This window comes from Hyphomonas sp. CY54-11-8 (assembly GCF_000682735.1).
Lineage (GTDB): Bacteria > Pseudomonadota > Alphaproteobacteria > Caulobacterales > Hyphomonadaceae > Hyphomonas.
In genome coordinates this window covers 115,344-170,082 of sequence record NZ_AWFD01000036.1, presented here as the reverse complement: position 1 = coordinate 170,082, position 54,739 = coordinate 115,344, and the positions used below count along the sequence as shown (strand labels likewise).

Annotated in this window: 57 protein-coding genes, 1 tRNA gene and 1 pseudogene (2 of these 59 only partly in view); 31 read left to right on the top strand and 28 right to left on the bottom strand. The window is 63.0% G+C overall.

Annotation, left to right across the window (positions count from 1 at the left end; genetic code table 11):
- The 3 genes in view from scpA to HY17_RS16865 are tightly spaced (at most 5 nt apart) and all read right to left on the bottom strand, a layout consistent with a single transcriptional unit that may run on beyond the window.
- Positions 1-2,070: the 5' portion of a methylmalonyl-CoA mutase gene (gene scpA / locus HY17_RS16875; RefSeq protein ID WP_034768766.1), read on the bottom strand. Its footprint begins 93 nt before the window's first position; 2,070 of the gene's 2,163 nt are visible here — the first part of the coding sequence; the start codon lies at positions 2,068-2,070; its stop codon lies off the left edge, out of view.
- The gene (locus HY17_RS16870; RefSeq protein ID WP_139068823.1) at positions 2,067-2,414 is read right to left on the bottom strand and encodes a hypothetical protein; all 348 of its coding nucleotides are present in this window, start codon (positions 2,412-2,414) and stop codon (positions 2,067-2,069) included. Before HY17_RS16870 ends, scpA begins: the two co-directional genes overlap by 4 nt.
- Before the next feature lie 5 nt (positions 2,415-2,419).
- Positions 2,420-4,327 carry a methylmalonyl-CoA mutase family protein gene (locus tag HY17_RS16865; RefSeq protein ID WP_034768910.1) on the bottom strand — a complete coding sequence of 636 codons (1,908 nt, stop codon included), beginning with the start codon at positions 4,325-4,327 and terminating at the stop codon, positions 2,420-2,422.
- Positions 4,328-4,460: 133 nt separating this feature from the next.
- Here HY17_RS16865 and HY17_RS16860 point away from each other — a divergent pair, with 133 nt between their 5' ends.
- The 8 genes from HY17_RS16860 to HY17_RS16825 all read left to right on the top strand — a co-directional run bounded on the left by HY17_RS16860 (position 4,461) and on the right by HY17_RS16825 (position 13,410).
- Positions 4,461-4,814, top strand: a complete 354-nt coding sequence (locus HY17_RS16860; RefSeq protein WP_065383071.1) for a hypothetical protein — start codon at positions 4,461-4,463, stop codon at positions 4,812-4,814.
- A 74-nt stretch (positions 4,815-4,888) separates the two neighbouring features.
- The gene (locus HY17_RS16855; protein ID WP_034768761.1) at positions 4,889-5,452 is read left to right on the top strand and encodes a carboxymuconolactone decarboxylase family protein; all 564 of its coding nucleotides are present in this window, start codon (positions 4,889-4,891) and stop codon (positions 5,450-5,452) included.
- Positions 5,449-6,264: an SDR family NAD(P)-dependent oxidoreductase gene (locus HY17_RS16850; RefSeq protein WP_034768759.1), complete on the top strand. Its 816-nt coding sequence runs from the start codon at positions 5,449-5,451 to the stop codon at positions 6,262-6,264. Before HY17_RS16855 ends, HY17_RS16850 begins: the two co-directional genes overlap by 4 nt.
- A gap of 145 nt (positions 6,265-6,409) precedes the next feature.
- Positions 6,410-7,711 carry a hemolysin family protein gene (locus HY17_RS16845; protein ID WP_034768757.1) on the top strand — a complete coding sequence of 434 codons (1,302 nt, stop codon included), beginning with the start codon at positions 6,410-6,412 and terminating at the stop codon, positions 7,709-7,711.
- A 123-nt stretch (positions 7,712-7,834) separates the two neighbouring features.
- Positions 7,835-8,830: a nitronate monooxygenase family protein gene (locus HY17_RS16840; RefSeq protein WP_034768755.1), complete on the top strand. Its 996-nt coding sequence runs from the start codon at positions 7,835-7,837 to the stop codon at positions 8,828-8,830.
- Positions 8,831-9,129: 299 nt separating this feature from the next.
- Positions 9,130-9,450, top strand: a complete 321-nt coding sequence (locus HY17_RS16835) for a hypothetical protein (protein ID WP_233348855.1) — start codon at positions 9,130-9,132, stop codon at positions 9,448-9,450.
- A gap of 53 nt (positions 9,451-9,503) precedes the next feature.
- Positions 9,504-10,985, top strand: a complete 1,482-nt coding sequence (glpK, locus tag HY17_RS16830) for a glycerol kinase GlpK (RefSeq protein WP_034768749.1) — start codon at positions 9,504-9,506, stop codon at positions 10,983-10,985.
- Between the two features lie 223 nt (positions 10,986-11,208).
- Entirely contained in the window at positions 11,209-13,410 is a 2,202-nt protein-coding gene (locus HY17_RS16825; RefSeq protein WP_233348853.1) for a M3 family metallopeptidase, read from the top strand.
- A gap of 27 nt (positions 13,411-13,437) precedes the next feature.
- On the opposite strand, the gene HY17_RS16820 is transcribed toward HY17_RS16825, so the two are convergent.
- Both HY17_RS16820 and HY17_RS16815 read right to left on the bottom strand, forming a co-directional pair.
- Positions 13,438-14,838: a dicarboxylate/amino acid:cation symporter gene (locus HY17_RS16820; protein ID WP_034768748.1), complete on the bottom strand. Its 1,401-nt coding sequence runs from the start codon at positions 14,836-14,838 to the stop codon at positions 13,438-13,440.
- Between the two features lie 101 nt (positions 14,839-14,939).
- Positions 14,940-15,014 (bottom strand) — tRNA-Thr (locus tag HY17_RS16815).
- 77 nt (positions 15,015-15,091) lie between these two features.
- Between HY17_RS16815 and HY17_RS20410 the strand changes: the two genes are divergently transcribed.
- The 4 genes from HY17_RS20410 to HY17_RS16800 all read left to right on the top strand — a co-directional run bounded on the left by HY17_RS20410 (position 15,092) and on the right by HY17_RS16800 (position 18,253).
- Positions 15,092-15,229, top strand: a complete 138-nt coding sequence (locus HY17_RS20410) for a hypothetical protein (protein WP_175354409.1) — start codon at positions 15,092-15,094, stop codon at positions 15,227-15,229.
- Positions 15,226-16,431 (top strand): cytochrome P450, encoded by a 1,206-nt coding sequence (locus HY17_RS16810; RefSeq protein WP_034768747.1) that lies wholly within the window; start codon positions 15,226-15,228, stop codon positions 16,429-16,431. The genes HY17_RS20410 and HY17_RS16810 overlap by 4 nt, the downstream gene beginning before the upstream one ends.
- A 64-nt stretch (positions 16,432-16,495) precedes the next feature.
- Positions 16,496-17,776, top strand: a complete 1,281-nt coding sequence (gene murA / locus HY17_RS16805; protein ID WP_034768746.1) for a UDP-N-acetylglucosamine 1-carboxyvinyltransferase — start codon at positions 16,496-16,498, stop codon at positions 17,774-17,776.
- A 24-nt stretch (positions 17,777-17,800) separates the two neighbouring features.
- Positions 17,801-18,253: a DUF2948 family protein gene (locus tag HY17_RS16800; protein WP_034768744.1), complete on the top strand. Its 453-nt coding sequence runs from the start codon at positions 17,801-17,803 to the stop codon at positions 18,251-18,253.
- Positions 18,254-18,256: 3 nt separating this feature from the next.
- Here HY17_RS16800 and HY17_RS16795 read toward each other — a convergent pair whose 3' ends face one another.
- Positions 18,257-18,640: a VOC family protein gene (locus tag HY17_RS16795; protein ID WP_034768743.1), complete on the bottom strand. Its 384-nt coding sequence runs from the start codon at positions 18,638-18,640 to the stop codon at positions 18,257-18,259.
- Positions 18,641-18,804: 164 nt separating this feature from the next.
- Between HY17_RS16795 and hisD the strand changes: the two genes are divergently transcribed.
- Together hisD and HY17_RS16785 are read left to right on the top strand one after the other, a co-directional pair.
- Complete coding sequence (hisD, locus tag HY17_RS16790) at positions 18,805-20,115, top strand: histidinol dehydrogenase (RefSeq protein ID WP_034768742.1); 1,311 nt, start codon at positions 18,805-18,807, stop codon at positions 20,113-20,115.
- Positions 20,105-20,593: a UPF0262 family protein gene (locus HY17_RS16785; protein ID WP_034768741.1), complete on the top strand. Its 489-nt coding sequence runs from the start codon at positions 20,105-20,107 to the stop codon at positions 20,591-20,593. The genes hisD and HY17_RS16785 overlap by 11 nt, the downstream gene beginning before the upstream one ends.
- Here the strand turns inward: HY17_RS16785 and HY17_RS16780 are convergent.
- Positions 20,590-22,164 carry a winged helix-turn-helix domain-containing protein gene (locus HY17_RS16780; protein ID WP_034768740.1) on the bottom strand — a complete coding sequence of 525 codons (1,575 nt, stop codon included), beginning with the start codon at positions 22,162-22,164 and terminating at the stop codon, positions 20,590-20,592. The two genes, HY17_RS16785 and HY17_RS16780, sit on opposite strands and share 4 nt — an antisense overlap.
- Positions 22,165-22,306: 142 nt before the next feature.
- Between HY17_RS16780 and HY17_RS16775 the strand changes: the two genes are divergently transcribed.
- The 3 genes from HY17_RS16775 (at position 22,307) to HY17_RS16765 (ending at position 23,557) form a co-directional block, all read left to right on the top strand.
- Positions 22,307-22,531 carry a tautomerase family protein gene (locus HY17_RS16775; RefSeq protein WP_034768907.1) on the top strand — a complete coding sequence of 75 codons (225 nt, stop codon included), beginning with the start codon at positions 22,307-22,309 and terminating at the stop codon, positions 22,529-22,531.
- Positions 22,532-22,733: 202 nt separating this feature from the next.
- A complete protein-coding gene (infA, locus tag HY17_RS16770; protein WP_011646371.1) occupies positions 22,734-22,952 on the top strand; it encodes a translation initiation factor IF-1 in 219 nt (72 codons plus the stop codon).
- 5 nt (positions 22,953-22,957) lie between these two features.
- On the top strand, positions 22,958-23,557 hold the full coding sequence (locus HY17_RS16765) for a nucleoside triphosphate pyrophosphatase (protein WP_034768739.1): 600 nt from the start codon (positions 22,958-22,960) through the stop codon (positions 23,555-23,557).
- A gap of 3 nt (positions 23,558-23,560) precedes the next feature.
- Here HY17_RS16765 and HY17_RS16760 read toward each other — a convergent pair whose 3' ends face one another.
- Both HY17_RS16760 and HY17_RS16755 read right to left on the bottom strand, forming a co-directional pair.
- Complete coding sequence (locus tag HY17_RS16760) at positions 23,561-25,381, bottom strand: SLC13 family permease (RefSeq protein ID WP_034768737.1); 1,821 nt, start codon at positions 25,379-25,381, stop codon at positions 23,561-23,563.
- A 228-nt stretch (positions 25,382-25,609) separates the two neighbouring features.
- On the bottom strand, positions 25,610-26,566 hold the full coding sequence (locus HY17_RS16755) for a calcium/sodium antiporter (protein ID WP_034768736.1): 957 nt from the start codon (positions 26,564-26,566) through the stop codon (positions 25,610-25,612).
- 254 nt (positions 26,567-26,820) lie between these two features.
- Here HY17_RS16755 and HY17_RS16750 point away from each other — a divergent pair, with 254 nt between their 5' ends.
- A complete protein-coding gene (locus HY17_RS16750) occupies positions 26,821-27,024 on the top strand; it encodes a hypothetical protein (protein ID WP_034768735.1) in 204 nt (67 codons plus the stop codon).
- Between the two features lie 68 nt (positions 27,025-27,092).
- Here the strand turns inward: HY17_RS16750 and HY17_RS16745 are convergent, their stop codons facing one another.
- The 5 genes from HY17_RS16745 to HY17_RS16725 form a co-directional block, all read right to left on the bottom strand.
- Positions 27,093-27,581 carry a GNAT family N-acetyltransferase gene (locus HY17_RS16745; RefSeq protein WP_034768734.1) on the bottom strand — a complete coding sequence of 163 codons (489 nt, stop codon included), beginning with the start codon at positions 27,579-27,581 and terminating at the stop codon, positions 27,093-27,095.
- A 31-nt stretch (positions 27,582-27,612) separates the two neighbouring features.
- Entirely contained in the window at positions 27,613-27,960 is a 348-nt protein-coding gene (locus HY17_RS16740; protein ID WP_034768732.1) for a hypothetical protein, read from the bottom strand.
- A 12-nt stretch (positions 27,961-27,972) separates the two neighbouring features.
- The gene (locus HY17_RS16735; protein ID WP_034768731.1) at positions 27,973-28,509 is read right to left on the bottom strand and encodes an RNA polymerase sigma factor; all 537 of its coding nucleotides are present in this window, start codon (positions 28,507-28,509) and stop codon (positions 27,973-27,975) included.
- A 31-nt stretch (positions 28,510-28,540) separates the two neighbouring features.
- Positions 28,541-28,915, bottom strand: a complete 375-nt coding sequence (locus HY17_RS16730) for a DUF6249 domain-containing protein (protein WP_034768729.1) — start codon at positions 28,913-28,915, stop codon at positions 28,541-28,543.
- Positions 28,916-29,024: 109 nt separating this feature from the next.
- Positions 29,025-29,819, bottom strand: coding sequence for a hypothetical protein (locus HY17_RS16725; RefSeq protein WP_139068965.1), 795 nt, complete (start codon positions 29,817-29,819; stop codon positions 29,025-29,027).
- A gap of 191 nt (positions 29,820-30,010) precedes the next feature.
- Between HY17_RS16725 and HY17_RS16720 the strand changes: the two genes are divergently transcribed.
- The 6 genes from HY17_RS16720 (at position 30,011) to HY17_RS16695 (ending at position 35,878) form a co-directional block, all read left to right on the top strand.
- Entirely contained in the window at positions 30,011-30,730 is a 720-nt protein-coding gene (locus tag HY17_RS16720) for a beta-lactamase hydrolase domain-containing protein (protein WP_051600246.1), read from the top strand.
- A gap of 77 nt (positions 30,731-30,807) precedes the next feature.
- Complete coding sequence (locus HY17_RS16715) at positions 30,808-31,125, top strand: hypothetical protein (RefSeq protein ID WP_034768725.1); 318 nt, start codon at positions 30,808-30,810, stop codon at positions 31,123-31,125.
- 122 nt (positions 31,126-31,247) lie between these two features.
- The gene (locus tag HY17_RS16710) at positions 31,248-31,523 is read left to right on the top strand and encodes a hypothetical protein (RefSeq protein WP_034768723.1); all 276 of its coding nucleotides are present in this window, start codon (positions 31,248-31,250) and stop codon (positions 31,521-31,523) included.
- Between the two features lie 141 nt (positions 31,524-31,664).
- Entirely contained in the window at positions 31,665-33,011 is a 1,347-nt protein-coding gene (locus HY17_RS16705; RefSeq protein WP_034768721.1) for a TldD/PmbA family protein, read from the top strand.
- Positions 32,998-34,116: an inositol monophosphatase family protein gene (locus tag HY17_RS16700; RefSeq protein WP_233348851.1), complete on the top strand. Its 1,119-nt coding sequence runs from the start codon at positions 32,998-33,000 to the stop codon at positions 34,114-34,116. The genes HY17_RS16705 and HY17_RS16700 overlap by 14 nt, the downstream gene beginning before the upstream one ends.
- A 40-nt stretch (positions 34,117-34,156) precedes the next feature.
- On the top strand, positions 34,157-35,878 hold the full coding sequence (locus HY17_RS16695) for an ABC transporter ATP-binding protein (RefSeq protein WP_233348849.1): 1,722 nt from the start codon (positions 34,157-34,159) through the stop codon (positions 35,876-35,878).
- A 138-nt stretch (positions 35,879-36,016) separates the two neighbouring features.
- Here the strand turns inward: HY17_RS16695 and HY17_RS16690 are convergent, their stop codons facing one another.
- The 9 genes from HY17_RS16690 to HY17_RS16650 all read right to left on the bottom strand — a co-directional run bounded on the left by HY17_RS16690 (position 36,017) and on the right by HY17_RS16650 (position 44,430).
- Positions 36,017-36,619 (bottom strand): hypothetical protein, encoded by a 603-nt coding sequence (locus HY17_RS16690; protein WP_051600245.1) that lies wholly within the window; start codon positions 36,617-36,619, stop codon positions 36,017-36,019.
- A gap of 4 nt (positions 36,620-36,623) precedes the next feature.
- Positions 36,624-37,175, bottom strand: a complete 552-nt coding sequence (locus tag HY17_RS16685; RefSeq protein WP_034768717.1) for an ATP synthase F0 subunit B — start codon at positions 37,173-37,175, stop codon at positions 36,624-36,626.
- Between the two features lie 84 nt (positions 37,176-37,259).
- Positions 37,260-37,496 carry a F0F1 ATP synthase subunit C gene (locus tag HY17_RS16680; RefSeq protein ID WP_034737903.1) on the bottom strand — a complete coding sequence of 79 codons (237 nt, stop codon included), beginning with the start codon at positions 37,494-37,496 and terminating at the stop codon, positions 37,260-37,262.
- Between the two features lie 119 nt (positions 37,497-37,615).
- Entirely contained in the window at positions 37,616-38,374 is a 759-nt protein-coding gene (locus tag HY17_RS16675; RefSeq protein WP_034768894.1) for a F0F1 ATP synthase subunit A, read from the bottom strand.
- A gap of 8 nt (positions 38,375-38,382) precedes the next feature.
- On the bottom strand, positions 38,383-38,745 hold the full coding sequence (locus HY17_RS16670; protein WP_051600244.1) for an AtpZ/AtpI family protein: 363 nt from the start codon (positions 38,743-38,745) through the stop codon (positions 38,383-38,385).
- Positions 38,746-38,895: 150 nt separating this feature from the next.
- Complete coding sequence (gene smc / locus HY17_RS16665) at positions 38,896-42,357, bottom strand: chromosome segregation protein SMC (RefSeq protein WP_034768716.1); 3,462 nt, start codon at positions 42,355-42,357, stop codon at positions 38,896-38,898.
- Between the two features lie 15 nt (positions 42,358-42,372).
- Positions 42,373-43,125, bottom strand: coding sequence for a thioredoxin domain-containing protein (locus tag HY17_RS16660; RefSeq protein WP_197020304.1), 753 nt, complete (start codon positions 43,123-43,125; stop codon positions 42,373-42,375).
- An 88-nt stretch (positions 43,126-43,213) separates the two neighbouring features.
- Entirely contained in the window at positions 43,214-43,870 is a 657-nt protein-coding gene (locus HY17_RS19695) for a thioredoxin domain-containing protein (protein WP_051600242.1), read from the bottom strand.
- A complete protein-coding gene (locus tag HY17_RS16650; RefSeq protein WP_051600241.1) occupies positions 43,867-44,430 on the bottom strand; it encodes a DUF721 domain-containing protein in 564 nt (187 codons plus the stop codon). Before HY17_RS16650 ends, HY17_RS19695 begins: the two co-directional genes overlap by 4 nt.
- Before the next feature lie 62 nt (positions 44,431-44,492).
- Here HY17_RS16650 and mutY point away from each other — a divergent pair, with 62 nt between their 5' ends.
- Together mutY and HY17_RS16640 are read left to right on the top strand one after the other, a co-directional pair.
- A complete protein-coding gene (mutY, locus tag HY17_RS16645; RefSeq protein WP_034768885.1) occupies positions 44,493-45,503 on the top strand; it encodes an A/G-specific adenine glycosylase in 1,011 nt (336 codons plus the stop codon).
- 133 nt (positions 45,504-45,636) lie between these two features.
- Positions 45,637-46,170: pseudogene (locus HY17_RS16640) on the top strand (LysE family translocator); the annotation flags it as partial.
- 10 nt (positions 46,171-46,180) lie between these two features.
- Here the strand turns inward: HY17_RS16640 and HY17_RS16635 are convergent.
- Positions 46,181-47,263 carry a site-specific DNA-methyltransferase gene (locus HY17_RS16635; RefSeq protein WP_034768714.1) on the bottom strand — a complete coding sequence of 361 codons (1,083 nt, stop codon included), beginning with the start codon at positions 47,261-47,263 and terminating at the stop codon, positions 46,181-46,183.
- 248 nt (positions 47,264-47,511) lie between these two features.
- Here HY17_RS16635 and HY17_RS16630 point away from each other — a divergent pair, with 248 nt between their 5' ends.
- The 4 genes from HY17_RS16630 to HY17_RS16615 all read left to right on the top strand — a co-directional run bounded on the left by HY17_RS16630 (position 47,512) and on the right by HY17_RS16615 (position 51,307).
- Entirely contained in the window at positions 47,512-48,126 is a 615-nt protein-coding gene (locus HY17_RS16630; protein WP_034768712.1) for a trimeric intracellular cation channel family protein, read from the top strand.
- A 73-nt stretch (positions 48,127-48,199) separates the two neighbouring features.
- A complete protein-coding gene (locus tag HY17_RS16625) occupies positions 48,200-49,174 on the top strand; it encodes a GAF domain-containing protein (protein ID WP_034768710.1) in 975 nt (324 codons plus the stop codon).
- A gap of 143 nt (positions 49,175-49,317) precedes the next feature.
- A complete protein-coding gene (adh, locus tag HY17_RS16620; RefSeq protein WP_034768705.1) occupies positions 49,318-50,841 on the top strand; it encodes an aldehyde dehydrogenase in 1,524 nt (507 codons plus the stop codon).
- 82 nt (positions 50,842-50,923) lie between these two features.
- Complete coding sequence (locus tag HY17_RS16615) at positions 50,924-51,307, top strand: DUF779 domain-containing protein (protein ID WP_034768703.1); 384 nt, start codon at positions 50,924-50,926, stop codon at positions 51,305-51,307.
- Between the two features lie 3 nt (positions 51,308-51,310).
- On the opposite strand, the gene HY17_RS16610 is transcribed toward HY17_RS16615, so the two are convergent.
- Complete coding sequence (locus tag HY17_RS16610; protein WP_034768883.1) at positions 51,311-52,444, bottom strand: PA0069 family radical SAM protein; 1,134 nt, start codon at positions 52,442-52,444, stop codon at positions 51,311-51,313.
- 42 nt (positions 52,445-52,486) lie between these two features.
- On the bottom strand, positions 52,487-53,134 hold the full coding sequence (locus HY17_RS16605; RefSeq protein ID WP_051600239.1) for a DUF2064 domain-containing protein: 648 nt from the start codon (positions 53,132-53,134) through the stop codon (positions 52,487-52,489).
- Positions 53,135-53,210: 76 nt separating this feature from the next.
- Between HY17_RS16605 and HY17_RS16600 the strand changes: the two genes are divergently transcribed.
- Entirely contained in the window at positions 53,211-53,762 is a 552-nt protein-coding gene (locus HY17_RS16600) for a hypothetical protein (RefSeq protein WP_034768701.1), read from the top strand.
- Here the strand turns inward: HY17_RS16600 and HY17_RS16595 are convergent.
- Both HY17_RS16595 and HY17_RS16590 read right to left on the bottom strand, forming a co-directional pair.
- Positions 53,759-54,061, bottom strand: coding sequence for a hypothetical protein (locus tag HY17_RS16595; protein ID WP_034768699.1), 303 nt, complete (start codon positions 54,059-54,061; stop codon positions 53,759-53,761). The two genes, HY17_RS16600 and HY17_RS16595, sit on opposite strands and share 4 nt — an antisense overlap.
- A 13-nt stretch (positions 54,062-54,074) precedes the next feature.
- Positions 54,075-54,739, bottom strand: partial view of a TIGR04283 family arsenosugar biosynthesis glycosyltransferase gene (locus HY17_RS16590; protein WP_034768697.1) — the 3' portion only. Its footprint extends 19 nt past the window's final position; 665 of the gene's 684 nt are visible here — the last part of the coding sequence; its start codon lies beyond the right edge, outside the window; it ends in the stop codon at positions 54,075-54,077.

Here is a 54,739-nt window from a genome sequence, read left to right as displayed (position 1 = left end):
GATGGCAGAGGCGCCTGCTGCATAGAGCGCATCGAAGTCCTGCGGCGGGATCACGCCGCCCACGATGATGCGGGCGTTGGCCGCGCCTTCATTGCCAAGCGCGCGCTTCAGTTCCGGCACCAGCGTCAAATGGCCTGCAGCAAGCGAGGAAGCAGCGACAATGTCGACTTCGGCCTTGCGGGCGTCGGCGGCAGCTTCTTCCGGTGTCTGGAAGAGCGGGCCGATCTCGACATCCCAGCCAAGGTCCATCAGCGCGGAGGCGACGACCTTCTGGCCACGGTCGTGACCGTCCTGGCCCATCTTGGCGATGTAGACTTTCGGCTTGCGGCCATGTTTCTTCTCGAAGGCTGCGGCGAGGCTGAGCGCCTCGTCGGCCTTCTCGGTGCCTTTCACGCCGCCGCCATAGACGCCCTTGATGGAGCGGATGATGGCCTGGTGGCGGCCCTGGCTGCGTTCGACGGCTTCGGAGATTTCGCCGACGGTCGCCTTGGCGCGCGCGGCATCCACAGCGAGCGCGAGGAGGTTGCCTTCGGTGCCGGCAGCCGCTTCGGCAATCGCGTCCAGCTTGGCGGCGACTTCGGCTTCGTCCCGTTCGGACTTCAGGCGCGCCAGCTTGTCGAGCTGCATCTTGCGTACGGCGGCATTGTCGACCTTCAGCACCGGAACGTCTTCGTCTTCGTCCAGCAGGAACTTGTTCACGCCGACCACAGTCTGCGTGCCGCTGTCGATGCGCGCCTGCGTGTTTGCGGCGGCTTCCTCGATGCGCAGTTTCGGCAGTCCTTCCTCGATGGCTTTCGCCATGCCGCCCATTTTTTCGACTTCCTCGATATGGGCGAGGGCCTTGGCGGCGAGGTCGTGCGTCAGGCGTTCGACATAGTAGGAGCCGCCCCACATATCGATCGTCTGGCAGGCACCGGCTTCCTGCTGCAGGAACAGCTGCGTGTTCCGGCTGATCCGCGCGGAGAAGTCGGTCGGCAGGGCGAGGGCTTCATCGAAGCTGTTGGTGTGCAGCGACTGCGTCTGCCCGCCCGTGGCGGCGATGGCCTCAAGGCAGGTGCGGATGACGTTGTTGTAGACATCCTGCGCGGTCAGCGACCAGCCGGAGGTCTGCGAGTGCGTCCGCAGGCTGAGGGATTTCGGGTTCTTCGGGTTGAAGTTCTCTTTGACGAGTTTCGCCCAGAGAAGGCGTGCGGCCCGCATCTTGGCAACTTCCATGAACGTGTTCATGCCGATCGCCCAGAAGAAGGAAAGGCGCGGCGCAAACGCGTCCACGTCGAGACCGGCTGCCACACCAGCGCGGATATATTCAATGCCGTCGGCCAGCGTGTAGGCGAGCTCCAGGTCAGCCGAGGCGCCTGCTTCCTGCATGTGATAGCCGGAGATCGAGATCGAGTTGAACTTCGGCATGTTCTGCGACGTGTAGGCGAAGATGTCCGAAATGATCCGCATCGACGGCTTGGGCGGATAGATATAGGTGTTCCGCACCATGAACTCTTTGAGGATGTCGTTCTGGATCGTCCCGGCCAGTTTTTCCGGCCCGACGCCCTGTTCCTCAGCTGCCACGATGTAAAGCGCGAGGATCGGCAGCACGGCGCCGTTCATCGTCATGGAGACGGACATCTTGTCCAGCGGAATGCCGGAGAAGAGCGTACGCATGTCGTAAATGGAGTCGATGGCCACGCCGGCCATGCCCACATCGCCCGACACGCGGACGTGGTCGGAGTCGTAGCCGCGGTGCGTGGCCAGGTCGAACGCGACCGACAGGCCTTTCTGGCCGGCGGCCAGGTTGCGGCGGTAGAAAGCGTTGGAGTCTTCCGCCGTCGAGAAGCCCGCATACTGACGAACCGTCCAGGGCTGGTTCGTGTACATGGTCGGGTAAGGGCCACGGCCAAACGGGGCGAGGCCCGGATAATCGTCCAGGAAGTCCAGCCCGGCGCGGTCGGCCTCGGTATAGGCGGTTTTTACTTCGACGCCTTCCGGTGTTTCCCAGGCTTCGCCGGTTTTCGGGGCGACGGCCTTCGCGTGCGGCGTGCCGAGATCCAGTTTTGTGAAGTCGGGGAAGTCGGTCATTTGGACATCTCCAGATTAGCCGTCCATTCCGGAGTCGGCTGTTTCAGGATGAGGGTTTCGCTGGACGTGGCGACGTAAGGCTTGCCGTTCTGGTCGACGGCGCCGAACACATATCCCGAGCGGTCTGCAGACCATTGTGCCTGCAGGATGATGACGGAGACCCGGTCGCCATTGGCGCGTGTGAGCACGGCGGGTAGCGGGCAATCGACCGGAGCGACACTTTCCTCGCCTGAACCGGCCGTTGCGAAGATGGCGCGGTTCTCCCGCACGTCCCGCTCAATGGCCGGACGTCCCTTTACGCAAGGGTGGTTCTCCCAGTTGTCGAGTGTGAATTCCAGCATCATGGCGATCATAGCCCCAGTTCGGCGTGGGCGAGTTTCAGATTGTGCAGCACATCGCAGCCCATGAAGACCTGTGAGTCGATGCCGTCGCCTTCATGCTTGCCGGCGATCCAGACATGTTGCGCACCGGCCTCTTTCAGCGCCTTTGCGGCGGCATCTGCTTCATCCGTGTAGCGTGCATCGCTACCGCAGATGCAGGCGATGCGGCAGCCGGACGCCTTGAAGGCAGCCGCGGCCTCGGCGGCGTCTTTCGGTGGCACCGGCGGTTCCTTGGCGGCGAGGCCGCCCGCCGCGAACAGGTTGCGGGCGAAGTCTGCGCGGGCCGTGTATTCAGCGAGAGGGCCAAGCGTGGCGAGGAAGATCGCCGGCGGCTTGGGTGCCGCAGCGGCCTTGTCGCGAAGGGTTTCGAAGTCTGCGCTGAGATGAATCGGCTCCAGCGCCTCGGCGGTCGCGTCCGTTTCCGTGGCGGGCGGCAGGTCGGGCACCAGCGCCTGCAGCGCTTCGTCCGTCAGTTCGGCGCCCGAGCGCAGGTGCGGCTGATCGGCTACCGGGGCGGCGATCTCTTCCAGCAGCGGGAATTCGGAAACGCCGGTGACCGGGATCTTGCGCTTGGCAATATCCTTGGCGCGGGCGTCGCGGGTCGCTTTCACACGGCCCTGGAAGGCGCCGGACATGAGGGAGGCGGCATAACCGCCTTCGCCTTCGATCTTCTGGAATTCGGCCCAGGCGGCTTCGGCCAGTTCATTGGCGAACGTCTCGGTGAACCATGCGCCGCCGGTCGGGTCCGCCACGCGGCCGAGCTGGCTTTCTTCCATCGCGATCAGCTGGGTGTTGCGCGCGATGCGGCGGCCGAGTTCTTCCGGCGTGCCCAGTGGCTCGTTGAAGGCGCGGATGGTCAGGATGTCCGCTCCGCCGACAGCGCCCGCAAAGGCGGCCGCAGTGTTGCGCAGCATGTTGGTCCACGCGTCATAGCGTGTCAGCATCCGGGCAGAGCTGTAGCCCTGAAGGCGCATCGGTTTCGAGGTCAGGCCAAGCGCTTCTTCAATACGGGCCCACAGGCGGCGCGCGGCGCGCAGCTTCGCCACGCCGATACCGTAATTGGCGTCGAGGGCGAGGCAGAAGATTGTCTTCGCGGCCACGTCCGCCGCACCGATGTGCGGGGCAAGGCGGCGCAGCGTGTCGACGGCCGAGGCGATCAGCGCGGCGAGTTCCAGCGCTTCCGATCCACCGGCCTCATGTACGGCGCGGGCATCGATGCGGAAGAGGTTCGCAGCGGGGTATTTCGCGGCCAGCACCTTGGCGAGCGCGCCCGCCTCGGCGAAGGCGGCGTCGAGGCCGCCGGCCAGTTTGCCTGTGCGGGCGAGGGCGCCCAGCGGGTCCATGTTGAAGTCGAGTTTGGCGTCCGCCTTGTTCCGGGCCCACTCGGCCAGGAAGGCGGCTTCGCGTGTTCCGGAGGTCATGACCGGGTCAAGCGCAACGCCTGCGATGGTCGCGTCGACGCCGTTCAAGGCAATGTCATAGTCCGGCATGGTCATGGCCTGGACACCGTGTCGTCCGGTCGAATCGACGCTGAGTTCAACCGAACTCACGCCGCGTTCCAGATCCCGCAGCACTTCGCCATGCGTGTGCGAAGGCGAGGCATGGGTGAATGCCTGCCGGATATCCCAGGGCAGCCACTTGTCCGGCGCCGCCGTCGGCCCGCGCAGATAAGGCGCCTCGCCGGGCGTGCCGAGCGGGTCTTTCGAAGCCGGAAAATCGCTCTCACGATAGAGCGGGCGGATCTTCAGCCCGTCCGCCGTGGTGCGGGTGATTGCATCGATGCCACGGCCCTTGAGGGCCTTTTCGACCGAAGCCATCCATTCGGCTTCGGTGGCGTCCGGAAAAGTGCTGGAAAGCGGGAGGATGTCGTCTGCCATGATGGCCCGTGTATTGGCGCAAAGAATTGAAAAAGTGAACCACTTACTTGGCGGCATTCCGTAGCGGCCCGGAACGTCTTGACGCAAGATGCCAATAATGCGAATGAGAATAATTCGCAATTTGGAGATTCCCATGAAACAAGCACGTGCGGTTCTGAGGCTCATTCCATGCGATGGCCCAATAGATACGGGCGATTCCGGCTTATCGAACACTGGCGCACGCCGGGGAACCGCGCGGCATGACGGGGGTGCGGGACATGTCCCGGCGGACGCTTCCAGCCCGTGTGGTGTGCTGCAAGGCGAGGGCGATGCAGCCCGCGGCGTGCGTCAGGACCTGCTAAAAGAGTGGATGGGCTCGCATACGCGAATCCTGGGCCTATGGCTCGACCGCCTTCTGGAGGAGGGCGACGACGCCGAACTCGTCTCCATGATTCACCGCCAGCACGCCTGGCTGTCCATGATGCAGGCCCGGATGGAGCGCGGCTGACCTCACGTCCGGCTTGCGGTGTGTTCGCGTGACAGGTTTAGTTCCCGGAAGAGATAAAGGCCGGGAGGAAAGCCATGAGACTGAAGACACCGCGTATCACGCCGCTCGCCGATTCGGAGATGGGCCCGGAAGTGAAGGAAATGATCGCGGGCCGTTTCGGCGACGCCCCTGTGTTCAATGTCTTCCGCACGCTCGCCCGCGCGCCGAAGGCCTACAAGCGCTTCATGGGCTGGGGCGGATACATCCTGTCGAAATACAATGACCTCAGCCCGCGCGACCGCGAGTTGGTCATCCTCCGCGCCGGATACAACTGGAAGGCCGGCTATGAATGGGCCCAGCACAAGCGCATTGGGCTCGATTGCGGCCTGACCGAAGACGAAATCGAGCGCATCAAGGCCGGTCCGGACGCGCCGGGCTGGAGCGCGAACGACAAGGCCCTGCTTCAGGCAACGGATGAGCTGACATCAGATGCGTTCATTACGGATAAAACCTGGGAAGCGCTGTCCGGCTTCAGTCAGAAACAGAAGATGGATCTGGTCATGACGGTCGGCCAGTACACGCAGGTCTCCATGATGCTGAACAGTTTTGGTGTACCTCTGGACGATGACCTGACCCTCGACCCGGACCTCGTCAAATGAGCCTTGCAGATGTGACCGGCCGCCTGTCCGGCAGGGTCGCGATCGTGACAGGTGCCGGCCAGACACCGGGTGAAACGGTCGGGAATGGGAAAGCCATCGCACTCCTGTTCGCGCGGGCTGGCGCCAGAGTTCTGTGTGTTGACCGGGACTTGGGCAGAGCCGAGGCGACCGTCGCGGACATCCTCGCGGAGGGCGGCAGCGCGAAAGCCTTTGCGGCTGACGTATGTGATCCGGACGATGCCGCGGCGATTGCCGCAGCTGCTGAAGAGGCGTTCGGTCCACCGGACATCCTGATCAACAATGTTGGCATTGGTGATGCGGGTGATGGTCCGCCGCACAAGCTGACCGAAGAGGCCTTTGATCGCACGCTGAAGATCAATCTGAAGGGGGCCTGGCTGGTTTCCAAAGCGGTGTTGCCGGGCATGCGGGAGCGCCGCGCGGGCGCGATCGTCAACATCTCGTCGCTGGCATCGCTCGCGGGCGGGTTCCAGATGGCTTATGAAGTGTCCAAGGCGGGCATGAACCGGATGACCCTCAGCGTGGCAACGTCCGGTGCGTCGCGCGGCGTGCGGTGCAACGCCATCCTGCCGGGCCTGATGGATACGCCCATGGCGATCCGCGGGATCGCGAAGATGCGCGGCGTTCCGGAGGACGAGCTGCGCAAGGAGCGGGCGGCACGCGTGCCGATGGGCTTCATGGGGTCCGGTTGGGACACGGCGCACGCAGCCCTGTTCCTTGCGAGTGACGAAGCCCGGTTCATTACCGGCGCCCTGTTACCGGTCGATGGTGGCGGCAGCGCACGGATTGGTTAAGCGAGCGCTTTGCCCGATGGGCATTGAGCGCGGGCACCAAGCTCTCTAGGCTCTGTTTTTCTATCTACCTGCGCTGTTCTGGCGCTCATGCCGGCCGGGTCTCGCCCGTACCGGCTCCACCTTATTGGCAGAGGCACAACGCGCCATGGTCGAATTCTTTATCCTTCTCGGACTGATTGTGGTGAACGGTGTGTTCGCAATGTCGGAGTTGGCTATCGTCTCCGCCCGGACCGCGCGGCTCCAGTCAAAAGCGGACCAGGGCGATGTGGGCGCCAAAACGGTGATCAACCTGCAGGCTGATCCATCCCGTTTCCTGTCGACGGTGCAGATCGGGATCACTCTGGTGGGTATCATTGCCGGTGCCTATGGCGCGACAGCGATTGCAGATGAATTGTCGCCTTTCATTGCGAAACATGTGCCGGCCATAGAGGCGGAAGCTGGGGAAATCGCGTTCGGGCTGGTGATCGTTTTCACAACCTTTCTGTCGCTCGTCATCGGTGAACTTGTGCCCAAGCGGATCGCGCTGATCGCGCCGGAGGCGATCGCCAAAGTCATGGCGCCGCCCATGGCATTCGTTTCCAGGCTGGCCTTTCCGGTTGTCTGGTTGCTCCGCGTTTCGACCGAAGGCCTGCTCAGCCTGCTGGGCCTTGCAGGGATCAAGCAGGAACCGGTAACCGAAGAAGAAATCCACGCCATCCTGGATGAAGGTGCGACGAGCGGCGTCATCGACCTTGAAGAACAGCGCATGATGCGCGGTGTCATGCGACTCGCCGACCGGGACGTGCGTTCCATCATGATCCCAAGACCGGATATTGTCTGGATCGATACAACCGATCCGTGGGCAGACGTGAAACGGGAGATCCTCGAAAGCGGCAAGTCCCGGTTCCCGGTCGCGGATGAGCGACTGGACCGTGTGTTCGGCGTGGTCCAGACAAAGGACCTTCTCGCCACTGATCTGAGCGGCGAGGGGCCGAACCTCAAGACCGTCGCCCGGCCGGTTACGTTCGTACCGGAAACGCTTTCGGTCATGCGCCTTCTGGAATCCATGCAGGATACCGAAGTGCGCATGGTGCTGGTCGTGGACGAGCATGGCAGCATCCAGGGCATGGTCACCGCAGCAGATCTGCTCGGCGCCATTGCGGGTGACAGCGCGTTCTCCCCCAGCGAGGGCATCGACCGCCCGGCCCGGCGCGAAGACGGATCCTGGCTGATTGACGGCCTGATGCCTGTCGAGGATCTGGAAATCCTGCTGTCGGCCCCGGATTTCGGGGAGGCCGATGGGGGTGCCGTGACGGTTGGCGGCATGATTATCCATCATCTGCAGCGCCTCGCCCGCGACGGCGATGTGGTACACATATCCGGCTACCGGTTTGAAGTGATGGACCTTGATGGCCGCCGGGTGGACAAGGTGCTCGTGACACCGCCTGGGATAAGCGGGACCAGCTGATCCGATTTCAAGACGAGGCCGTAACGGAATCAGCTTCCCCCCACGTTATGGCTTGCCCGGAGTGGTCAGGACGCTAGATTTAGGGTCAATGTAAACACTGTTCACTTTAAGGGGAAATTGCCCATGGCTGTGCCGCCCGTGCTCCAGAACCTGCGCCTGCCTTTGATAGGATCGCCGCTGTTCATCATTTCCGGTCCTGAGCTGGTCATTGCCCAGTGCAAGGCTGGTATCGTCGGCAGCTTCCCGGCGCTCAACGCCCGCCCCGGGCCTGTGCTGCATGAGTGGCTGGACCGGATCACGACGGAATTGGCCGAACATGATGAGAAGAACCCGGATCGTCCGGCCGCGCCATTTGCCGTAAATCAGATCGTGCACAAGTCGAACGACCGGCTGGAGCACGATGTCGAGGCTTGCGTGAAGTTCAAGGTGCCGCTGGTGATCACGTCGCTCGGGGCGCAAAAAGCCGTCAACGACGCGATCCATTCCTATGGCGGTGTGGTGATGCACGATGTGATCGACACCTTCTTCGCCAAGAAAGCGCTGGAGAAGGGCGCCGACGGCCTGATCGCCGTTTGTACGGGTGCGGGTGGTCACGCTGGCCGGCTTTCGCCGTTCGCGCTGATCCAGGAGATCCGCGAATTCTTCGATGGCCCGCTGGCGCTGTCCGGCTCTATCGCTAATGGTGGAGCCATTGCTGCCTCGATCGCGATGGGCGCTGACTTTGCCTATATGGGCTCGGCCTTTATCGCCTGCGATGAGGCCAACGCTGTCGAAGGCTACAAGGACGCGATTGTGTCCTATGGCGCTGAGGACATCGTCTATTCGAACCTCTTCACCGGCGTGCACGGCAACTATCTGAAGCCGTCGATCGAGGCCGCCGGGCTCGATCCGAACAATCTGCCCGAGAGCGATCCGAGCAAGATGAACTTCGGCTCCGGCGGAAACACCAAGAGCAAAGCCTGGAAAGACATCTGGGGCTGTGGCCAGGGCATCGGTGCAGTCAAGAAGCGCGGCCCCGTGGCTGACTATGTCGACCAGCTGGAATCGGAGTACAAGGCTGCGATCGAGAAACTGAACCAGCCACGTACCTGGGGCGCAGCGCCCGCGACTGCTGGCTGAGGCAAGGGGATAAAGCCGGGCGTATCCGACACCGGCAACTGGCGCGGCCTGCGGTGACACGGGCCGCGCTTTTCTGTTCCGGCCTCCTCAATCCAACAGGCAAGCCAGGCGCTCAGACTTGTGCGTATGCTGATCGAAACTGTTTCTGACTTTGATGCAGACGGTTGGCGCTGGCCGCGAGCGCGGCGGGCGGAGGGCTGTTCGGACTCGTCGGTATGGTGATCGGGCGAACCGCGGGCTTGGTTGAGGCACGTCAAGCGCCGGTGCATGAACAGGCCCGCTGGGTGCATGAATCCGAAATGCAGAAGCTTCGCATCGAGGCCGACGCGGCGGGGCGGGAAGCAGAATTGCATGCTGCAGAAACGTCCGGTGCCTGGGTAGGTCTCTCGGCGTCCATGGCAGCGGAGGCAGTTATCGGCGAGAGCGACAATTGGGTGAACGCCGTACGCGCGCTGACCCGGCCCGCTCTGACCGTGCTGCTCTGGGGCACCACGGGCACAGTCTTCCTAGGGGCGGATAAGGCCGGACAGGCGGGCATTGTGGACACGGCCACCTTCGCCGCAATGGCTGCGACGCTCTGGTGGTTCGGTGATCGTGGGCCGAGACGCGAGATGCGTTGACGACATTGGCCGGCCCGGTCCATCCTCCCGGAAAATCCCGGAGGAACAAATACATGGCAGATGCTATCCTGGTGATCGATGAGGGAACAACCTCAACCCGGGCCATCGTGTTCGATCGGGACTTCAATCAGGTCTCCCTTGCCCAGGAAGAAGTGCCGCTGGCCTATCCTGCCGATGGCTGGGTCGAACAGGATGGCAAGACGATCTGGGAGAAAACCGTCGAAGTCTGTCAGGCCGCCCTAGCTGAGGCGGGCGGCATCGAACGGATCGCCGGGATCGGCATCACCAACCAGCGGGAAACGACCCTCGTCTGGGAGCGCAAGACCGGCAAGCCGCTGGCGCCTGCGATTATCTGGCAGGACCGGCGCACGGCCAACGCCTGCGATGCGCTGAAGGCGGCAGGGCACGAGGCAGCCGTTCAGGCGGAGACCGGCCTGCTGATCGATCCGTATTTTTCCGGCACGAAAATCGCGTGGATCCTGGACACGGTGACCGGCGCACGCGAACGGGCGGAAGCGGGAGAACTTGCCTTCGGTACGGTTGAAACCTTCCTGATCTGGCACCTCACAGGCGGGCGTGTGCATGCAACCGATGTGTCCAATGCCTCGCGCACGTTGCTCTATCGTCTCGGTCTGGGAGATGACGGTGGCTGGAGCGAAGCCATGTGCAGCCTGTTCCGTGTGCCGATGAGCATGCTGCCGGAGGTAAAGCCCAATTCTGCGGACTTCGGGCTCTGTGATGAAAGCCTGTTCGGAAAGGCGCTGCCGATCTTGTCCGCGGCAGGTGACCAGCAATCTGCCCTGGTGGGACAAGGCTGCCTTTCGCCAGGCATGGCGAAGATCACTTACGGCACCGGCGCGTTCCTTGTTGCCAATTCCGGGGCAGAGAAGCCGGAGTCGAAGAACCGGTTGCTGGGGACGGTCGGCTATGAAACCGCGGAAGGCGGGGCGATGGCGCTTGAGGGCTCCATCTTCAATGCCGGCACAGTCGTGAAATGGTTGCGCGACGATCTGGGGCTGATTTCCGACGCAGCCGAAAGCGAAGAGATGGCCGCGGCGCTGCCTGGCAATGGCGGTGTCTATATTGTGCCGGCCTTCACCGGCCTTGGCGCGCCGCACTGGAATGCCGATGCGCGTGGCACGATTAGCGGTATCACGCGCGCAACCACTGCGGCCCATCTCGTCCGCGCAGGTCTCGAGGCAGTTGCCTACCAGACACGGGACCTGCTGGACGCGTTCGAGGCGGACGGTGTGGAGATCCGTGAGCTGAGAGTCGATGGCGGCATGGTCGCCAATGACTGGCTGATGCAGTTCCTGTCCGATGTCTGCGCCCGTCCTGTTGTGCGGCCGGACTATCGGGAAATGACCGCGCTTGGCGCGGCGGCACTTGCTGCGATGCAGCTCGGCTGGATGAAGGGGGCGGACTGGCAGGCGCGCGAGGTCAAAGGCGTGCGTTTCGAGCCGCAGATGGGTGATGAGCAGAGAACAGCTTTACTGAAGGGCTGGGCCGCCGCCCTTCGCCGCACGCTGGCCTGATCGGGTTCGCGCGCTTGAACAAAAGGGCAGGCCGAAAGGTCTGCCCTTTTTCGATTTGGGATTGCTGGTGTGGCAATTCTGTTTAAAACAGAAGAATAATTTGAACAACTGAGGCGCATGGTTGCCTGTGTCGGCGATCATGCTGATATAAAGTTACAATTCGTTCGAAGGTGGACAGCGCCCGGTCCGCTTTTGTTCCCGCAACTTCCAATCAGGACCTGACATGACCCGATCCAGACCCTTCCTGTCCTTCATTCTCGGCTCCACCATGATGACCGCCTGTGCCGGAATTACGCCGGATGTCACCGAAGCCAGTGATCCGGTCGAACTGGCCGGAAGCACGAGTGAATCAACCGAGGCGGTCCCGGAAGCGACGGCGGAAACGGCCTGGAGCCCGGGCGATGTTTTTGAAGGCCCCTATGGCGGGGTTCCGGCCTTCGACAAGATGGATATCGCCCTGATCGAGCCGGCACTTGAAGAGGGTATGGCCGCACAGCGCACAGAGATTGATGCGATCACGGCCAACCCGGATGCACCGACCTTTGAGAACACAATCGCTGCTATGGAAGATAGCGGCCGCCAGTTGAACCGTGTGCTGGCCTACTATTACCTCTGGGGGTCGAACCTTTCGACACCGGAATTCCGTGAGATCGAAACGCGGATGGATCCGGAAATTCAGGCGTTCTACGACTCGATCAACCAGGACCAGGCCTTGTTCGCCCGCGTCGATGCTGTGCGGCAGGGCGAGGAATACGACACGCTCACTCCCGCCCAGCAGCGTCTCGTCGAAATCATCCATCAGCAGTTCACCCGCAATGGCGGCACGCTAACGGGGGAAAAGGCTGAGAAGTTTGCGGAGATCAACAAGGAACTGGCCGGGCTCTATGCCGAATTCTCCGGCAACCTGCTGGCCGACGAGGAAGGCTGGGTCACCTATCTGAGCGAGGATCAGACAGGCGGCCTGCCGGAGTCCTATCTGAGCTCCGCTGCGGCGGCTGCCGACGCGCTCGGCAAGCCGGGCATGTATGCCGTGCGCAACACGCGTTCTTCGATGGATCCGTTCCTGACCTTCTCCACCGAGCGCGACCTGCGCGAACAGGTCTGGCGCAATTATTACAATCGCGGCGACAATGGCGATGCGCACGACAACAATGCCATCATCGCGAAGATCCTGAAGCTGCGCGATGAGCGTGTTGCGCTGCTCGGTTACGACAATTTCGCGGCATGGCGCCTGGAAGACCGGATGGCGAAGACGCCGGACCGGGCCTTCGACCTGATGCTGCAGGTGTGGAAGGCGTCTGTCGGCCGTGTGCACGAAGAAGTCGCGGATATGCAGGCCCTGGCGGATGCGGAAGGTGCAGGCATCACGATCGCACCGTGGGACTATCGTTTCTATGCAGAGAAAGTCCGCAAGGCGAAATACGACCTCGATTCCGAGGAAGTGAAGCAATACCTCCAGCTCGACAATCTGCGCCTCGCCATGTTTGACGTCGCAGGTGAAGTGTTTGGATTCGAATTCGTACCGATCACCGATGGTTCCGTACCGGTCTTCCATCCGGATGTCACAGTGTATGAGGTCAACGACAAGGCGACGGGCCGTAATGTCGGCCTCTGGTATTTCGATCCTTTCGCACGTGACGGCAAGCGTTCCGGCGCGTGGGCGACGACCTATCGTTCGCACGAAAGCTTCCGGGGTGAGAAGAATGTCCTGGCAGCCAACAATTCCAACTTCGTGAAACCTGCCCCAGGCGAGCCGGTGCTGCTCTCCTGGGACGATGCCGAGACCATGTTCCATGAGTTCGGTCACGCGCTGCACTATCTGTCGCTGAAAGTGGAGTATCCGAGCCTGACCGGCGGCCTGCGCGATTATACCGAGTTCCAGTCCCAGCTGCTGGAGCGTTGGCTGTCGACCGACCACGTCATCAACACCTATCTCGTCAGTGCAGAGACAGGTGAGGCGATGCCGGCAGAACTGGTCGAGAAGATCCGCAAGGCCTCCACGTTCAATCAGGGGTTCGCAACGACGGAATACCTGGCGTCCGCCCTGATCGACATGAAGCTTCACATGGCCGATCCGGAAGGCCTCGATCCCGACAAGTTCGAGCGTGAGACGCTCGATGAACTCGGCATGCCGTCCGAACTCGTGATGCGCCACCGCACGCCGCAATTCGGGCACGTCTTCTCCGGCGAGGGATATGCGGCCGGTTATTACGGCTATCTCTGGGCCGATGTGCTGACGTCAGACGCCGCAGAAGCGTTCGCTGAAGCTTCCGGTGGTTTCTATGATCAGGATGTCGCGAGCGCGATGGTCAAATACCTGTTCGCTGCCGGCAATTCGATGGATCCGGCCGAGGCCTACCGCCTGTTCCGTGGCCGCGATGCCGAGATCGGTGCCCTCATGCGGGATCGCGGCTTCGCGGAGTAGCAGGCCAGGCCATTCAGGCAGGGCCATTCAGGCCGGGCTTTCCGCCGACGCTTGTTCTGTCGCAACCGGGGACTCCTCCGGTTCCAGCGTTTCGTTTGCGCGTTTGCCTTTCGGCGTCACGATCCGGCAGAGGACGAGGTCGCCGGTCACGTTCACGAGTGTCCGCGCCATGTCGAGAATCCGGTCGACGCCCATGACCAGCGGCAGGCCTGTCAACGGCACGCCGAAACTCGTCGCCGTGGTCGCAAGGATCGCGATACTGGCGCCCGGCGCAGCCGGCGCGCCGATGGAGGCCCCGGTCAGTGTCACCATCACCAGAGCGAGATCGCCCGGTGACAAGGGCGTGCCGGAAATGTCCGCAAGGAACATGATCGCGACGGACTGGTAGAGCGCCGTGCCGGCCATGTTCACGGTCGAGGCCAGCGGCACCACGGCGCCTGCCAGAGAGGGCGGCGTCTTCAACTTGTCGATCGCCGTCTTCATCGTCAGCGGCATCACTGCGGCCGAACTGGACGTGGAGAAGGCAAGCAGCTGGACGGGCACCACCGCCTCGATGAACTTCACCGGGTTCATCCGCCCGAACACGGTGACGATCACGAGATAGAGCAGGAGCAGGCAGGTGAGGCCTGACAGGACAATGCCGCAATAGGTGGCAAGGTCGACCAGCGTGCTGAAGCCGTTGGTGGCCGTCGTTTCCGCCATCAGGCCGAACACGGCGAGCGGCGCAAAGCGCATCGCCGTGCGGATCACCGTCATGGAGACTTCCAGCATCGCTTCCGCCAGCGCCACCAGCGGGCGGGTCAGTTCCTTCTTGTCGGCGGTCACCGTCGCGATGCCCACGAACAGGGAAAACATCACGATGGCCAGCATGTCCTGTTCCAGCAGGGAAGCGGCAATGTTCTGTGGAATGAGGCCGGTGATCATGTCCGGCAACTCTTTCGTTATGCCTTCCAGCGGCGAAGGCGGTGGTTCAGCCAGTTGCAGGTTTTCCGGCTTGAGGCTGGGCGGGGAAGGGTAGACGTGCTCCAGACCCCGGCCCGGACGGATGAAGCGTGCGAGCGAGATGCCGATCATCACGGCGGTCACCGTCGTCAGCATCACGAAGACCAGCAGTTTCCGGCCCACGGTGCGAAGCGCTTCCCCGCCGCCGGTGCCGGCAATGCCGAGGATGATGGAACTGGCCGCCAGCGGAATGATCACCATCCGCACCAGCGCCAGGAACAGGTTCCCCGGCAAGCCCAGCCAGTCGCCGATCACGGCGGCCTGGTCACGTGGTACAAAGTCGAGGTCTGGCCCAAGAACGAGACCGACGCCGATCCCGGTGCACAGCGCCAGAATCACCTGCAGCCACAGTTTGCCCCGCACCAGCACATCGAGCCGCCGGTTCAGGCGGTTATAGGTAAAGCGGGGCTTCTTCACGGAGGCCATGGTTACGTCTCGCGGGTTGGATATTCATCCCATAGGAGCCCGGCCCATGGAAGAAAAGCCGTAAGGCCCCGTAGGTGGCGCTGAATTTTCCGGGGATCCGCTGGTGCCGCGAGAGAGAATTGAACTCTCGGCCTCATCATTACCAATGATGCGCTCTACCACTGAGCTACCGCGGCATTGCAGGTGCGGAAAGCGGCGTTTAGCTTAAGCCATCCGACATGAAAAGACCGTTTCGCCGCGAATTGCACCTGACATGACAGACAAATCCCCTCCCAAGGACGAGAAAGCTGAACGCCTGGCCGCTGCGCTGCGGGCCAACCTGCGCCGCCGCAAGGCCGCCGCGCGCAAGCCGCCGGCCGATTCCGCGGCCAAACCGGACAAAGGCAAGTGACGCTTTCCCTCTCATCACGGGCTTATCTTGCTGCCCCCCATGAGATGCTGACCGCCATTGTGGCTGAAAATGCTTGGTACCGGGCAAAGATGCCGATTCTGGGCGAAATCGACCTCGTCACCCGCCACGCGGCGATCCATGCCGTGCTGAAGGACAAGGACCGGTTCGTTGTCGATGCCCGCCATGCCGGGCACAAGGCGGCGTTCGGCATGCCCTTCCTGCCGAAGTCACTGAAGATCATGGCGGACAATGTCCTCTCCATGGACGATCCGGATCATTCGCGCCTGCGACGCCTCGCCGATGCCCCGTTCCGGCGCGCGGCGATCCTGACCCAGCGCCGGAAGATCGTGGCCTATGCGCATGAGCTGCTGGACCTGATGGAAACGGACGGGAACACGGATCTCGTGTCCGGCTTCTGCCGTCCGCTGCCGCTGAAAGTGATCTACGGCCTGCTCGGCTTCCGGCCAGAGACCGAGGCAAAGCTCTCCCGCACGCTTAGCAACCTGACTGCCACCGATTCTCCGCTCACCATGCTGTGGGGCCTGTTCCGGCTCGGTCACATCCAGGACATGCTGCGGCAGGAGTTCCGCGCCCTGCACGCAGAACCGCGCGAAGGCCTCGTGTCGGAACTCGTCCATGCCGAGGCAGACGGCCAGAAGATGAGCGAGAATGAGCTGCTCGCCATGGTCTTCGTCCTCTTCGTGGCGGGGCATGAGACGACGACGCACCTCCTGTCCTCCGGCGTCTGGACGCTGCTGACTCAGCCGGGCGCCGCCGATGCCGTCCGGGCCATGGATGAGGAGGCTCGTTTCATCGCTGTCGACGAGCTGATGCGCTACTGCACGCCGGTGCAGATGACCAAGCCGCGCTTTGTGAAAGAAGACATGGCGTTCGAGGACAGGGCGCTGAAACGCGGCGACCGCGTCTTCGGTTTCCTCGCCGCCGGGAATATGGACCCGGCTGAGTTCGAAGATCCGCAGACGCTGAACCTCGCCCGCCGTCCGAACCGCCACGTCGGCTTCGGCTCAGGTCCCCACATCTGCCTCGGCATCCACCTCGCCCGGCTGGAGGCAGAAGTCGCGCTGGACGTCCTGCTCAGCCGCTACCCCCGCCTCGCCATCAAGGGCGGCGCAGAGAATGTGAAATGGATTTCCCGCGCTGGTCTCCGCGGCCTGAAACGCCTGCCGCTGGTGCTCCGCTGAAACCCGCTGAAAATCAACACAATCCGGCCCTCCCAAAACCGCGAAGCACGGTATAAGAGCCCCCATGGACAGACTCGTTATTCAAGGTGGCCACAAGCTGAATGGCCATATCCCGATCTCCGGCGCCAAGAATTCGGCGCTGAAGCTCATGGTCGCCTGCCTGCTGACGGACCAGCCGATCACCCTCACCAACATGCCGAGCCTGGCGGACACGCGCTTCCTGGCGCAGCTGCTGGAAACACTCGGCGTCGAGGTCTACTGGCCGAAGGGCGAGTCGACCTGCCACCTGAACGCCGCCGAGCTGAAAAGCACGATCGCGCCTTATGACCAGGTGCGGAAGATGCGGGCGAGCTTCAACGTTTTGGGCCCGCTGATCGCGCGCTCCGGCCACGCCACCGTGTCGCTGCCCGGCGGCTGTGCCATCGGCGCCCGGCCGGTGGACCTGCACCTTCAGGCGCTGGCCGCCATGGGCGCGGACCTGAAAGTGGAGCAGGGCTATGTGAAGGCTGCGGCCATTCACGGTCTGAAGGGTGCGCACATCAATTTCTCCATGCCGAGCGTCGGCGCGACCGAGCACGCCATGCTGACCGCCACGCTGGCCGAAGGCACGACCATCCTCGAAAACGCCGCGCGTGAGCCGGAGATCGAAGACCTTGCAAACTGCCTGAACAGCATGGGCGCGGATATCACCGGCGCCGGCACGGCCGTCGTCCGCATCAAGGGCGCCGAGAGCCTGAAAGGCACGACCCATTCGGTCATGGCAGACCGGATCGAGGCGGGCACCTATGCCATCGCCGCGGCCGCCGCGGGCGGGGACGTGACGCTGGACGGCTGCCCGGTCGATGCGCTCGGCGCGCTGATCGCCAAGCTGCGTGAGGCTGGCGTCACCGTGGACGCTGATGAAGCCGCCCACACGCTGCGCATCCGCCGGAACGGCACGCACCTCAAAGCCGTGAACCTCTCCACACAGCCGCACCCGGGGTTTCCGACCGACCTGCAGGCCCAGTTCATGGCCCTGATGGCCATCGCCGACGGCACCAGCGTCATCCGCGAGACGATTTTCGAGAACCGCTTCATGCATGCGCCGGAGCTTTCCCGCCTCGGCGCCGACATCACCGTGCGCGGGCAGGAAGCCATCGTGAAGGGCGTGCCCCAGCTGACAGCAGCGCCTGTCATGGCGACAGATCTGCGCGCATCGGTCTCGCTCGTGATCGCAGGGCTTGCGGCCGAGGGTGAAACCGTGGTGAACCGCATCTACCACCTCGACCGGGGCTTCGAACGGCTGGAAGAGAAACTGACGGCCTGTGGCGCGAAGATCGAGCGCCGGTCCGGGGAAGAGGAATAGGGGCGACGACTTGAAGGGGCTGGCATGTCTGAACTGAAACCACTCCGCCTCCTGGCTGAAGAGGCCGAGGATCTCGAAATCATTTCCGCCGCGGTGCAGGACGCCGTCGTGAAGGCCGAGAACCTGAACTACGAGGCGCGCATCCGCCGCTTCTCGCTGGAGATCAACCGCTACCGCTGGGAAGAGGGCGTCACCAAGCGCCGCGACGGCGAGCGTGTCCGCTCCCTGCTTGCCTTTGACGGCGTATTGGGCGTGAAAACCCGCGCCGTGACCAAGGCCGACCCGGAACTGATCCTGTCGTTACTACAGGTGACTTTCACGCCGGACGCCGAGCCGCCCGGAGGCAAAATCACGCTCCTCTTCGCAGGCGACGGCGAAATCGAGTTGACCGTGGAAGCCCTCGACGCGACCCTGCTCGACAGCGATTACATCTGGAATACGAGGCACACGCCCAGCCACGAACGCCGGAAGCGGTAGGCGCTACCCCTCCGCCCGGTGGCAGACTGCCTGGAGCTTGTTCCCGTCCGGGTCTCTCACATAGGCGCCGTAATAGTTCTTGTGATAGTGCGGGCGCGGGCCGGGCGGGCCTTCATCCGATCCGCCATTGGCCATCGCGGCCGCATAAAATGCGTCCACCTTGGCCCGGCTGTCTGCGATGAAGGCAACATGCGTGCCGTTGCCGTTCGTGGCGGGCTGGCCGTCGAACGGCGGGCCGATGAACAGTTTTGGCCCAGTGGCTTCGCCATAGGCAATGCCGCCATCATATTCGAACATGACCGGGATGGAGAGCGCCTCCATGACTGCTGCCCAGAAGGACTTCACGGCGGCCCAGTCATTGGTGCCGAGGGTGACATGGCTGAACATTGGCGGTCCTCCGAAACCGTGCCGGATGGGCGAGCCTAAGCCGGGAAGCGGGGGTGGCCAAGCCTGACGGGCTGAATGCGCCGACTCAGCGCCTTGCCAGCGGCGGATGGAGAGTCCATGAAGCGGGGTTCAAAACACCAATCCTTCCTGGGAATTCCGCGCCAATGGCCCGTACATTCAGCACATCCGCACCGGATTTCGAGACCCGGTTCAGCCGCTTCCTTGGGGAACAGCGGGCGGATGGCCATGACGTAGGCGGCATCGTTGCGAAGATCCTGGATGAGGTGGAAGTCCGCGGCGGTGAGGCTGTGGCCCGCTATACGGCCCAGTTCGACGAGCTGCAGATCGACCCGACCACGCTGCAGTCCGACAATGTGGACCTTGCTGCGCTGGCCGCCGAATGCCCGGCAGACCTGAAAGCCGCCATCGATTTCGCCCATGATCGCATCGCCGCCTATCACAGCGCCCAGCGCCCGGAAGACCATTCGTTTACGGATGAGGCTGGCGTCGAGCTTGGCTGGCGCTGGACGTCGCTGGAAAGCGTCGGCGTCTATGTCCCGGGCGGACGGGCGAGCTACCCGTCCTCCGTGCTCATGAACACCGTTCCGGCCAAGATCGCAGGCGTGGACCGGATCGTCATGGTCGCCCCGGCACCGAAGGGCGAGATGGCCCCCGCTGTGGCCTATGCGGCCCTGCGGGCAGGGGTCGACGAATTCTACCCGCTCGGCGGGGCACAGGCGGTCGGTGCGCTGGCCTTCGGGGCCGGGCGGCTGAAACCGGTCGACAAGATTGTCGGGCCGGGCAACGCCTTCGTTGCTGAAGCCAAGCGCCAGGTCTTCGGCCGCGTCGGCATCGACACGATTGCGGGGCCCTCGGAAATCCTCGTCATCGCGGACGAGACCGCAAATCCGGACTGGATCGCGGCAGACCTGCTCAGCCAGGCCGAGCACGACCCATCCTCCCAGTCGATCCTGATTGCTGTGGATGAGGCTGTGGGCAGGGCTGTGGATAACGCTGTGGACAAGCAGTTGAAAACGCTGGCCACGGGCGAGCGCGCGGCCCGGTCCTGGTCGTCTCACGGGGCAATCATCTTCGCGCGCGACCTGGACGAGGCCGCCACCATCGCCAACCGCATCGCCGCGGAGCACGTCGAGCTCGCCGTGGCTGACCCCGACGCCATGCTGCCGAAGATCCGCCATGCCGGGGCAGTGTTCCTCGGCCACCACACGCCGGAAGCGCTGGGCGACTATGTTACCGGTTCGAACCACGTGCTGCCCACCAGCCGCGCGGCGCGTTTCTCTTCTGGCCTCGGTCTTTATGACTTCCTGAAGCGCATGAGCGTGCAGCGCGCGAGCGCCGAAGGCTTTGCCGCGCTGGCCCCGGCGGCCCTGCGCCTTGCCGAAGCAGAGCGCCTGCCGGCGCATGCGCGCTCCATCTCCATCCGGTCTAACGCAGGAACCGGTGATGTCGGATAAGAACCGCCTCATCGCTGTCGAGATCGACGAAGACACGCTGGGCGCCTCGGGGCCTGACGCCGAGCATGAGCGCCGTGTCGCCATCTTCGACCTGATCGAACAGAACAGCTTCGCCCTGCCGGAGCACGGCGAGGGCCCGTTCATCCTGGTCCTATCCAAGGTTGAGCGGCGCCTCGTCTTCGCTGTGCGCGACGAGCACGGCAAGGACGTTCACACCTTCATCCTGTCGCTGAACCCGTTCCGGGGCGTGATCCGCGATTATTTCATGATCTGCGACAGCTATTACGATGCGATCCGCACCCAGTCGCCGCACCAGATCGAAGCGATCGACATGGCCCGGCGCGGTGTTCACAATGAAGGCTCGGAGCTTCTGGCAGAACGTCTGCAGGGCAAGGTCGAGATCGATTTCCTGACCGCCCGGCGCCTGTTCACCCTGATCTGTGCCCTCCATGCGGGCCAGGCTCGGGCAGCAGGCTAGAGACCCAACGACTTCAGCGCATTTTCGATTTTGGCCCGTTGGACCGGGTCGTTGAAGGGGAAGGCGCTGAAGAAGCCTTCCACGCTGATATCCGGATCGCGCTGCCGGGCCAGTTCTATCCAGCGGTTTGCGGCCTCATCATCACCTGCCAGTTTGCGGGCCATGCCTGCGATGACTGTGATGTGGACATGGGCCCCCGGCGTACGCACGGCCCGTTCAGCCCAAAGGGTCGCTTCCTGGTGATGATCCCGGAGAAGGTGGGTCAGGCCACGCGTCGAGAGCATGGCATAATGCAATGGATCCAGCGGGCTGAGGCGGATCGCGAGATCGACATCCTGTTCGCCTTCCACGCCGCGCCCCGACATGGTTTGCGACAGGGCGCGAAGATACACCGCCTGTGCATAATTGGGATTGAGGGACACCGCCCTGTCCAGCCAGTGATAGGATCCGTCGAGGTCTTTCTCGATCCAATGGGTACGGCCCATCACCAGGTTGGCAAACGGATCCATCGGATCGCAGGCCATGGCTTGCTCGGCCGAGGCACGCGCCCCGGCGATCTCTGCATCCGTGTCCGGAACGTAGTGAAGGAAAGCGTTCTGGAAGCGGGTAAAGGACATGCCGGCATGGGCACGCGTGAAATCCGGTACGCGTTCCAGCGCCTGCCGGAACAGGCCCTGGGCGATCTCATTGTCCTTCCGGGTGAAGCGGAACATGTGGTTGAGGCCGAGATGATAGGCCGACCAGGCATCAAGGCTGGTGGCGGGCAGAGCCCTCGCCATGCGCGCCTCATTGAGCGGGATATGCACGTCGAGCTCCGACACGACCGCTGAGACGATCTGTTCCCTGAACTCGTGAACATCGCCGATCTCTCCGGCATACTGCTCGCCCCACAGCACGCCGCCATCCTTCGTTTCGGCCAGTTCGACGGTCACCTTCATGCGCGATCCGATGATCTCCACCGCGCCGGAAAGTACATAGCCGACGTTCAGCACCTCGCCGATATTCCGCACATCCGGCTCAGTGCTCCGGAAGCGGAAGGTCGACCCGCGCGCGATGACGAACAGCCAGCGCAGGCGCGACAGGCTGGTGATCAGCTCATGTGGCAGGGCATCCGCCATCGGCGCATACTCGCCCGCGATGCCGATCAGCCGGAAGGGCAGCACGGCAATGGAGGGCTTGCTGCCCGAGACCGGGGCCTCCGGTGCGGCATCCGCCGTTTCGATGACCGTTTCGGTCACTGTCGCGACGGGCGTCTCAGCCCCCCGGAATTCCGGTTCGACCGCGAAGCGGAAGCCGACCCCATGCACCGTGCGGATCAGGCGCTGGGCCCGCCCATCGTCGCCCAGCAGTTTGCGGGCGGACTTGATGCGGCTGGACAGGGCCGAATCCGACACTGCCCGTCCATCCCAGATCTTGTCGATGATCTCGTCCTTGCTCACCAGTCGGTCATGGTTCTCCGCCAGCAGGAGGAGATGCGACAAAACCTGCGGTTCGGTCGGCAGCGTTTCTCCTCCGCGCCGCAACTCGAACCTGGCCTGATCCAGTTCGAAATCTTCAAAAAGATAGATCATCCGGGCCAGACTAGACGGAATCCGGAATTTCTCCACAAATTCTCCAGACCCTCTCCAATTCTGCCCGGGCGGCCTGCCGTAAGTTCAACTCATCGGCGCCGGGATGGTCCTGGCCCCTGACAAAAAACAAAAGGAAATCAACATGCCTCTCGTTACGATCGATGTGATCAAAGACGTCTTCACCCCAGCCCAGAAGCAAGACCTGATCGAGCGCGTCACCGACGCCATGGTCGCTGTGGAAGGCGAAGCGATGCGCCCGGTGACCTGGGTCCGCGTCATGGAAGTCGAACAGGGCGACTGGGCCATTGGCGGCCAGGTGCTCAAAGCGGCGGATGTCCACGCCCTGGCGACAGCCAACGCGGCCTGACCTTAACCAGTCCCCGCGAGCATAGTTCCCCCGCGCCGGATGAGAGGTTTTCCGCCTCTCATCCGGTTGCGTTTTTGGGGGCAGGGGCGGTCAGAGAGGCCGCCGGATGACTCGAATCCTTGCCGGAATCCATGCAAAGCGCTAAGGCGCACCCTAAATCAACGGATGGCGGCGCGTTGGACCGTCCTGTTTTGGAGACTGCATGTCGAAGGAAGAACTGATTGAATTCGAGGGAACGGTAGTGGAATTGCTGCCGAACGCGACCTTCCGCGTGAAACTCGAAAATGACCACGAGATCATCGCCCACACGGCCGGCAAGATGCGCAAGAACCGCATCCGCGTGCTGACCGGCGACAAAGTGATGGTCGAGATGACGCCCTATGACCTGACCAAGGGCCGCATCACCTACCGCTTCAAGTAAGCGTCATGGCGTCCACCGGGGCCGCGCGGCTCATCCTTGCCAGCGCAAGCCCCCGGCGGCAGCAACTGCTCGCCCAGATCGGCATTGTGCCGGACGCCATCTGCCCCACAGACATCGACGAAACCCGCCGCAAGGACGAAAGCCCGCGCGCGCTGGCTGAACGGCTTGCGCGCGAAAAGGCGCTGGCCTGCCCCGAAGAGGGCTTTGTTCTGGCCGCCGACACGGTCGTCGCGCTGGGCAGCCGGAACCTTGAGAAAGCCGCCGACGCGGCCGAGGCCGAGGCCTTCCTGCGGCTCCTCTCCGGCCGGGCGCACCAGTGCATCACTGGCATCGCGGTGCGCGCGCCCGATGGCCGCTTCAGCGCCCGCACCGTGCTCGCCCGCGTGAAATTCAAACGCCTCACCGACCGGGACATCGCCGATTACGTCGCCAGCGGCGACTGGAAGGGCAAGGCCGGCGGCTACGGCATCCAGGGCGCCGCCGGCGCTTTCGTCACCGGCATCAACGGCAGCTACACGGCGATTGTCGGACTGCCGCTCTATGAGACCAAGGCCCTGCTCGAGGGGATGGGGTGGAAGAACCCTCCCATATCCCGGGAGGGCTGAGCGCTATTCAGCAGGAGCCAGCGGCCAGAATGCCGGAATGACGAAAACCGCGACCACCAGCATGACGATGTTCAGCGGAAGTCCGATCTTCAAAAAATCCGCGAAGCGATAGCCGCCTGCTGTATAGACCAGCGTATTCGTCTGATAACCGATCGGTGTGGCGAAGCTTGCGCTTGCCGCAAACATGACCGCCACCACAAAAGGCCTCGCATCAATGCCGAACTGTTCGGCGAGACCGATGGCTATCGGCGTGAGCAGGATCGCCGCCGCAGTGTTGCTGATGATCTCTGTAAGGATGGAAGTGATCAGGTAGAGCGCAGCGAGGATGTAGATCGGGCCGAGCCCCCCCGTCAGCGCGACGAGACTATTGACGATCAGCTCGGCAGCGCCGGTCTTGTCCATGGCAATGCCCAGCGCGAGCATGCCGAAGATCAACATCAGGATGTCCCACTGGATGGACTTGTAGGCCTCTTTGTGATCGAGGCAGCCGGTCGCGACGACAGCCGTCGCAGCGATGATGGCCAGGGCCACAATCGGCAGGACTTCAATCGCAGCAAGTCCCATGACTAGCAGAACGGCTGCGACCGCAATCGGGGCCTTGTCCCGCTTGATGGCCTTCTCGGACGTCTGGGTGAGATTGTTGAAATCGCCTTCTTCGAAAACCTGCCGCACGCCCTTGGCAGGCCCTTCGATCAGGACCGTGTCACCCACCTCAAAGAACAGGTTCCCCATCTGCGGTGCCATGTTCTCTCCGCGCCGATGGATTGCGAGCACGTAGACGCCGTACAACCGGGCGAGGCCCAGCCCTTCAAGGCGGCGGCCAATCAGGCGGGACTGAGGGCCGATCACGCCCTCCATGATGACCGTCTCACTGGTCTGAACCGGTTCGAAGCTCGGCCGGGCATTGGCTTGCGCACCGATGGCAACGCTTCCAGCCTCGCGGAGCGTCAGCATCTCTGCCACAGGTGAACGCAGCACGACCCGGTCGCCTCCTTTGAGCCTGATCGACGTCAGGTCCGCCCGCAGGGACTGGCCTTCGCGAAATACGTCCACGATCGTATAGCCTTTCCCGGCGGTGAACCCCGTCTCGGACAGCTGTTTGCCGACCAGAGGGGAATCGATCGGGATCAGGATCTGGGCGATGAAGCGACGCTCCTTGCTGTCAGGCAGCATGGCGGCGAGCGTCTCGCGTACGGGCAGCAGGAAGGGGCCGACAATGGCGATGTAGACCGCGCCAGCCAGGGCCAGGCAGAGGCCGGCGCCGGTAATCTCGAACATGCCGAAAGGCGCAAGGCCGTTGGTCTGGGAAACGCCGTCTACAAGAATGTTCGTCGATGTCCCGATCAGCGTGGTGGTCCCCCCGAAGATGGAGGCGAACGAGAGCGGGATCAGCAGCTTTGATGCGGATACCCCGATGCTTTTCGCCAGGCTCATCGCCACGGGGATAAGAATGACAACGACAGGCGTGTTATTGATGAATGCGGACAGGACGATCACGCCCGTCATCATCGCAATGACGGCGATGACGGGGGAGGTTTTCGTGGCCAGCCGGGAAACCAGGCGGCCGCCCGCATCGATGACGCCCGTGCGTTCCAGCGCGGCTGAAAGAACAAACATGGCGCCGATCGTGATCGGTGCCGAATTGGAGAAGACGCCGAGCGCGTCCTCGGTGGTCAAAATGCCGGTGAGCAGCAACGCCCCCATCGCCAGGAGCGCGGTGACGTCAGCCGGAAACCTTTCCTTTATGAAGCCAAAGAAGACCACCACCACCAGCAACAGAACGATGGCGATCTCGATTGCCGGTTCTGAAAACAAGGAACTCATTCAACAGAATCCGTCGACAAACCGGAGGCTGGATCGCCCTCGGTTCCAGTATTTTGTTCAGCGGACCCGCCAGTTCGTCAATCAAAAGCGCTAATGCGTCTCGTGACTTGTGCTCGTACCTTCGCCTTCATTACAGGCATCGCCAGTCTGCAGCTCTGCGAGTCCAAGCCCCTGCTGGAAGGCATGGCGTGGAAGAATCCTCCGTCCCGCTGAAAAAAGGCAGCTACGCTACAAACCGGCCATCGAGCCGAGCCAGACGCTGTAGGCCACATAGGCACCAAGAAGGATTGCGCCTTCGACCCGGCTGATGCGCCAGCGCGTCACGGCAACCAGAAGTAAAAGTGCGGTCACGCCTGTCATCACCCAGATGTCAAATGTGGCGATAGAGGCCGGTACCGCGATGGGATGAATGAGGGCGGTTGTGCCGAGAATGAACAAGACGTTGAAAATGTTGCTGCCGACAATGTTGCCGAACGCGATGTCGGATTGGCCACGGCGGGCGGCGGCAATGGTCGTGACCAGTTCCGGCAGGGATGTGCCGACGGCGACGATAGTAAGGCCGATGACCGCTTCAGAAACCTTGAAGGCCTGAGCGACCTCGATGGCGCCGAACACCAGAAAACGGGCGCCAAGGATCGTGAGCGCGAGACCGGCCGCGATAAAAGCGAGGTCCTTCCAGACGCTACCAGATTGTACTTGCCGTTCGCCAACGACTTCAACTTCTGGCTTCGAGGCGCTCGCCAGCCGTTCATTGAGAAGAGTGAAGACGAGATAGGCCATCAATGTCAGGACAAAGAAGGCCCCGATCGCCGGTGTAAACCGCCCGAACAGGGCCGCGCCCAGACACATGAGTGTGGAAAGGACAAGCACTGTTCCGTCCCGCCGGAAGGCTGCCTTGTCGATAATGACAGGCGCGAGCAATGCAGCGACGCCGAGGATGAGCAGAATGTTAGCGATGTTGCTGCCGACCACATTGCCCACCGCAATACCGGGGGAGCCGACAAAAGCGGCTTGCAGGCTGGTCACCAGTTCGGGTGTGGACGTGCCGAAGCCAACAAGGGTGAGGCCGATCACGAGCGGCGACAGACCGACCCTGCGGGCCAGGTCAACAGCGCCGCGAACAAGTAGGTCACCGCCAAAAACAAGGCCCAGAAGGCCGCCGACAATCAGAAGTGCAATGTCCATGGATTCCGCCGAGAAAGCCTGTCACCGGTGCGGGGATCGTCGGTTTGACCGGCGTCACAATAAGTGGAATTGGCGGACTGCATTTACAAGAGCGGACAGCCTGTGAGACTTCCAGGCCTGCCGCGGATGTCTCCTGCCATCTTGTTGGCCGGTTCCGTGGACAGATCCCGTTCCATCCACCCCCAAACCCAACACCCACAACACATCTGCGTGCTTGAGTCCGACAGTTTCGCATCGCCTCCGTCCTCTTCTGCATGGATGAGACAGGCGATTTTCTTTCAGAGGCGGTGGAGACGGCGCGGGCGCTGCACCGCTGGCGGACGGCAGGTGAGATAACGCCGGTCAGTCTTCAGGCTGTGCCACGCTTCTGCGCGGGCCGGCTCGCCGAGAGCTTCTGGCAGGTCCTCAGTGTACGCCTTAATGAAGCGCTCGCCGTGGCGTGGAACGATAGCGGCTGAGCCTCTCCAGGTTTTATGATTTTGCCGGAATGCGAGAGCGTTTCCGGGCAAACGTGCTGGAAGAAAGGTCAGCTCCGCTCCGGGGTGGCTCTGCCGAAGGCTTTCCTCATATTGATACCCGTCGGAGAGAAGCCGGCACTCCGGTACAGGTTTTGAGCGATGTCATTATCCGAGGCGACCCGCAGCCGGACTTCGCTGTGACCTGTCTTGGCATACATCTCCTCCAGAGCTGTCAGGGCGGCTTTGGCGTAGCCCTTTCCGCGATGGGCTGGAAGAATGTAGAAGTCGCTGATGAAAACGCAGGGGCCGTCTTTATCCGGCTTGCACCAGAGATAGCCGAGCGTGGCGGCGCCGTCTTCGCCAATGATGCATAAAAGGTCCTGTCCCGGTGTATCGGCGCCCAGAGGCAAATCACGCTCGACGTCCCGTTTCGCGCTCGCCAGCGCGCTGTCCATGTCCTGATCATAATTCGCGGAGATCTCCGCGGCATAGTCAGGAACGAAATAGGCGACATAGTCAGCGAACTCGCTGTCCAGCATCGGGCGGAGGCGTATCATGGGTTTTCTCCGCTCACCTGTCGTGTGGTCTTTAGGTCCGTTCCAGTGTGGTGACGGCGGCGACGCACAGACCGACCACCGCGACAATGCCCAGCCAGAGCGGATCGGCAGTTGCCAGAAGGCCCGCCTGCTGCTGGGCGGAGGAGATCGTTTTGGTCACGGTGCTGTCCAGCGTCACCCACTCGCCGAGCAGGCCCGGCAGCTGGAGCGCGGCGACGACGGCGCCAATGCCGCCCACGGCCAGCAAAATGCCCCGGCGCATCAGGGCGCGGCGGCGCACCTTGCCCATCACCTCGTCCACGAAGGGCTTGGCTTCCAGCGCGCGGTCTTCGGCCGCGAACAGGCTGGACAGGTCCTGGAAGGTTTCTTCTTCGCGCATGTTTCTACTCCATCACGCCACTTCGGGCTTCGCAAGGTGTTTGCGGAGGGCTTCGACGCCACGCAACACATGGGATTTCACGGTGCCAAGCGGCCAACCGGTGGCTTCGGCCGCTTCGCGGTGGGTGAGGCCGGCGGCGACGCACATGACGACGCAGACACGCTGGGCCTCTGTCAGTTTTTCCAGTGCCCGGCTGAGGTCCATCCGGTCGTCCTGCTGGTCACTGGGCCGGGAACCATGCGCGCCAAAGGGAATGATCTCGGCCGTTTCGTCGAACTCGATCTCCGGCCTTGTCTTGCGGCGGACCTGGAGGAATTCTCGCCAGCAGATGGCGCAGATCCAGGCGCTGAACGTGCCGCCGGCATAGGTGGCGATCTTCTGCCAGGCCGTCAGGAAGGTGGTCTGGGCAATGTCGTCACCGGCGCTCGCCGACCCTGTCAGGCGCCGGGCCATGCCGCGTACGCGGGCCTGGTGGCGGCGGACGAGTTCGGCGAAAGCCGCCTCGCTGCCGCGTGCAGCATCTGCTGCCAGGTCCGGATCCGTGCGCATGTCCCGTCCTTCGTCCGTGACCAGAAAGAGGTCAGGCCTTCCGTTCATTGCGACCCGACACCCACAGGCCCAGATATGCAACACCCAGGAAGACCGGGAAGGCGGCAACGCCCAGCATCGGACGGATCGCTTCGCCTTCTTCCATGCCCACCATCGTGCCGAGGAAGGCAAAGGCAAGACCGGCGGCGATGAACAGCACGCCGCGGCGGAGGTCAGCCCGCACCGGGTCGTTCGCCAGCGACAGGCGCACCATCATGTCGTCCGACAGGACCTGTCCCTTGTCGATGGCATGGCGTAGCGTCTCATGGATGGTGTTGCGTTTGCGGGAATTGAAATAGCTGACCAGCCACACAATCCCGACGATTGATCCGAACAATATGGCCGGGACGACAATGTCTTCGGTCATTTCAGGCTCCTTCTTGCAAACTCGCGCGGCGGAATTGCCGCTGTTTGACTGTCAGATGCAGCGAAGGGCCTGAATGGATGCAGGCAGTGTGATTTTTTTGGAAAAGTGCCTAATTCAGCCCGCCGACCGGGAGGGACAGGTCCACCACTTCGGTCGCGGCCTCAGCCTCGGTTTTCACCTTGTGAACCAGGAGCGCCTTCTCGCCGCGCGTGGTTTGCGGAGCGAACAGGTTGGTCAGGCGGACCTCGATATCGGCATCCGCCGGCAGGGGCTGGCCCAGCGGCACGATCAGGGTACGCGTGCCTTTTTCCGGCACGATCACATCGGTCAGCTTCCGCGTGATCACGACTTCGGTGCCGCTGCGGACTTCGATCACACCCTCCAGGCGCGCATGGGCGTTGCCGGTATTGGAGAAGTCGAGGCCGATCGCCGGGGCTCCGGCGTCGGTGACGGTCAGGCGGCTCGCCTCGATGCGCGGACGGGAACTTGCCTTGCCGATCGTCATGCTCACCAGGGAGGCGATCTGGTTTTTCTGCCAGCGGCCTTCCGCGTCCTTCATGACGGATGAAGCAAGCAGGGCGACCCGATAGTCTCCGGTCCGCGGGGGCCGTTCCGGGGTAGAGAGGTTGATGAACACCTGTTTTGACTGGCCGGGCGCCAGCGAAATGGTCGGCGCGCCATAGCGGGTCCAGGCGGCGGCGGAGGTTTCGCTCTCTCCGGCAGGTGTGAAAATGGGTGCGCCATCTGCGTCAAAGGCCCAGTCGGCCAGCGCGAGCGATACGGAAACGGGGCGGGCGGGATCGAGGTTCGCGACGGTCACGACCTGCCGCATCGGCTGGCCGGCATCCAGTTCCAGCTCCACGCTGGCGGGCTGAATTCCGATCCGGCCCTGGGCTTCAGCCATGAATGCAGCGCCCCCGGCGGCCAGAAGAGCCGCAAGGAAAGCGCGAAATGGCATTTTGGCAGGCATGGCTCACGTCCCTGGAGGGCCAGCAATTCATGACATGATCGTAAAAGAACCTTACCGCCCGGTTTAGATTTCCCTGCGAGCCAGCGCTTGATGGAAACCGGGCGTAAGGTTAAGCGCGAAGCTTCATGGTGAAACTGACTCCCAAGGCAAAGCGCAAGAAACGCAAGCACATCGCGGCGGACCTTTCGACAAGGGAAGGCCGCGCACGAGCACGGCGCGAAATGGTCTGGCAGGACCATGGCTTCCTGCGCGCGATCTACCAGAATCTCCACCAGATCTCGCCGGACATGTACCGGTCGAACCAGCCGTCGCCCGCCAAGGTCATGAAATATGCGAAAGAATTGGGACTGAAGACGATCCTCAATCTGAGGGGTGAAAGCACCAAGGGCTATTACCTGCTGGAGAAAGAAGCCTGCGAACAGGCCGGTATTACACTGATCGATTTTCAGGTTTTTTCCCGTGATACGCCGACCCGCGAAGCGATTTTCGCGGCCCGCGACCTGTTCGAGACGATCGAATATCCGGCCCTGATGCATTGCAAATCAGGTGCAGATCGGGCCGGTCTGATGGCTGTGCTCTATATGCTGCTCAAGGAAAAAGTCCCGTTCCATCAGGCGACTGAGCAACTTTCCCTGAAATATCTCCACATCAAGCACGGCAAGACGGGCATGCTGGATGCCTTCTTCCAGGCCTATGCCGACTTCAATGCGGGACGGCCGGAAGACGAGTGGAAGCCCTTCCTCGACTGGATCGCCGAAGACTATGACCGGCTGGAGGTGAAAGAGGATTTCCTGCGCGATTTCGGCAAGGGCATCCAGGTCGACAAGATCCTGCAGCGCGAATAGCACCTCGAAACGGCACCGCTTCCCCCACAGTGGGATTCATGCTTCGCTCGCCCGCGTTACCGGTGAGGGAGACGCCGATGCGGACGATCATGCTTGCGGGGCTGGCTTTTGCCGCTGCGCTGACCGGGTGTGGCGGCCCGAAAGACAGCCACGATCAGCTTGTCGATACCTGTATCGCGGAAGGCGAGGTGCCGGAGACGTGTGCCTGTATTGTCGATGCCATGCAGTCCGAACTCAGCCCGGACCTGTTCAAGCGCTCTGCCGTAGCGATTTCCCGCGAGAAACGCCCGGTCGGCGAATACATTCTCAGCCTGTCGGACGAGGAAAAGATGCAGTTTTTCGATGCCGAACAGGAAATGGAAAAGTGTGAACTGTCGGCTGAGGAAGACAGCTGAGCGCGCAGGATAGTGCAAATCTGCACCAGCTGATGAGAGTCAGGTTCGTTTCTGACGAGTATTTGCGTGACGAACAGGGTTAATCCCCTTAGATTCCGATTTGCTCCAGAAAGGGGAAGACCATGAAGTTCTTTATTATCAACAGCTTCCGAACGATGATCTACGTGGCCTATATTGCCGTCATCGTGTCGGGGATCGCACTGGGCATCTACAACAAGGGCGAATTCACGGGCGAACTCGTGGGCCTGACGGGCACGCTGGCCCAGGTGGCCGATTTCGCCGTGTTCACCGTGGGCGGCTGGATCGCGGCCAGCCTGATCTGCGGTCTGATCGTAACGCTGCTCGACATCCGGGACGACATCAACGACCGGTTGCCGGATGCGCGCCGGGACGACTGATCTGTCTGAGCGGGGGAATAACGGAGCCGCCGGCGGAAACGCTGGCGGCTTTTGTATTTGGGGGCGTTCCGCAAGTGCAACGCATGACTGTTTCTGACTCGGGGAGTTGCGCCTGCAGAAGCCGCAGGCCATCTAGCGCGCATGGCTGATTTCAGGATTCCACCGGCAGATCTCCTCGCCGGTCTCATTGAGCAGTGCCGCAAAGCCGGCGCAGACGCAGCAGACGCCCGCATCGGCGAGGCGGACGGTGTCGGCGTCGCCGTGCGGGACGGCAAGTTGGAGAGCATTGAACGCGAGGAAAGCGTGTCCGTTGCGCTGCGCTGTTTCTACGGAAAACGCCAGGCGCATGTTTCCAGCGCAGACCTGTCGCCCGACGGCCTGAAAATGCTGGCCGAACGCTGCGTGGCCATGGCGAAGGCTGTGCCGGAAGACAAGTATTGCGGCCTGCCGGATGCTTCCATGCTCGCCACGGGCGATCTCGATATGGATTTGACCGGTGAGCCGGAAATGCCGGCCGAGTCGCTTGAAGAGCGTGCATTGGCCGCGGAGGCGGCGGCGCTTGCCATTCCGGGCATCAAGACGGTGGCAGGGTGCGGGGCCTCCTGGAACCGCTCGAAGCGCTGGGTTGCCGCGTCCAATGGCTTTGCGGCTTTCAAGACGGGATCCTCCACCAGCCTCGGCCTTTCCGCCGTGGCCGAGAAGGATGGCAAGATGGAGCGGGACTATGACTCCTGGTCGGTCCGCTTCCTCAACAAGATGCCGTCGCCCGAAGAAGTGGGCAAAACAGCCGGCGATCGCACCATTGCCCGCCTCGGCGCCCGCAAGCTCGGTACGCAAAAGGCGGCCGTCATCTATGACCGGCGCGTCTCGGCCAGCCTGATCGGCGCGCTGCTGGGCGCGATTTCCGGACCGTCGATTGCGCGCGGCGTCTCTTACCTGAAAGACCGGATGGGCGATCAGGTCTTCGCCAAGGGTGTCTACATCACCGATGATCCGTTCCGGGTAATGGGCATGGGCTCGCGCAACCATGATGGCGAAGGCCTGCCGGTGCGCGAGACGCACCTGATCGAAGATGGCCGCCTCACCACCTGGCTGCTGAACACGCCGTCGGCAAAACAGCTTGGACTGGAGCCGAACGGGTTCTCCGCACTCGGCTTTGGCGATCCGCCCGGCGTTACGACCTCCAACATCTATCTGCGCGCCGGGGAAAACACGCCGGAAGAGCTTATGGCGGATGTTGGCAAAGGCCTGCTGGTCACCGACATGTTCGGCCCGTCGATCAATCCGAACACCGGCGACTATTCCGTCGGCGTCGCGGGCTTCTGGTTCGAGAATGGCGAGATCGCTTACCCGGTTTCGGAAGTCACCATCGCTGGCGACCTGCCGTCGATGTTCTCGCGCCTCGTGCCCGCGTCGAACCTCGAATTCCGGGGTACACGCGATGCGCCGAGTATTCTGGTGGAAGGGATGAGTCTTGCGGGCAGCTGAGCGGACGCTCCTCGAAGACATGGACACGATGCGGGCGCTCGCCCGCGAGGCCGGCCAGCTGGCCGTCTCTTACCAGCGCGGCGGGCAGCCGAACCGCGTCTGGCACAAGACCGGGGGCAGCCCGGTCACCGAAGCCGACATCGAAGTGAACCGGCTCTGCGCGGCGCACCTTCAGCGCGCCCGCCCCGAATATGGCTGGCTGTCCGAAGAAACCACCGACAGCCTCGCGGCGCGACAGAAACAGCGCTGCTGGGTTGTCGATCCGATCGATGGCACACGGGCCTATATGCGCGACGATCCGAACTGGTGCGTTGCGCTGGCCGTTATCGAGGAAGGCCGCGCGGTTGCCGGCGTGCTCTATGCCCCGCGGCAGGACCGCTTCTACGAAGCCTGGGAGGCGGGCGGCGCGTTCCTGAACGGACAGGCGATCCGGGTCTCCCACTGTTCGGAAGAGACCGGCTGCCGCCTGATCACCAATGAAGGCATGATCGATCATCCGAGCTGGCCGGAGCCATGGCCAAATGTTGTGATCGCCCGTCCGAAACCGAACTCGACCCTGCTGCGCATGGCGCTGGTTGCGACCGGTGAATGGGACGCGACCGTGACGCTGGCAGGCAAGTCAGACTGGGACCTTGCCGCCGGGACAGTGCTCGTCGAACAGGCAGGCGGCACGGTGACCACCCACAAGGGTGAACTCCTTGTGTTCAATCAGGAAGTCCCTGCGCAGCGCAGTGTCATCGCGGCTGGCGCCGGGCTTCACCCTCTGTTAGTGCGCAGGACAGAATTTGTGGGTATACCTGACCCACAGGAAAGGGCGGCCAGCGCCGCCACAACCATGGAGCACAGAAAAATGGGCGACGCCCCGAAAAGCCAGCAGCAATTGCTGCACATCGTGTTTGGCGGTGAGCTGAAGGACGTAACCGGAGTCGAATTCGAAGACCTGTCCAAGATGGACTTTGTTGGCGCCTTCCCGAATTACAAGGACGCCTATGACGCCTGGAAATCGGCGGCACAGCGCACGGTGGACCATGCCGAAATGCGCTACTTCATTCTGCACGCCCACAAGCTGCTGGATCCGCTGACGGGGGATCATCATCACGTCTGATCCCGGACAACCGAAGGCGCAGCGGGGGAGCCTGCGGAGATTGTTCGCGGCCTATTTCCGGCCGCACCTCGGCTGGTTCGTCGGCGGCACGCTGATGGCGCTGGGCACATCCTTGTGTGCCATGGCCTATACCTTTGTGCTGAAGCTGATGGGCGACCGGCTCGAAGCGAGTTTCGGCCAAAGCGGCAATGCCGATTCCAGCTGGATCCTGCACATCGGCGCCGCGATTGTGGCCCTCGCCGCGGCCCGCTCGCTGACGATGTACCTGATGACGCTGCTGAACAATACCGGCGTCCAGCGCGGCCTTGTCAGCATGCAGACCCATGAGTTCGAAGCGCTGATCGACGGCGATTTCGCACGCCTGTCCGAGGATGCGTCGGGCGGCTTCGTTTCGCGTTTCATCAATGACGTAAACGCGATCCGCGATGCCGCGCTGCGCTTTGCCAACAATTTCACCAAGAGCACAGCGACAACGATTGGCTGTCTCGGCGTGATGGCCTGGATCGACTGGCAGCTGACCCTGCTGATCCTCGTCGCCTATCCGATTGCGTTTGCGCCGGTCATCAGCCTTGGCAACCGCGTGCGCAAACGTTCCCGCCGGGCACAGAAGCAGGTCGGCGAAATGACCTCGCTGCTTTCCGAAGGCTTCCAGTCGGCGCGTGTGATCAAGGCGTATGGCCTCGAAGCCTATCAGAAAGGCCGGGCGCGCAGCGGCTTCGCCGAACGTTCCCGCCTGTTCCTGAAAGTCCTGGCCGACCGCGCCGCCGTCGACCCGATCCTCGAAATCGCGGGCGGCGTTGCGCTGGCCGGTATTCTCGGCTTTGCGGCCTGGCGTATTTCGCAGGGCCAGATGTCCCTCGGCGATCTCCTGGCCTTCATCGCGGCGCTGGGCGTTGCTTCGCCTGAGATCCGCGCGCTGGGCACGTTGAACTCCGTCGCGCAGGAAGGCGGCGCTGCGGCAGACCGCGTGTTCGAGATCATCGAAGCCAAACCAGTCATGGCAGACCGGCCGGGCGCGGGGCGTTTCGGCAAAGTGTCCGGCGATGTCTCCTTCGAGGACGTCGCCTTCTCCTATCCGGACGGGACGCCCGCCCTCAAAGGGTTGAGCTTCAAGGCAGCGCCGGGAGAGACGGTCGCCATCGTTGGCCCGTCCGGTGCAGGCAAGTCCACCATCTTCAACCTGCTGCTACGTCTCTATGATCCTTCTGGCGGCGTGATCCGCGTCGACGGTCAGGATATCCGCGGGATGACCGGAGAGAGCTTGCGGGCCAATCTGGGCCTCGTCTCTCAGGACTCGGCGCTATTCGATGACACGGTCCAGGCGAACATCGCACTTGGACGGCTGGGCGCCACGAAGGCCGAGATTGAAGTCGCGGCCCGCGCGGCTTTCGCGCACGAGTTCATCATGGCCCTGCCGCAGGGCTATCAGTCGCCTGCCGGTGAAATGGGCCGCAACCTCTCAGGTGGCCAGCGCCAGCGCATCGCGCTTGCCCGGGCCATCCTGCGCGGCGCGCCGATCCTGCTGCTGGATGAGGCGACCTCGGCCCTCGATGCCGAGAGCGAATCCCGCGTGCAGCAGGCCCTCGGTGAGTTTGGCCGCGGCCGCACCGTTCTGATCATCGCTCACCGCCTGTCCACCGTCCGGGCCGCTGACCGTATCCTGGTGGTCGAGGATGGCCGTGTGGTGGAGCAGGGCAGCCACGACGACCTGCTCGCCGCGAACGGCGCCTATGCCCGCCTCGTGAAGCTGCAGCTCAGCTAAGCCAGTTCAGGCGTGCAGGGCGCTGGATGCTTACCGGTGTCCCGGAGCCGACGAAGTGACGGGTTTGTTTGGCCCCATAGAAAAACCCCGCGAAGCGAACTTCGCGGGGTTTTCTGTATAGATTGCCTGAAAGGGACCTTAGTTGGTCAGGGCCTTCTCGATTTCGCGGGCCGCTTTCTCGAACTGGTCGACAGCCGTATCGCTGGCCAGCAGGCGGCGGGCCGCTTCGGTAGCAGCATCGGCAGCAGCGCGGCGCACTTCTTCGGTCGCTTCAGCTTCAGCGCGGGAGATACGCGCTTCGGCGAGGGCTTCACGGCGGGCGAGGCGTTCGGCGATGTCCTTGCGCGTCTCTTCCATGATGCGCTTGGCGTCGGCCTTGGCCTGTTCGATCATGGCTTCGGCTTCCTTGTCGGCGTCCTGGGCCTTGCGTTCAGCCGCGGCGAGGGCTTCGGCAGCCTGTTCGCGGAGGCTGGCAGCTTCTTCCAGTTCCTTGCGGATGGCGTCAGCGCGGGAATCGAGGCCGCCCAGAACGGTCTTGAAGGCACCCATGCGCCAGGCAATGGCGAGGAAGCCACAAAGGGCCAGGAAAGCGGTGAAGGTGACCGGGTCGGTCGCGGCATAGGCCAGTCCGCCGAGGAAGCCGCCACCACCATGGCCACCGGCGGCGCCATGTTCGGTTTCAGCGGCAAAGGCCGGGAGGGCCGATGCAGCGACAGCAGAGAAGAGGACGATGCGTTTCATGGTCTTACTTCTTCTCCATCGCGGCCGAGACGGCAGACTTCAGGTCGCCGGCAGAGGCTTTCAGACCAAACCGGGCCGTCATGGCTTCGGCCGTGTCGACAGCGATCTGCTCAACATTTGCCATCGCATTCGAACGGAGCGTGGCGATGCGGGCATCGGCAGCTTCCAGTTTCTTGGCGATTTCGGCATCGACGCGCGATGTTTCGGCGGCCATTTCGGCCTCCATCTTCTCGCTCGCCTTTTCCGAGGTTTCGCGGGCCTTGTTGCGGGCCTGAGCCACGCGAAGTTCAAGGGCCTGCTGGGCTTCGGTCGCCTGATCGTTCAGACGGGCTGCCTGATCGAGATCCGAAGCGATCCGGTCTGAACGCTTTTCCAGCGTGTCAGACAGTTTCGGCAGGATCCAGCGCGACATTGCCAGGTACAGCGTCGTGAACAGGATTGCGAGCCAGAACAACTGGCCCGGCATGTGCCAGGTCTCGAACGGCGGGAAGGCCGGCGGTGCGTCGTCCGGCGTGTGCCCGTGGGCAGCGCCTTCAGCAAGCAATGCGATCAGCATCAGGTTACCTCTGTGTCGGGATACGACAGGATCGGGCCGGCCGGCAATTGTGCCGCCGGCCCGTTCAGGCTGGACGTTGGTCGATTAGACCACGAACAGGATCAGGATGGCGACGAGGAACGACAGGATGCCGAGCGCCTCGGAGAGGGCCATACCGATGAAGAGGTTGCCGGTCTGCTGCGGAGCAGCGGACGGGTTGCGCATGGCGGCGTCGAGGAACGAGCCGAAGATGTTGCCCACACCGATTGCAGCACCGATCATGCCGAGCGTTGCGAGGCCAGCGCCGACATATTTGAGGCCGAGAGTGATATCGCCTTCCATTGGGTGTCTCCTTGTTGGAATGCTTAAGGTTTCTACATTTTGCCGCCCGTGAAGCGTGTTCGGTGGGAGGCGTCAAGCGGTTTTGGTGCGGCTTTGACGCCGCACCGGCGAACAGGGTCCTAGTGGGACGGGTGCAGGGCGTCGTTGAGATAGACGCAGGTCAGGATTGCGAAGACGTAAGCCTGAAGGCCTGCAACCAGGAATTCGAGCGCGTTGAGCGCAACGCCCATCGAGAAAGCGAGAAGTGCCACCGGAACGTAGGCAATGCCGGCACCGATCAGTGTGACGGCGAAGCCGGCGAACAGTTTCAGCATGATGTGACCGGCCAGCATGTTGGCGAACAGACGCAGCGCCAGGGTCAGCGGACGGGCAAAGAACGAGATGACCTCGATCGGCACCAGAAGGAAGTAGATCAGGAACGGCGCGCCGGACGGGGCGAACAGTTTGAAGAATTTCAGGCCGTTCTTGTAGAAGCCGTAGCCGATCACGATCGAGATCACGAGCAGGGCGAGCGCAGCGGTCACGATGATGTGGCTCGTCGTGGTGAAGGCGTATGGCACCATGCCGATCATGTTGGCGAAGAAGATGAAGAAGAAGAGCGTGAAGACGAACGGGAAGAATTTGAGGCCTTCCTCGCCGGCTGCGCCGCGCACCATGTCAGCGACGAAGCCATAGCCGATTTCGGCCATCGACTGCAGGCGGGACGGCACCAGAAGGCCCTTCGAAGCGGCCACGCCGAAAAAGGCGATGGTCAGCACAACGCCCAGCAGCATGAAGCCGGAGGCATTGGTGAAGGACAGGTCTACGCCACCGATATTCAGGTCCAGCCATTTGCTGACCTGGAACTGGTGGATCGGGTCGATCGCTACGCTCGGCATCAGGAAGGTCATTCGTCCTCGGTCCCGTCTTCATTCGGGGCACTTTGCCCCTGTGTCATTTCAAGTGCCCGAGCGTTCAGCTCTTTATAGGCACGCATTATGGCCCGGATCCCTGCAGCGAACCCGAAGGTGCCGCCAATCAGCAATCCCCAGGGCTCTGTTCCTGCGAACTTGTCGATCCAGAAGCCGATAAAGCCTCCGACAAAGACATTGGCGACGAATTCGGCACCGTAACGCAGGGCATAGCCCCCTGCCGAGAGACTGACACCGTCTGCCTGCTCATCGCGCCGCTTTCTCGCCTCACGCTCATCGCGGGCCGCCTTTGCCTTGGCGATGCGTTCGCCGAGGTCGTTCGGTCCCTCGCTGGACATGATTTCAGATGCTCCGCAGCCGCGAATCCTTGCCGACGGGGCTTCCCCCCGGATTTCGGCGCAAACTATGTAGGCAGGCTGTCCAAGTCAACCGGAGATGCAGAAAGCTATCCCCCTGTTTTTTCTTGGATTATTTTCGTAATGTGTGCGCTACTCCGCCGCAACAAGCTCTTCGGCGGCCTGCAGGTCCACAGAAACCAGCTTTGAAACGCCCTGTTCGCGCATCGTAACCCCGAAAAGCCGGTCCATCCGGCTCATCGTGACCGGGTTGTGCGTGATGATCACGAAACGCGTGTCGGTGCGCTGGCGCATCTCGTTCAGCATATTGCAGAAACGGTCGACGTTTGCGTCATCCAGCGGGGCATCTACCTCGTCCAGCACGCAAATCGGAGCCGGGCGGGACAGGAAGACGGCGAAGATCAGCGCCGCCGCCGTCAGGGCCTGCTCGCCGCCGGACATCAGGTTCAGCGTGCCCAGTTTCTTGCCAGGTGGCTGGGCGAAGATTTCGAGGCCGGCCTGCAGCGGATCGTCGGCATCGACGAGGCGCAGTTCGGCCTGGCCGCCGCGGAACAGCGCCGTGAACAGGGCCTTGAAATGCTCATTTACCTGCTCGAACGCTTTCACGAGGCGCTCGCGGCCTTCCTCGTTCAGGGCTTCGACGCCCTGGCGCAGCTTGGCGATCGCCTTGGTCAGGTCTTCCTTCTCGATCACCTGCGCGCCGAGGCGCTCTTCCATCTCGGCGGCTTCTTCCTCGGCTTCCATGTTCACGCCGCCGAGCTGGTCGCGGGTACGGCGCAGGTCTTCCGCCCGGCGTTCGATGTCGCGGGGAGCAAACTCGCCCATTTCCTCTTCATCGAGGCCGGCTTCGGCAATGGCGAGCAGGCCTTCCGGTGTGCGCTGGAAATTATTGCGGGCGATCTCGACCGATTCTTCAAGGCGGCTTTCGGCCGTTTCGAGTTTCACTTTCCAGCCGGCGAGGGATTCGCGTGCCTCGGAGGCGGCAGCAGAGGCCCGGCGGGCAGCGAACTCGGCTTCGCGGATCGCAGCTTCCTTTTCGGCAAGCTGGTCGGCGGCCTTCTGGCGCTCGGCCTCCAGGGACGCGACCTCAGCAGATCGCATGTCGATTTCCGCGGCGAGCTGTTCCGGGCGGGTCTTAGCGGCCAGCGCTTCGGCCGCCGCGGCGGAGCGGCGCTCCAGCAGGCGGCCAACCCGTTCGGACGCCGCAGTGATGCGGCTCGTCCAGGTCTGCACGTCACGCTCAAGACCTTGCCGGCGTGCGGCGGCTTGTTCCCGGCCGCGTGTGATGTCGGTCAGGCGGCCCCGCGCTTCAATCTCGGCAGAGCGGGCTTCGGCGACTGCGGCGCGGGCCTCGGCGAGACGCGCTTCGAGCTGGCTTTCCTGCTCGCGGCTGTCGGACGGTGCGATCAGGGCGAGGTTCTCATTGACGATGGACAGTTCGGACTCCGCCCGCGAGAGCGCTTCGTCGGCCGTGTCGCGTTTCATTGCGGCGCGTTCGCAGGCCTGCGCTGCTTCCGTCACTGTGCTGCGCGCCATGTTCAGCGCGCGCTGGGCCGGGGCGACTTCGTAGCGGTAATTGCGCAAGGCTTCTTCTGCGGCGATCCGGGCGTCACGTGCGGCGGTGAAATCTGCGTCACGCGCCGCGAGCGTTTCCTGTAGCGGGCCAAGTTCGGCAAGGGCGGCTTCAAGGCGGGCCTGCTGTTCCAGGCGGGCAGCGGCGCTGACAGGCGCGTCTGGTGTGCGGGCAAACCCGTCCCAGCGCCAGAGATGGCCTTCCTTCGAAACCAGACGCTGGCCTGGCTTTAGCTGTCCGGCGAGGCGCGCGCCATCTGCGACATCGACCAGTCCACATTGTGACAGGCGCGCGGCGAGTTCTCCCGGCGCATCCGTGTACTGAGAGAGCGGCGTCGCTCCTTCCGGCAGCGCCTGGCCAACGGCGTCGGCGCCGCCCCAATACATAGCGGCGGCCTTGTCAGTCGGGGCTTCGATGTCGTCACCGAGGGCGGCTGCGATGGCTTTCTCATAGCCGTCTCTCGTGCGGATGCGCTCGACGACCGGCGGGGCGCTCGACCCTTCGGCCTTGCGCAGCAGTTTGCGCAGGCCGCCGATTTCGGCTTCCAATTCGCGGACAGCGCTCGCGGCTTCATCGCGCTGCGGCTGGGCAGCCGTCTCGGCATCACGCGTGGCGGCAAGGCGTTGTTCAGCTTCTTCAACGGCATGTTCTGCAGCCTGAAGCGCTGTTTCAGCTTCTTCTTCGGCAGCCTTCGCAGCCTTCAGCTTGCTGACGAGTGTAACGGCATCTTCGAGAGCGGCCATGTCGGCATGCAGGCGTTCAACTTCAGCGGTCAGCTGTGTCTTGCGCCGGGTCTGGGCCGCAGCCTGGTCCTCAGAGGCCTGACGACGGGCACGCGCTTCGGACAGGCGGGCCTGTGAGTCGTCTGCAGCCTGTTCAGCTTTGATCAGCTCAGCACGCGCGGCTTCGAGCGCGGCGCGAGTCTGCGCTTCGGTCTCGGCATTGGCGGTTTCGTCTTCCACCGGCAGGGCGGAGAGTTCGAACTTGGCGTTGGCGAGTGCGTCTTCCGCTTCGGTCTTGGCGGCCTGCTCGCGCTCGATGTCCTCCATCAGGCGGGTCGCTTCGGCTTCCAGCCGGGCATGGGCGTCGGAGGCGACCTTGCGTTCGGTTTCGAGCTTGGCGAGCGCAATCCGTGCCTGGCCGAGTTTCGCCGCGACGAGGCTTTCGGCTTCGCGCAGCGGGGCAAGGCCTTCGCCGGCTTCGACGCGTGCAGCTTCGCAAGCGGCATCCTGCCGGGACGTATCCTCGACCTGACGCTTCGTTTCTTCCAGCTTCTCGCGCGCCGTCTCGCAGGCAAGCTTCGCCTCGTGCCAGCGCAGATGGGCGATCAGCGCGTCGAGGGCGTAGATCTCTTCGGACAGCTTCTTGTAGCGGCGCGCTTTCGCAGCCTGCCGCTTCAGGCTGGCCAGCTGTCGCTCCACCTCGGCAGACACCTCAGAGAGACGTTCGAGATTTGCTTCGGCGGCGTTGAGTTTCAGCTCCGCTTCGTGGCGGCGTGTATTGAGGCCCGCGATGCCTGCGGCTTCTTCGAGGATACGGCGGCGGTTCTGCGGCTTCGATCCGATCAGTTCGGAAATCTGCCCCTGACGCACCAGCGCCGGGGAGTTTGCCCCGGTCGAGGCATCCGCGAACAGGAGCGTGATGTCCTTGCCGCGCACCGTGCGGCCATTCAGCTTGTAGGACGTGCCCGCGCCGCGGCGGATGCGGCGGACAATCTCCAGCGTGTCTGAGCCATTGAATTCGGGCGGCGCCGTGCGTTTGGAATTGTCGAGGATCAGCGTGACTTCGGCGGTCTCGCGCGCCGGACGTCCGGCAGAGCCGGAGAAGATCAGGTCATCCATCTCCCCGCCGCGCATCGCCTTGGCTGAGCTTGCACCCATGGCCCAGCGCAGCGCTTCGAGGAGGTTTGACTTGCCGCAGCCATTCGGCCCGACGATCCCGGTCAGACCGGGTTCGACGGGAAAATCCTGCGGGTCGACAAACGACTTGAAGCCGGCAATGCGAAGTTCAGTGATCTGCATTCCGGCTCCCTTGTCTTATGGTTGGTCTGTGGTTTCCGGCACGCCGGCATCTTCACCAGCTGTAGTCGGCTGCGGCGCAGCGTCTTCGGCCGGGGCGGCAGCTTCGGTTTCCGTCGCAGGCACTTCTTCGCCCAGCAGGCCGTCGATGAATTTCGAGAAATTCTCGACCGAGCCGGTCTCGCCGCCGAACAGGTGCTTCTCACCATTGATGATGAAAGTCGGGGTCGAGTCGACGCCCCACTTCTCGGTGGCGACCTGGTACTTGTCGGCCAGCGCTGTGCGATAGTCGCGGTTTTCCATGCAGGCGTCGAACTGGGCGGTCGTCTCAATGCCGTGGCGCTTGCCGATCGTCTGCAGCGTGGCTTTCAGCGTGCCGTTCTGGGCAGCGGTGACGACGCCGACCTGGTTGCGGAACAAGTCATCCATGACGTCGAAGAACTTGTCGTCTCCGGCACACATGGCCAGCACATAGGCCGGCACATCCGGCTCGTGGATCGGGTATTCGCGGAAGACGAACTTCACCTTGCCGGTGACGACATATTTTTCCGTCAGAGCCGGCAGGATGTCGTCGTGGAAATACTTACAGGCCGGGCAGGTCGGCGAGGCGTATTCGATGATCGTGATCGGGGCGTTCTCGGGGCCCTTCACATGGTCGCCCTTCGTGATGGCGGGTACGCCAGCTGTGGAGCCGCCGTCGCCACCGCCACATGCAGCAAGCATCAGGGCCGAAACTGCGGCCAGGGCGGAGCGTCTCGAGAGAAGATTCATGATCATGGCTTTCGCGTTAAGAATTGAGTCGATTGGGTTGCCAACTGGTTAACGGAAGCGGGGGCTGCTGTTAACTTTTGGCGCGCATTCAGTTGGTTGCAGAAGCGGCTTTGGCCAGTTCCGCGTCAAGAAAAGCGGTGAATCCTTCGGGCGTCATCATGACGGTTGTGGCGGCATGGGCCATTCCGTCGACAATGAAAGTCGGCGAGGCGTGGACGTCGTAATGTTCCGAGGATTTGTCGACTTCCAGCATGTCGAAGCGGATATCCATATCCTGATAGCAGGCGTCGAATTTCTCGCGGTCAGTGATGCCGTAAGGTGTGCCGACGATCAAAAGCGTGCCGGGCAGGGTTCCGACCTGTGCGGCGACGAAGATCTCATCCTGCCGGGCGAAGATGTCTTTGATGTAGGAAACGCCGTCCTCCTTTGGCAGGCACCGGGCCTGCGTCAGGATCGTCTTGTCGACCGAATTACGCACCCATTCGCGCATGACGAAACGGACCTTGCCCGTGGCAATGTAGTTCTCCTCGACGACCGGCAGGACCTCTTCCGCAAATTCCTTGCAGTGGCTGCAGGTGGGCGAGAAGTATTCGATCACCGTGACGGGCGCATCGGCGTCGCCTTCCACCCAGCCAAGCTCGTCTGCGGCGCTCCACTCTTTCCAGTCGTCCTGGGCAAGGGCCGGAGCCGCAAGAGCAATGCAGGCGAGTGCAGCGGTGGCGAGGCGTCGGGGCAGTCCGGTCATGATGGGTCCCGTGTGTTTTTGGGGTTTTCAGCGGTTAGCATGGCCGCCCCGAGCGCAACAATTGCCTCTCGCAGCCGCTTGTCCTGAATGCCGGCCGTGCTCGCTTCGAGTTCGGCGCGTTCCTTCGGGGTGAGCGGGCGGATCACCCGGCGCGGTTTCTGGGGAGCATCGGTGGTGCTCAGCGCGCCCTGCACCAGTTTGATCGAGATCACATCGCCGCCGGCCGCAACCGAGACGCGCTGGCGGATTGTCTCTGATTGGTGCTGAACCATCGGAGCCGCCTGAGGCAGAACGCGCAGGGTCAGCACCCGGCCGTCCTTGCCGCCGCTCAGGCGTTCGGGCCGGCAGAACTTGTAGAGTTGCTCCCCGGCGATCTCGCGCCACCGGCTCTTCAGGACCTGGATCGGCGGCAGTTTCTTCGCACCGGACTTGCGGGTCAGCCGCTCAGCCGCCACACCGATCTTCGGCATGCCCGGATGGACGGCCCGGCCGCGCATGTAGCGCAGACGGACCCGTGCGCGGGCCTCCTCAATGGGATCGATGCTTGATCTGGTCACCATTGATCTGAGATTGCACGGGAATGAAGACAACGGGAAGGCAGGCTGTGCCGAAACACGGGGATTTGAACAGACTGCCTGCAGACTTGCTCGTCTGGTTCGACAAGCATGGGCGGGATCTGCCGTGGCGCACGGCGCTGGGCGAGCGGCGGGACCCTTACCGCGTCTGGCTGGCCGAGATCATGCTGCAGCAGACAACCATTCCTCACGGCACGCCGTATTTCCATGCCTTTACAAAGCGCTGGCCGACGGTCGAGGCGTTGGCCGAGGCGAAGGATGAAGATGTCATGGCGGCCTGGGCCGGGCTCGGCTACTACGCCCGGGCGCGGAACCTGCTGAAATGTGCGCGGGAGATTGCGGCGCGCGGCAGCTGGCCGGAAACGGCGGAGGCGCTGAAGAGGCTGCCGGGCATTGGGCCTTATACGGCGGGCGCCATCGCCGCGATCGCGTTCAACCAGGCGGCCGCGGCGGTGGACGGCAATGTAGATCGCGTCTTCGCGCGCCTTCTGGCTCTAAAAGGTGACTGGCCCGAGGAGAAGAAGCGCCTCCATAAGCAAGTGGAACGTCTCGTACCGGACGACCGTCCGGGGGACTTTGCCGAAGCGCTGATGGACCTCGGCGCCACGGTATGCACGCCGACCAAGCCAAACTGCCTGATCTGCCCGCTTGCCGCTTATTGCGCTGCCAAGGCGGAAGGCGACCCGGAGCGCTATCCCATCAAACCGCCGAAAAAGGTGAAGCCCATCCGGCGCGGCGCGGCCTTCGTGGCGGTTCACAAGGGCGAAGTTCTGCTGCAGCGGCGACCGGACAAGGGACTGCTCGGTGGCATGCTGGGCCTGCCCACCAGCGACTGGTCGGAGGGCGAGCGCTCAGATCTCGCCCCCCCCTTCGCGGCAGGCTGGGAGGAGATTGGCGAAGTCCGCCACGTCTTCACGCATTTCGATCTGCGCCTCACCGTGCAGCGGGCAAACCTGCCGCGCCGCCCGAAGGCAGACGGCGTCTGGGTGCCATTGGCCGGGGTGGAAGGCCTGCCCAGCGTTTTCGCCAAGGCATTCCGGCTGGCGACGTCGGGCTGACCGCAAGAATCGGGTCGCTGGCGGCGGTCCGAGCAAGGAAAACCCGGCAGGCATACCGGGAGATTCCTCAATGATCACACAATTGCTTGCGCTGCTCCTGTTCCTGTTTCCACTGGCCTAAAGTCCCGGGCCGGGAAACATGTTCTTTGCGGCCAATGGCGCGCGCTTCGGCCTGGCGGCGACCCTGCCGGCGAGCGCCGGTTATCATCTCGCCACGTGGCTTGTGACCGCGGCGATCGGTCTGGGCTTTGCCGCAGCGCTCGAACGTTCTTCACAGGTGTTCCTGGTCATCAAATGGGCCGGGTCAGCCTACGTGCTGTATCTCGCCTGGAAACTTTTCCGGGCCGGCGCCATTGAAAGCGTGAGAGAGGCCCGGCCTGCCGGGTTCATGGATGGCGTCATCCTGTTGGCGCTCAACCCGAAAGCCTATGTCATCATCGCGCTGATGTTCACGCAATTCCTGACTGACGGGACGGAGGATCGATTTGCGGTCATCTGGATGATCACCACTGTTTTCACGCTCAACAATCTGGTCGCCTTCACCGTGTGGACGGCAGTTGGCAATGGGATCGCCAGACAATTTCAGGACGAGTCCCATGCGCACAGGATGAACATGGCGCTGGGCGCTATCCTGGCGGCCGTGGCGGTCTGGATGCTGGTCGTATGAATTGCCGGGCCTAGTTCAGGCCCATTTCTTCCCGGTAACGGCGGCGCAGGAGATCGATCGGCGCGAGATCACGCTTGTCGGTCTCATAGTGCCAATAGGTCCAGCCATTACAGGCCGGGGCCTGCTGGACGTGCGCGCCGAGGCGGTGGATCGAGCCTGAGACGTTGCCCGTTGTCAGCGATCCGTCGACCCGGATGCGGGCCTGGTAGCGGCGCTGCGGGCTGAACAGGCGGTCGCCCGGTTTCAGCCAGCCGCTTTCCAGCAGCGCGCCGAACGGCACGCGCGGCAGCGACTTCTTGCTCTTTTCGGTTTCGAGGTCTTCGCCATTGATCGGCTCGATGGCTTTCAGGCGGGCACGGGACAGGCGCACATAAGTCTCGTCGCGCTCGATGCCGATATAGTTGCGGCCAAGGCGCTTGGCGGCGGCGGCGGTCGTGCCCGTGCCCGAGAACGGGTCGAGGACCACGTCGCCCGGATTGGTCGTTGCCAGCAGGACGCGGTGCAGCAGGCCCTCCGGCTTCTGCGTCGGGTGAGCCTTCTTGCCGGCCTCGTCCTTCAGGCGTTCACCGCCGGTGCAGAGCGGGATCATCCAGTCGGAGCGCATCTGCTTGTCTTCGTTGAAGACTTTCAGCGCGTCGTAATTGAAGGTGCATTTCGACTGTTCGGACTTGCCGGCCCAGATCAGCGTTTCATGCGCGTTCTGGAAGCGGGTGCCCTTGAAGTTCGGCATCGGGTTCGACTTCAGCCAGATCACGTCGTTCTGGATCCAGAAGCCCTGGTCCTGCAGGATCGCGCCGACGCGGAAGATGTTGTGATAGGAGCCGATCACCCAGATGGCGCCATCGTCCTTCAGCACGCGGCGGCACTCTTCCAGCCACTGGTGGCAGAACAGGTCATAGGCGTCGAAACTGTCAAACTTGTCCCAATCATCGTCCACGCCATCGACGGTCGACTGGTCCGGACGGGTCAGGCCGCCACCGAGCTGGAGATTGTAGGGCGGGTCCGCAAAGACGAGGTCCACCGACCGGTCGGGCAGGCGGGAAAGGATATCGATGCAGTCGCCCTGCATGATGACGTTCTTTTGCAGTTCCATAGTACAGCCCCGAATACGCAACGCGTGAAAGACAGAAGCCCGAATCAGTGCGTTGCACCGGTTAGTGATTCCCTAACCGCGCCGCTTCGTTCCGGCCTCGAATCGTTCCGGAGTCGAAACTAGTTGCTGATTCGTGTTGTGGATAGGGCTGTGATTCGATCTGTGGAAATCCCTGTGATTTTCTGTGCAATTCAGGCGGTGATCGCCGGGATTGGAAGTCGGGGCAAAATCGGATTAGGAAGCGGCCCATGATATTCGACCTCGACCTGATCCTCACCATAGTGAATCCCATCGGTGCTTTCGTGTTTGCTCTCTCCGGCGGCATTGTTGCCGTGCGCAACAAGATGGACATTTTCGGTGCTGTCGTTCTGGCGATCATTACGGCGGTTGGTGGCGGCACGATCCGCGACATCATCCTGAACCAGCCGGTCTTCTGGTTGAGTGATCCGCTGACCATCTGGTGTGCCATTGCGGGCGGCGTGATCGCATTTTTCCTTCACAGCCTGGTCGATACATTCAAGCCGATCCGCTGGGCCGATGCGGTCGGCCTTGCCATTTTCGCCATCGCTGGCGCGGCAAAGACAGCCAGCCTCGGGCACGACCCTCTGTTCGTGGTGATCATGGGAGTCCTGACCGGCACAGGCGGCGGCGTGCTGCGCGATGTTGTCGCCAACCGCGACCCGCTGCTGCTGAAGGAAGACATCTACGCGACCGCGGCGCTGGTCGGTGCAGGGCTTTATGCTTTGCTGCATTTTGCGGGTGTTCCGGAAGGCTGGGCGTTCGCCTCCGGCATGCTGGTGGCGTTCATCCTGCGCGGGGCAGCGCTGATCTTCGGATGGCACCTGCCCAAGGGCCAGCCGTAAGAACCGCTGCAGGTCCGGCGTACAACCTTTCGGTAAGGTGCGTTTGCCGGGCGCCCGTGATACCTTATGTGGCATGAAAAGGGATGATCCGCCCGTCGGGCACGCCGAAAAGGTGCGCTCTGTGGCCCTGTCGCGAAGCGCGGCGGCGCAATCGAGCCTTGCGGCCTCCTGGGCGCGCTCGATGAAGACCTACGGCCTGGAGCCCGATGCTCCCGGCAATTCGGACGCGCGCCTTGAACAATCCGAGCTGCACGTTCGCCGCGACGGCCTCGGCCGGATCCTCGCGACGTCCGCGCCGGTGATGGACCGCCTCTATGCCAGCCTCGGCCTGGCGGGCTGCAGCGTGTTCCTTTCCGACACTGAAGGCGTGGTGATCGACCACCGCATGGCCGACAGCGACGGAGCGCTGTTCCGGGCGGCAGGCCTTTGCGAAGGCGGCGTCTGGTCCGAAGCCGTGCAGGGCACGAACGGCATCGGCACCTGTATCGCTGAGCAGCGCGCTGTCACAATCTATCGCGACCAGCATTTCCATGACCGCAATACGGTGATGAGCTGCATGGGCGCGCCCATCTTCGACGAGCATGGCGCCATCGCCGCTGTGCTCGATGTTTCCTCTTGCCGGGACGATCTCACCCAGCCTTTCGCGACGCTGATCGCGCAGACCGTGACCGACGCAGCCCGCCAGATCGAAGCTGATCATTTCCAGAGCGCATTTTCCAGCCGCCGTATCCTGCGTGGATCCGGCGACGGACAAAAGGGCGCCGTGCTGCTGGCGGTGGACGGAGACGATCTCGTCGTCGGAGCTACGCGTGCGGCCCGAGCGATCTATGGCCTTGGGCATAACAACAGGATCGATCCGCGCCCGGCCGGGGATCTATTCGGGGATTCGGAACAACGCGGCGTGGGGCTCGAAAGTGCCGAGCGGCGCGAACTGCGCCGGGCCATTGCCCGGGCCAATGGCAATATGGCTGCCGCCGCCCGCGCCCTCAGTATCAGCCGGGCGACGCTGTACCGCCGGATGGAGCAGCTGGGCCTCTCGCGCGACTGATTTGCCGGCAAATGTGTCTCATTCCTGAGACACATTCCGCATTTCACCGGATTGACGCGGGCTGACAGCGGCCTGCAGCAGGCAGAACATTCCTCCCAGTCTTCGCACCCGACGAAGAGCGCCAATGATCTGGAGGAAATGATATGGCCGACACACAGATTCTCGACACGTCCGAAATGAAGGCCCCGTTCCGTGAACGGTATGACAATTTCATCGGTGGCAAGTTCGTCGCCCCGAACGGCGGTCGCTATTTCGACAATACGTCTCCGGTAAACGGCAAGGTGATCTGCCAGATCGCCCGGTCCGACGCCAGCGATGTCGATATGGCGCTGGACGCCGCACACGCCGCGAAGGACGGCTGGGGCCGCACTGCGGTGGCTGAGCGCGCCGGCATGCTGAACAAGATCGCCGATGTGCTGGAGGAAAACCTCGAACTCATCGCCACCTGCGAAACCTGGGACAATGGCAAGCCGATCCGCGAAACCATGGCCGCGGACGTGCCGCTGGCGATCGATCACTTTCGCTATTTCGCAGGCTGCATCCGCGCGCAGGAAGGCAGCATTTCCGAGATCGACCACGACACGGTCGCATACCATTTCCATGAACCGCTCGGCGTGGTCGGACAGATCATTCCGTGGAACTTCCCGCTTCTCATGGCGGCATGGAAACTCGCCCCGGCACTGGCGGCCGGGAACTGCGTGGTGCTGAAGCCGGCCGAGCAGACCCCGGCCACGATCATGGTGTTCGCAGAGCTTATCGCCGACATCCTCCCTCCTGGCGTGCTGAACATCGTGAACGGCTTCGGCCTGGAGGCGGGCAAGCCGCTCGCCTCCAGCAACCGCATCGCCAAGATCGCCTTCACCGGCGAGACCACGACGGGCCGTCTGATCATGCAGTATGCGTCCGAAAACCTGATCCCGGTCACGCTGGAACTGGGCGGCAAGTCGCCGAACATCTTCTTCGAAGATGTGATGCGTGCGGACGATGACTATCTCGACAAGGCGATCGAAGGCTTCGTCATGTTCGCGCTGAACCAGGGCGAGGTCTGCACCTGTCCGTCGCGTGCGCTGATACACGAAAACATCTATGACCGCTTCATGGAACGTGCCCTGAAACGCGTCGGCGAGATCAAGCAGGGCAACCCGCTGGACCCGGCCACGATGATCGGTGCGCAGGCGAGCTCGGAGCAGAAAGAGAAGATCCTCTCATACTTCGACATCGGCCGGCAGGAAGGCGCCGAAGTGCTGATCGGTGGCGAGGCGGCCAATCTCGGCGGCGACCTTGCCGGTGGCTATTACATCAAGCCGACGGTCCTGAAGGGGCACAACAAGATGCGGGTGTTCCAGGAGGAAATCTTCGGGCCGGTGGTTTCCGTTACAACGTTCAAGGATGAAGCCGACGCGCTCGCCATCGCCAATGACACGCTTTATGGCCTCGGCGCCGGAGTGTGGAGCCGCGAAGCAAACACCTGCTACCGCTTCGGCCGTGGCATTCAGGCGGGCCGCGTCTGGACCAATTGCTATCACGCCTATCCGGCCCACGCGGCCTTCGGCGGGTACAAGCAGTCCGGTATCGGCCGCGAGAACCATTCGAAGATGCTGGACCACTACCAGCAGACCAAGAACATGCTGGTCTCCTACTCCCCGAAGAAGCTTGGCTTCTTCTGATCCTGCCGTGGTGTGACGGCAGGAGGACGGTCCCGGTGGCAGCGTAGGCCGGGGCCGTCCGTATCTTTCCGGAGGTGATCCGATGACAAATGTAACCAATATGCCAGCGCGCGTGACCGCCACGGATGCGGCGCGGCACCTGATCGCCGAGATCCGGCAGGATTATCCAGAGATCCTGTTCCACCAGTCCGGCGGATGCTGCGATGGGTCGAGTCCGATGTGCTATCCGGCGGATGACTTCAAGGTTGGCGAGCGGGACGTGAAGCTGGGCGAGATCGACGGCGTGCCGGTCTACATTTCGGCCAGCCAGTTCGAGGCGTGGAATCACACCCAGCTGATCCTGGATGTCGTGCCGGGGCGTGGCGGCATGTTCTCGCTCGATAATGGACGCGAGCAACGCTTCCTGACTCGCAGCCGCGTCTTCAATGCGGGTGAGCTGGCGGCTCTGGGCGACGCGCCCGGCTGAGGCCTAGAGGTCCAGCGCCATCTGGCCGCCCGGCTGGACGGGCGGGGCGAACAGGTCTGTCCGCAGCGATGGCCGGGGATTGCTGAGACCGAGCCGTTTTGTTGCCCGGGCGAAGCGTTTCGCGATCAGGTCCGCGACTGGGCCGCGCCCGCGCATGCGCTCGTTCCAGCGGGCGTCGTAATCCTTGCCGCCACGCATGTCGCGCATCGTGTTGATGACTTTCGCCGCGCGGTCCGGCACATGCTGGACCAGCCATTCATGGAACAGATCCTTGATTTCGTGCGGCAGGCGCAGCAGCACATAGCCGGCCCCGCCCGCACCATGGGCGGCAGCAGCTTCCAGCACGGCCTCGATCTCATGATCGTTCAGCGCCGGGATGATTGGCGCCGTCATCACGGTAACGGGGATACCGGCCTCGCTGAGCGCGCGCACGGTTTCGAGGCGCCGCTGCGGCGTCGCGGCGCGCGGCTCCATCTTGCGGCTGAGCGCACGGTCCAGCGTCGTGATCGAGACGCCCGCCCGCACCAGGCCTTTCCCGGCCATCGGGGCGAGCAGGTCGATGTCGCGCTGGATCAGGGCAGACTTTGTCAGCAGGCTGACGGGGTGATTGTGCGCCGCAAGCACTTCCAGAACCTGGCGTGTCATCTGGTAGGTCCGCTCGATCGGTTGGTAGGCATCGGTATTCATACCAAGCGCGATGGGACGGCAGAGATAGCCGGGGCGGGAGAGCTCCCATTCCAGCTGACGGATCGCATTGGTCTTGTAGAAAAGCCGGCTTTCGAAATCGAGGCCGGCGGAGAGCCCGTGAAACGCATGGCTCGGCCGGGCGAAGCAATAGATGCAGCCATGCTCGCAGCCGCGATAGGGGTTGATCGTGCGGTCGAAGGAAATGTCGGGCGAGCGGTTGAAGGTGATCACCGTCCGCGCCGTTTCCGGCATCACCAGCGTTTCGATCCGCGTAGCGTCCTGTTCGATCGTGTCCCAACCATCATCGAAGGCGAAGCGGGTTTCCCGCTCGAACCGGCCGGTCTGGTTGGAGACGGCGCCGCGCCCGCGCTGGGTGGCGCGTTCGGCAGCTGCCTGCGTGTCGATCAGGCTGACACGGCCTTTGGGGGAGAGTTTCTGTCCGGTCCGCATGAGCTGAGAAAGCCATGCGGCACAGAACAAATCAAGAACAAACTAGTGTCCCTCGAGTTTTTTCCTGTGGATCGCAGGCGGCCGCCACGTGTGCCGCCGGCGGCTCCAGGCCCGCCAGTCGCTCAGCTGGTCGATGTCCATCAGCATGGGCAACAGGCCGATATTCGCGTGGGAAGGCAGGTTGGACCAGACATCCTGCATTGCATGCGGCCCGGACCAGCGGACATTGCGGAATGGGGAGTGCGTGCGCGGGCCCTTGTTGATGCCGAACAGCCAGAAGCCGCCATCCTCTGCCGGGCCGAAGACGGCATCGTGCCGGGCGAGCAGGCGAACGGCCTGGCGCAGCAAGGCGGCGGAGACGTCCGGTGCGTCGGTTCCGATGAACAGGACCGGGCCGGGCGGGGCTTCATTGAACCCTTTCTCCAGCCGCTCGGTCAGCGTGCCATGGCCCTGGCTGCGCCGCGGCAGGTGAGCCGGCCAATCTGTCGTGGTGACGGTACGAAGCGCACTGTCCGGCGCGGCATAGATGATCGTATTGCAGCCGGACTGAGTGGCCGCCCGGAAGGTGCGCGCCTGCGTGAAGCCGGCAATGCGCCGGGCGGCCGCCGGGCCGATGCCTTTGGCCAGCCTTGTCTTGGACAGGCCGATGCGCGGCGGCTTGGCGAATACGAGAAGAGTTGGACGTCCCATGCCAATGCCTTACTTTCGTCTTGTGCCCGGCGAAAGATGCCCGGGACAAATCTAGGCCATAAAAGGAGGCCTTCTGATGCAACGCCTGAACATTGCCCTGGCCATCGGCGCCGCGGCCTTCCTGTCTGCCTGCTTCACGAGCGAAACGCCGTTCATCCCGGAAGGCGAAGCGGTTCGCCTCGACGAGGCGTCGGCGATCCTGGTCTGCAGTGACGAGGACGACTGCGCCCGCACCGTCCCGAACCGGGGGAACAAGGGTTACCTGATGATGCCCCCGCCGGAAGAAGATGAGGATGAGGAGCCGATGGGCATCCGGTTCGTCCCATTGATGGATACGGCAGTCGGCCCGGTCTGGCTGACCGAGATCAGGATGGTCGAGGATGACGAGACGGCCTACATCGTCGGTGTCACACGGCGGGCGCCGGAATTCGACGCCGATGGCCTCAAAGCGTTCGATGTCGAACTGCCTTGGTGCGGTGACGTCAGCCAGGAAGAGCGCGAGGCGTACGGTATCGAGAAACTCGATTCCTATACGTGTAGCCTGCCGACGGAGACTTCGATTTCGGATTACCTGCGTACCGCGCAAAAAGCCTATTTCGACGATCCGGTCTGGTGGGACGGCGACTAGGCCCAGCTGCCCCGTTCATGCGGAATACCATGAGCGATACAGATGTCGTGCAGGCGATCCGTCGCCTGCGGGTCGTTTGCGAAGAACTCGATCGACAGGGCCATCAGCAGCTGGCCCCAGGCTTCCTTCGGCACAATGGTCCAGAACTCATAGTCTGAATCGCCCCACATTTCCTCGACCAGCTTGCCCATGTCCTGTGTGTCGAAGGTGAATTTGTCACCCTCCAGCGTCGCGCGGACAGAACGGAAATTCTCGCCCTCCTGCCGGTAGAGTTCCACGGAATTCCGGTCGTCGCTCATGAGAAGCTCCTCGTCAGGTGTAGCGTTTCGCCAGGTCTTCCGGCTTGGCGCCGAGCAGGAAGCGGATGAGCAGGAACGCATTGCGCCAAGACCGCTTGCCCCAGCCGTCCCGCTCATATTTCGCGGCGGAGGTGCGCGCTTCGGCGTTCAGCTCGGTCAGGTGTGGCTTGCCGATGGCTCGGACGATCATCACGTCCTCCATCAGCGGTACGTCCAGATAGCCGCCGACTTCGTCATACAATGTCCGGCTGATGAGCAGGCCCTGATCGCCGTAAGGCAGCCCCAGCATCCGGGCACGCCGATTGGCGCGTTTTTCCAAAGTCCGGGCCGCGCGCGCATCGGACCGGTATCGCAATTCGAAGAAAGCGGCATGGTCCGGTTTGGTCATGATATGATCCAATGTGCGCTCGGCCCAGTCACGCGAAAGCGCGGTATCGGCATGCAGAAACAGCAGCCAGTCACCCCGCGCGGCAGCTGCTCCAGCGGCCAGCTGTGCCCCGCGGCCTCGCGCCCCGGTGACCAGATTGGCTCCCATCGCCCCGGCAATTCTCGCCGTCGCATCCTCCGACCCGCCATCGGCCACGATGACCTCCCGGATCAGCCCGGCCTCCAGCCCGGGCATCAGGCTCTCCAGACAAAGCGGCAGCTCCGCCTCGGCGTTCAGCGTTGGAATGATGA

Bases quoted from the DNA above. Each gene is read 5' to 3' on its own strand.
- HY17_RS16870 (WP_139068823.1), bottom strand. From the start codon at position 2,414: ATGATGCTGGAATTCACACTCGACAACTGGGAGAACCACCCTTGCGTA.
- HY17_RS16865 (WP_034768910.1), bottom strand. From the start codon at position 4,327: ATGGCAGACGACATCCTCCCGCTTTCCAGCACTTTTCCGGACGCCACC.
- HY17_RS16860 (WP_065383071.1), top strand. From the start codon at position 4,461: ATGAAACAAGCACGTGCGGTTCTGAGGCTCATTCCATGCGATGGCCCA.
- HY17_RS16855 (WP_034768761.1), top strand. From the start codon at position 4,889: ATGAGACTGAAGACACCGCGTATCACGCCGCTCGCCGATTCGGAGATG.
- HY17_RS16850 (WP_034768759.1), top strand. From the start codon at position 5,449: ATGAGCCTTGCAGATGTGACCGGCCGCCTGTCCGGCAGGGTCGCGATC.
- HY17_RS16845 (WP_034768757.1), top strand. From the start codon at position 6,410: ATGGTCGAATTCTTTATCCTTCTCGGACTGATTGTGGTGAACGGTGTG.
- HY17_RS16840 (WP_034768755.1), top strand. From the start codon at position 7,835: ATGGCTGTGCCGCCCGTGCTCCAGAACCTGCGCCTGCCTTTGATAGGA.
- HY17_RS16835 (WP_233348855.1), top strand. From the start codon at position 9,130: ATGCAGAAGCTTCGCATCGAGGCCGACGCGGCGGGGCGGGAAGCAGAA.
- glpK (WP_034768749.1), top strand. From the start codon at position 9,504: ATGGCAGATGCTATCCTGGTGATCGATGAGGGAACAACCTCAACCCGG.
- HY17_RS16825 (WP_233348853.1), top strand. From the start codon at position 11,209: ATGACCCGATCCAGACCCTTCCTGTCCTTCATTCTCGGCTCCACCATG.
- HY17_RS16820 (WP_034768748.1), bottom strand. From the start codon at position 14,838: ATGGCCTCCGTGAAGAAGCCCCGCTTTACCTATAACCGCCTGAACCGG.
- HY17_RS20410 (WP_175354409.1), top strand. From the start codon at position 15,092: ATGACAGACAAATCCCCTCCCAAGGACGAGAAAGCTGAACGCCTGGCC.
- murA (WP_034768746.1), top strand. From the start codon at position 16,496: ATGGACAGACTCGTTATTCAAGGTGGCCACAAGCTGAATGGCCATATC.
- HY17_RS16800 (WP_034768744.1), top strand. From the start codon at position 17,801: ATGTCTGAACTGAAACCACTCCGCCTCCTGGCTGAAGAGGCCGAGGAT.
- HY17_RS16795 (WP_034768743.1), bottom strand. From the start codon at position 18,640: ATGTTCAGCCATGTCACCCTCGGCACCAATGACTGGGCCGCCGTGAAG.
- hisD (WP_034768742.1), top strand. From the start codon at position 18,805: ATGGCCCGTACATTCAGCACATCCGCACCGGATTTCGAGACCCGGTTC.
- HY17_RS16785 (WP_034768741.1), top strand. From the start codon at position 20,105: ATGTCGGATAAGAACCGCCTCATCGCTGTCGAGATCGACGAAGACACG.
- HY17_RS16780 (WP_034768740.1), bottom strand. From the start codon at position 22,164: ATGATCTATCTTTTTGAAGATTTCGAACTGGATCAGGCCAGGTTCGAG.
- HY17_RS16775 (WP_034768907.1), top strand. From the start codon at position 22,307: ATGCCTCTCGTTACGATCGATGTGATCAAAGACGTCTTCACCCCAGCC.
- infA (WP_011646371.1), top strand. From the start codon at position 22,734: ATGTCGAAGGAAGAACTGATTGAATTCGAGGGAACGGTAGTGGAATTG.
- HY17_RS16765 (WP_034768739.1), top strand. From the start codon at position 22,958: ATGGCGTCCACCGGGGCCGCGCGGCTCATCCTTGCCAGCGCAAGCCCC.
- HY17_RS16760 (WP_034768737.1), bottom strand. From the start codon at position 25,381: ATGAGTTCCTTGTTTTCAGAACCGGCAATCGAGATCGCCATCGTTCTG.
- HY17_RS16755 (WP_034768736.1), bottom strand. From the start codon at position 26,566: ATGGACATTGCACTTCTGATTGTCGGCGGCCTTCTGGGCCTTGTTTTT.
- HY17_RS16750 (WP_034768735.1), top strand. From the start codon at position 26,821: ATGGATGAGACAGGCGATTTTCTTTCAGAGGCGGTGGAGACGGCGCGG.
- HY17_RS16745 (WP_034768734.1), bottom strand. From the start codon at position 27,581: ATGATACGCCTCCGCCCGATGCTGGACAGCGAGTTCGCTGACTATGTC.
- HY17_RS16740 (WP_034768732.1), bottom strand. From the start codon at position 27,960: ATGCGCGAAGAAGAAACCTTCCAGGACCTGTCCAGCCTGTTCGCGGCC.
- HY17_RS16735 (WP_034768731.1), bottom strand. From the start codon at position 28,509: ATGCGCACGGATCCGGACCTGGCAGCAGATGCTGCACGCGGCAGCGAG.
- HY17_RS16730 (WP_034768729.1), bottom strand. From the start codon at position 28,915: ATGACCGAAGACATTGTCGTCCCGGCCATATTGTTCGGATCAATCGTC.
- HY17_RS16725 (WP_139068965.1), bottom strand. From the start codon at position 29,819: ATGGCTGAAGCCCAGGGCCGGATCGGAATTCAGCCCGCCAGCGTGGAG.
- HY17_RS16720 (WP_051600246.1), top strand. From the start codon at position 30,011: ATGGTGAAACTGACTCCCAAGGCAAAGCGCAAGAAACGCAAGCACATC.
- HY17_RS16715 (WP_034768725.1), top strand. From the start codon at position 30,808: ATGCGGACGATCATGCTTGCGGGGCTGGCTTTTGCCGCTGCGCTGACC.
- HY17_RS16710 (WP_034768723.1), top strand. From the start codon at position 31,248: ATGAAGTTCTTTATTATCAACAGCTTCCGAACGATGATCTACGTGGCC.
- HY17_RS16705 (WP_034768721.1), top strand. From the start codon at position 31,665: ATGGCTGATTTCAGGATTCCACCGGCAGATCTCCTCGCCGGTCTCATT.
- HY17_RS16690 (WP_051600245.1), bottom strand. From the start codon at position 36,619: ATGAAACGCATCGTCCTCTTCTCTGCTGTCGCTGCATCGGCCCTCCCG.
- HY17_RS16685 (WP_034768717.1), bottom strand. From the start codon at position 37,175: ATGCTGATCGCATTGCTTGCTGAAGGCGCTGCCCACGGGCACACGCCG.
- HY17_RS16680 (WP_034737903.1), bottom strand. From the start codon at position 37,496: ATGGAAGGCGATATCACTCTCGGCCTCAAATATGTCGGCGCTGGCCTC.
- HY17_RS16675 (WP_034768894.1), bottom strand. From the start codon at position 38,374: ATGCCGAGCGTAGCGATCGACCCGATCCACCAGTTCCAGGTCAGCAAA.
- HY17_RS16670 (WP_051600244.1), bottom strand. From the start codon at position 38,745: ATGTCCAGCGAGGGACCGAACGACCTCGGCGAACGCATCGCCAAGGCA.
- smc (WP_034768716.1), bottom strand. From the start codon at position 42,357: ATGCAGATCACTGAACTTCGCATTGCCGGCTTCAAGTCGTTTGTCGAC.
- HY17_RS16660 (WP_197020304.1), bottom strand. From the start codon at position 43,125: ATGAATCTTCTCTCGAGACGCTCCGCCCTGGCCGCAGTTTCGGCCCTG.
- HY17_RS19695 (WP_051600242.1), bottom strand. From the start codon at position 43,870: ATGACCGGACTGCCCCGACGCCTCGCCACCGCTGCACTCGCCTGCATT.
- HY17_RS16650 (WP_051600241.1), bottom strand. From the start codon at position 44,430: ATGGTGACCAGATCAAGCATCGATCCCATTGAGGAGGCCCGCGCACGG.
- HY17_RS16635 (WP_034768714.1), bottom strand. From the start codon at position 47,263: ATGGAACTGCAAAAGAACGTCATCATGCAGGGCGACTGCATCGATATC.
- HY17_RS16630 (WP_034768712.1), top strand. From the start codon at position 47,512: ATGATATTCGACCTCGACCTGATCCTCACCATAGTGAATCCCATCGGT.
- HY17_RS16625 (WP_034768710.1), top strand. From the start codon at position 48,200: ATGAAAAGGGATGATCCGCCCGTCGGGCACGCCGAAAAGGTGCGCTCT.
- adh (WP_034768705.1), top strand. From the start codon at position 49,318: ATGGCCGACACACAGATTCTCGACACGTCCGAAATGAAGGCCCCGTTC.
- HY17_RS16615 (WP_034768703.1), top strand. From the start codon at position 50,924: ATGACAAATGTAACCAATATGCCAGCGCGCGTGACCGCCACGGATGCG.
- HY17_RS16610 (WP_034768883.1), bottom strand. From the start codon at position 52,444: ATGCGGACCGGACAGAAACTCTCCCCCAAAGGCCGTGTCAGCCTGATC.
- HY17_RS16605 (WP_051600239.1), bottom strand. From the start codon at position 53,134: ATGGGACGTCCAACTCTTCTCGTATTCGCCAAGCCGCCGCGCATCGGC.
- HY17_RS16600 (WP_034768701.1), top strand. From the start codon at position 53,211: ATGCAACGCCTGAACATTGCCCTGGCCATCGGCGCCGCGGCCTTCCTG.
- HY17_RS16595 (WP_034768699.1), bottom strand. From the start codon at position 54,061: ATGAGCGACGACCGGAATTCCGTGGAACTCTACCGGCAGGAGGGCGAG.